General features: G+C 60.0%; 43 protein-coding genes. 32 read left to right on the top strand and 11 right to left on the bottom strand.

Annotated elements, in window-relative coordinates:
* From A11A3_RS18080 to A11A3_RS14270, 8 genes are all read left to right on the top strand, one after another.
* Positions 1 to 195, top strand: a 195-nt coding sequence (locus A11A3_RS18080; RefSeq protein ID WP_237738872.1) for a hypothetical protein, incomplete at its 5' end; no start/stop codon positions are given.
* A 45-nt stretch (positions 196 to 240) separates the two neighbouring features.
* Positions 241 to 1,446, top strand: coding sequence for a DUF3426 domain-containing protein (locus tag A11A3_RS14300; protein WP_008930036.1), 1,206 nt, complete (start codon positions 241 to 243; stop codon positions 1,444 to 1,446).
* Positions 1,447 to 1,528: 82 nt separating this feature from the next.
* Entirely contained in the window at positions 1,529 to 2,569 is a 1,041-nt protein-coding gene (gene dusB / locus A11A3_RS14295) for a tRNA dihydrouridine synthase DusB (RefSeq protein ID WP_008930035.1), read from the top strand.
* Between the two features lie 44 nt (positions 2,570 to 2,613).
* Positions 2,614 to 2,895: a DNA-binding transcriptional regulator Fis gene (fis, locus tag A11A3_RS14290; RefSeq protein WP_008930034.1), complete on the top strand. Its 282-nt coding sequence runs from the start codon at positions 2,614 to 2,616 to the stop codon at positions 2,893 to 2,895.
* Positions 2,896 to 2,987: 92 nt separating this feature from the next.
* Positions 2,988 to 4,556, top strand: a complete 1,569-nt coding sequence (purH, locus tag A11A3_RS14285) for a bifunctional phosphoribosylaminoimidazolecarboxamide formyltransferase/IMP cyclohydrolase (protein WP_008930033.1) — start codon at positions 2,988 to 2,990, stop codon at positions 4,554 to 4,556.
* Between the two features lie 118 nt (positions 4,557 to 4,674).
* Positions 4,675 to 5,961, top strand: a complete 1,287-nt coding sequence (gene purD / locus A11A3_RS14280) for a phosphoribosylamine--glycine ligase (RefSeq protein WP_008930032.1) — start codon at positions 4,675 to 4,677, stop codon at positions 5,959 to 5,961.
* An 86-nt stretch (positions 5,962 to 6,047) separates the two neighbouring features.
* On the top strand, positions 6,048 to 7,112 hold the full coding sequence (locus tag A11A3_RS14275; protein WP_157375733.1) for a cyclic nucleotide-binding domain-containing protein: 1,065 nt from the start codon (positions 6,048 to 6,050) through the stop codon (positions 7,110 to 7,112).
* Complete coding sequence (locus A11A3_RS14270) at positions 7,075 to 9,861, top strand: hybrid sensor histidine kinase/response regulator (protein WP_008930030.1); 2,787 nt, start codon at positions 7,075 to 7,077, stop codon at positions 9,859 to 9,861. The genes A11A3_RS14275 and A11A3_RS14270 overlap by 38 nt, the downstream gene beginning before the upstream one ends.
* On the opposite strand, the gene A11A3_RS14265 is transcribed toward A11A3_RS14270, so the two are convergent.
* Positions 9,800 to 10,834: an AraC family transcriptional regulator gene (locus A11A3_RS14265; RefSeq protein WP_008930029.1), complete on the bottom strand. Its 1,035-nt coding sequence runs from the start codon at positions 10,832 to 10,834 to the stop codon at positions 9,800 to 9,802. The two genes, A11A3_RS14270 and A11A3_RS14265, sit on opposite strands and share 62 nt — an antisense overlap.
* The gene (locus tag A11A3_RS14260) at positions 10,818 to 12,299 is read right to left on the bottom strand and encodes an AAA family ATPase (protein ID WP_008930028.1); all 1,482 of its coding nucleotides are present in this window, start codon (positions 12,297 to 12,299) and stop codon (positions 10,818 to 10,820) included. Before A11A3_RS14260 ends, A11A3_RS14265 begins: the two co-directional genes overlap by 17 nt.
* A 114-nt stretch (positions 12,300 to 12,413) precedes the next feature.
* Between A11A3_RS14260 and coq7 the strand changes: the two genes are divergently transcribed.
* Entirely contained in the window at positions 12,414 to 13,064 is a 651-nt protein-coding gene (gene coq7, locus A11A3_RS14255) for a 2-polyprenyl-3-methyl-6-methoxy-1,4-benzoquinone monooxygenase (protein WP_008930027.1), read from the top strand.
* A 166-nt stretch (positions 13,065 to 13,230) separates the two neighbouring features.
* Here the strand turns inward: coq7 and speD are convergent, their stop codons facing one another.
* A complete protein-coding gene (gene speD, locus A11A3_RS14250) occupies positions 13,231 to 14,037 on the bottom strand; it encodes an adenosylmethionine decarboxylase (RefSeq protein WP_008930026.1) in 807 nt (268 codons plus the stop codon).
* 143 nt (positions 14,038 to 14,180) lie between these two features.
* Complete coding sequence (locus A11A3_RS14245; RefSeq protein ID WP_008930025.1) at positions 14,181 to 14,597, bottom strand: OsmC family protein; 417 nt, start codon at positions 14,595 to 14,597, stop codon at positions 14,181 to 14,183.
* A gap of 222 nt (positions 14,598 to 14,819) precedes the next feature.
* Between A11A3_RS14245 and crp the strand changes: the two genes are divergently transcribed.
* The gene (crp, locus tag A11A3_RS14240) at positions 14,820 to 15,449 is read left to right on the top strand and encodes a cAMP-activated global transcriptional regulator CRP (RefSeq protein ID WP_008930024.1); all 630 of its coding nucleotides are present in this window, start codon (positions 14,820 to 14,822) and stop codon (positions 15,447 to 15,449) included.
* A gap of 116 nt (positions 15,450 to 15,565) precedes the next feature.
* Here the strand turns inward: crp and A11A3_RS14235 are convergent, their stop codons facing one another.
* The 5 genes from A11A3_RS14235 to A11A3_RS14215 form a co-directional block, all read right to left on the bottom strand.
* On the bottom strand, positions 15,566 to 15,886 hold the full coding sequence (locus tag A11A3_RS14235) for an isochorismate lyase (RefSeq protein ID WP_008930023.1): 321 nt from the start codon (positions 15,884 to 15,886) through the stop codon (positions 15,566 to 15,568).
* A gap of 112 nt (positions 15,887 to 15,998) precedes the next feature.
* A complete protein-coding gene (gene trpC / locus A11A3_RS14230; RefSeq protein ID WP_008930022.1) occupies positions 15,999 to 16,793 on the bottom strand; it encodes an indole-3-glycerol phosphate synthase TrpC in 795 nt (264 codons plus the stop codon).
* Between the two features lie 129 nt (positions 16,794 to 16,922).
* A complete protein-coding gene (gene trpD, locus A11A3_RS14225; RefSeq protein WP_008930021.1) occupies positions 16,923 to 17,966 on the bottom strand; it encodes an anthranilate phosphoribosyltransferase in 1,044 nt (347 codons plus the stop codon).
* The gene (locus A11A3_RS14220) at positions 17,966 to 18,556 is read right to left on the bottom strand and encodes an anthranilate synthase component II (protein ID WP_008930020.1); all 591 of its coding nucleotides are present in this window, start codon (positions 18,554 to 18,556) and stop codon (positions 17,966 to 17,968) included. Before A11A3_RS14220 ends, trpD begins: the two co-directional genes overlap by 1 nt.
* 587 nt (positions 18,557 to 19,143) lie before the next feature.
* On the bottom strand, positions 19,144 to 19,473 hold the full coding sequence (locus A11A3_RS14215) for an ArsR/SmtB family transcription factor (RefSeq protein ID WP_008930018.1): 330 nt from the start codon (positions 19,471 to 19,473) through the stop codon (positions 19,144 to 19,146).
* 108 nt (positions 19,474 to 19,581) lie between these two features.
* Between A11A3_RS14215 and A11A3_RS14210 the strand changes: the two genes are divergently transcribed.
* The 22 genes from A11A3_RS14210 (at position 19,582) to A11A3_RS14105 (ending at position 39,131) form a co-directional block, all read left to right on the top strand.
* The gene (locus tag A11A3_RS14210; protein ID WP_008930017.1) at positions 19,582 to 20,466 is read left to right on the top strand and encodes a LysR family transcriptional regulator; all 885 of its coding nucleotides are present in this window, start codon (positions 19,582 to 19,584) and stop codon (positions 20,464 to 20,466) included.
* 488 nt (positions 20,467 to 20,954) lie between these two features.
* On the top strand, positions 20,955 to 21,701 hold the full coding sequence (locus A11A3_RS14205) for a hypothetical protein (protein WP_008930016.1): 747 nt from the start codon (positions 20,955 to 20,957) through the stop codon (positions 21,699 to 21,701).
* Between the two features lie 109 nt (positions 21,702 to 21,810).
* Positions 21,811 to 22,026: an AlpA family transcriptional regulator gene (locus A11A3_RS14200; RefSeq protein ID WP_008930015.1), complete on the top strand. Its 216-nt coding sequence runs from the start codon at positions 21,811 to 21,813 to the stop codon at positions 22,024 to 22,026.
* A gap of 34 nt (positions 22,027 to 22,060) precedes the next feature.
* A complete protein-coding gene (locus A11A3_RS14195) occupies positions 22,061 to 22,912 on the top strand; it encodes a ParA family protein (protein WP_008930014.1) in 852 nt (283 codons plus the stop codon).
* Positions 22,913 to 22,923: 11 nt separating this feature from the next.
* On the top strand, positions 22,924 to 23,154 hold the full coding sequence (locus A11A3_RS17550; RefSeq protein WP_008930013.1) for a hypothetical protein: 231 nt from the start codon (positions 22,924 to 22,926) through the stop codon (positions 23,152 to 23,154).
* Positions 23,147 to 24,868, top strand: coding sequence for a ParB family protein (locus A11A3_RS14185; protein ID WP_008930012.1), 1,722 nt, complete (start codon positions 23,147 to 23,149; stop codon positions 24,866 to 24,868). Before A11A3_RS17550 ends, A11A3_RS14185 begins: the two co-directional genes overlap by 8 nt.
* A 15-nt stretch (positions 24,869 to 24,883) precedes the next feature.
* On the top strand, positions 24,884 to 25,444 hold the full coding sequence (locus A11A3_RS14180) for a DUF2857 domain-containing protein (RefSeq protein WP_008930011.1): 561 nt from the start codon (positions 24,884 to 24,886) through the stop codon (positions 25,442 to 25,444).
* Between the two features lie 3 nt (positions 25,445 to 25,447).
* Positions 25,448 to 26,647, top strand: coding sequence for an STY4528 family pathogenicity island replication protein (locus tag A11A3_RS14175; RefSeq protein ID WP_008930010.1), 1,200 nt, complete (start codon positions 25,448 to 25,450; stop codon positions 26,645 to 26,647).
* A 159-nt stretch (positions 26,648 to 26,806) separates the two neighbouring features.
* A complete protein-coding gene (locus tag A11A3_RS14170; RefSeq protein WP_008930009.1) occupies positions 26,807 to 27,592 on the top strand; it encodes a PFL_4669 family integrating conjugative element protein in 786 nt (261 codons plus the stop codon).
* On the top strand, positions 27,589 to 28,125 hold the full coding sequence (locus tag A11A3_RS14165; RefSeq protein ID WP_008930008.1) for a DUF3158 family protein: 537 nt from the start codon (positions 27,589 to 27,591) through the stop codon (positions 28,123 to 28,125). The genes A11A3_RS14170 and A11A3_RS14165 overlap by 4 nt, the downstream gene beginning before the upstream one ends.
* The gene (locus A11A3_RS14160; RefSeq protein WP_008930007.1) at positions 28,122 to 28,517 is read left to right on the top strand and encodes a single-stranded DNA-binding protein; all 396 of its coding nucleotides are present in this window, start codon (positions 28,122 to 28,124) and stop codon (positions 28,515 to 28,517) included. The genes A11A3_RS14165 and A11A3_RS14160 overlap by 4 nt, the downstream gene beginning before the upstream one ends.
* Positions 28,518 to 28,753: 236 nt before the next feature.
* Positions 28,754 to 30,745 carry a DNA topoisomerase III gene (locus tag A11A3_RS14155; protein WP_008930006.1) on the top strand — a complete coding sequence of 664 codons (1,992 nt, stop codon included), beginning with the start codon at positions 28,754 to 28,756 and terminating at the stop codon, positions 30,743 to 30,745.
* Between the two features lie 744 nt (positions 30,746 to 31,489).
* On the top strand, positions 31,490 to 31,732 hold the full coding sequence (locus tag A11A3_RS14150; RefSeq protein ID WP_008930005.1) for a hypothetical protein: 243 nt from the start codon (positions 31,490 to 31,492) through the stop codon (positions 31,730 to 31,732).
* Positions 31,733 to 31,757: 25 nt separating this feature from the next.
* A complete protein-coding gene (locus tag A11A3_RS14145; protein ID WP_008930004.1) occupies positions 31,758 to 32,150 on the top strand; it encodes a hypothetical protein in 393 nt (130 codons plus the stop codon).
* Between the two features lie 357 nt (positions 32,151 to 32,507).
* Positions 32,508 to 33,020: an STY4534 family ICE replication protein gene (locus A11A3_RS14140; protein ID WP_008930003.1), complete on the top strand. Its 513-nt coding sequence runs from the start codon at positions 32,508 to 32,510 to the stop codon at positions 33,018 to 33,020.
* 62 nt (positions 33,021 to 33,082) lie between these two features.
* A complete protein-coding gene (locus tag A11A3_RS14135; RefSeq protein WP_008930002.1) occupies positions 33,083 to 33,694 on the top strand; it encodes a DUF3275 family protein in 612 nt (203 codons plus the stop codon).
* Between the two features lie 90 nt (positions 33,695 to 33,784).
* Positions 33,785 to 34,165, top strand: a complete 381-nt coding sequence (locus tag A11A3_RS14130) for a hypothetical protein (RefSeq protein ID WP_008930001.1) — start codon at positions 33,785 to 33,787, stop codon at positions 34,163 to 34,165.
* 17 nt (positions 34,166 to 34,182) lie between these two features.
* Positions 34,183 to 34,443 carry a hypothetical protein gene (locus tag A11A3_RS14125; protein WP_008930000.1) on the top strand — a complete coding sequence of 87 codons (261 nt, stop codon included), beginning with the start codon at positions 34,183 to 34,185 and terminating at the stop codon, positions 34,441 to 34,443.
* A gap of 83 nt (positions 34,444 to 34,526) precedes the next feature.
* Positions 34,527 to 35,177, top strand: a complete 651-nt coding sequence (locus A11A3_RS14120; protein ID WP_008929999.1) for a hypothetical protein — start codon at positions 34,527 to 34,529, stop codon at positions 35,175 to 35,177.
* Between the two features lie 66 nt (positions 35,178 to 35,243).
* A complete protein-coding gene (locus A11A3_RS14115; RefSeq protein WP_008929998.1) occupies positions 35,244 to 36,353 on the top strand; it encodes a DUF6094 domain-containing protein in 1,110 nt (369 codons plus the stop codon).
* A 125-nt stretch (positions 36,354 to 36,478) separates the two neighbouring features.
* A complete protein-coding gene (locus A11A3_RS14110) occupies positions 36,479 to 36,772 on the top strand; it encodes a hypothetical protein (RefSeq protein WP_008929997.1) in 294 nt (97 codons plus the stop codon).
* 79 nt (positions 36,773 to 36,851) lie between these two features.
* Positions 36,852 to 39,131 (top strand): helicase-related protein, encoded by a 2,280-nt coding sequence (locus A11A3_RS14105; protein ID WP_008929996.1) that lies wholly within the window; start codon positions 36,852 to 36,854, stop codon positions 39,129 to 39,131.
* A gap of 117 nt (positions 39,132 to 39,248) precedes the next feature.
* On the opposite strand, the gene A11A3_RS14100 is transcribed toward A11A3_RS14105, so the two are convergent.
* Both A11A3_RS14100 and A11A3_RS17545 read right to left on the bottom strand, forming a co-directional pair.
* A complete protein-coding gene (locus tag A11A3_RS14100; RefSeq protein ID WP_008929995.1) occupies positions 39,249 to 40,187 on the bottom strand; it encodes a reverse transcriptase family protein in 939 nt (312 codons plus the stop codon).
* On the bottom strand, positions 40,168 to 40,473 hold the full coding sequence (locus tag A11A3_RS17545) for a helix-turn-helix domain-containing protein (protein WP_008929994.1): 306 nt from the start codon (positions 40,471 to 40,473) through the stop codon (positions 40,168 to 40,170). The genes A11A3_RS14100 and A11A3_RS17545 overlap by 20 nt, the downstream gene beginning before the upstream one ends.
* Positions 40,474 to 41,051: the final 578 nt, after the last annotated feature.

Below are 41,051 nucleotides of genomic sequence, written 5' to 3'. Positions count from 1 at the left end.
TCTTTGTCGCAGCACAAAGAAGTGACTCGCCAACAGGCGAAACCTGGGTTGAGGAAAATTAGTTTCCCGGAATTCCGCGATGAACCAGAAAAAAGTGCGGCCTGTGTCCTTGCGGGCGCACCCGTTTTTTCTGTAAAACACGTCATAGTCGCTCCTGTTGCGCCCGGCACGACCGTATCAGCCCTTGCCCGGTGACAGGCGGGCGGCAGAGAAGCAACCAATAACAACGACAGGCAACCCATGGCCGGCCAATACAAAACCCGCTGCCCGCATTGTGGCGCCCAGTTCAAGATTACCGACGAGCACCTGCGCCAGGCCCGCGGGGCGGTCCGCTGTGGTTCCTGTCTGCAGATATTCCAGGCCTCCGATTACCTGCTGGATGGCCCGGCCACGCCAGCGCCAGGCAACGACAACCGCTGGGCCCATGCCCTGGAGGGCAATGGTGACAGCGCCGCGCCCGACACCGCAGAAGACACGGCCCGTCACGGCGATGATGACGATGACGGCCTGACCATCGAAGGCATGGAGCTGAGCGACTCCTTCCTCAATCTTGGCAGCGACGAGGATGATCAGGGGCTGGGCGAAGACTTCTCCGATATGCAGGGCGCCGGGCGCGACACCCATAACGACAGCGCCGACGAGGCCTGGGCCGAAGCCCTGCTCAAGGAACTGGAAAACGAGGACGAGACACCCCCTCCCTCTGCCGCCCCCCGACAGGCGCCAGCCCCGGAAAAAGAGCGCCCCGCCGCCCCGGCACCGGAGGCTGAACGCCCGACCAGCAAGGCCAGCAAAGCGGTGCCTCGCCCGCCGGTGGAGGAAGACGACGACAGCCTGTTCGGCGGTCTGGACCTGTTCGGTGACGACTTCAACGAGGAAGAAATTGCCCTGACGCCACCCACGCGCCCGCAACCACCGCAATTCCACAACACGCGTGACTGGTCCGGCGTCATCAAGTGGGGGCTCCTGTCCCTGCTGGCCGTGATCATCCTGCTGGCCCAGTATGCCTTCTTCAATTTCGAGCGCCTGGCCCGCCAGCCCCAGTGGCGCCCGGCCTACGCCCAGGTCTGCCAGGTGCTGGGCTGCCGCCTGCCCAGCCGCTCCGATATCAGCAAGCTGCGCGGCGCCAACCTGGTGGTGCGCAGCAACCCCAACTTCCAGAATTCGCTGATCGTGGACGCCATCCTCTTCAACGAGGCGGATTACCCGCAGCCTTTCCCGGTGCTGGAATTGAGCTTTACCGCCATGAACGGCAAAGCCGTGGCCAGCCGTCGCTTCCTGCCGTCGGAATACCGCCAGGGCGATCTGAGCGATATGCGCACCATGCCACCGGGCACGCCCCTGCATATCTCACTGGAAATCGTCGATCCCGGCGATCAGGCAGTGAACTACAACCTGCGTCTGTTACCCGCCTCGGACAGCAACGACCGGGTGTCTTCCGCACCCTGATCCCGCCCGGCGCCGCCCGGCCTTTCCAGCGCGGCGCCGTATCTCTATCATAGGCGCCCCGTTTTCATTACCGGCAGCGTCCATGCAAATCGGCCCCTATGCCCTACCCAACCCGCTGATACTGGCCCCCATGGCCGGCGTCACCGACCGCCCCTTCCGGCGGCTGTGTCGGGAGCTGGGTGCCGGCCTGGTAGTGTCGGAAATGGTGACCTCGGATACCCGCCTGTGGAATTCGCGCAAGTCGCGCCAGCGTCTGGATCATCACGGCGAACCCGGGCCCATCTCGGTACAGATCGCCGGCGGTGAACCGGCCATGATGGCCGAAGCCGCCCGCGCCAATGTGGAACATGGCGCCCAGATCATCGACATCAACATGGGCTGCCCCGCCAAGAAGGTATGCAAACGGGCCGCCGGCTCCGCCCTGCTGGCGGACCCGGATCTGGTCGCCCGCATTGTCGAGGCCGTAGTCGGGGCGGTGGATGTGCCGGTAACCCTGAAGATCCGCACCGGCCCGGACCGCGACCACCGCAACGCCGTTCAGATTGCCCGTATCGCCCAGGCCGCCGGCATCCAGGCCCTGGCCATCCACGGCCGTACCCGTGCCGACAAGTTCAATGGCGAGGCCGAATACGCCACCATTGCCGAGGTGGTCAGCGCCGTGGATATTCCGGTAATGGCTAACGGCGACGTGGATAGCCCGCAAAAAGCTAAACGGGTACTGGAATCCACCGGCGCCGGTGGTATCATGATCGGCCGCGCTGCTCAGGGTAACCCGTGGATCTTCCGGGACACCCTGCATTACCTCGAGCACGGCTCGCTGCCCGCAGCGCCGTTAGTGACGGAAGTCGAAGCCTGCGTCCAGCAGCACCTGGCCGAGCTGCACCAGTTTTATGGTGAGTTCATGGGGGTGCGCATCGCACGCAAGCATCTGGGCTGGTATACGCAGAACCTGCCCAATGGGGAAGACTTCCGGCGCGGATTCAACACACTGGAAAATGCCGCCGAACAACGGCTGGCAATCGAGCAGTTTTTCCAACAGATCAGCGCCATGGGCGACCGGGTCCGATTCGGTTGCTATGGCGAGGTGTCTGCCCGGAAGAGAAACGGAGCCTTGGCCGCATGACCCTTTCTTCAGTTAATACAGCCGCTGCACGGACACTCACAGAGATGAACACCGCTGAAGCACGAAAGCCGCACCTGACCATTGCGCGCAGTGAGACCCACGATACCCTGCGCAATTGTGTGCGACGTTCCCTGAACGATTACTTCAACCAGCTGGATGGCGAAGCTGTCAGCGAGCTGTACCAGATGGTACTGGCGGAGATGGAAATTCCGCTGCTTGAGAAAGTGCTGGAATATACCCGTGGCAACCAGACCAAAGCCGCCGAGCTGCTGGGCCTGAACCGCGGCACCCTGCGCAAGAAGCTCAAGCAGTACGGCCTGCTGTAAGCACGGCCAAAGACCCGGAGGGCAGTTATCACACTGCCCTTTTTTTGTTTCTAGCTACCTGATTTTTTAGACTCGCAACTTGGTGAAATCCCATGAGCAAAGCCGTTGAACGTGCACTGATCAGTGTTTCCGACAAGACCGGTATCGTCGAATTCGCCCAGGCCCTGGCCGACAAGGGCGTGGAGCTCCTCTCCACTGGCGGCACCTTCAAGAAACTGCAGGAGGCCGGCATCGCGGTGCGCGAAGTCTCCGATTACACCGGTTTCCCGGAAATGATGGATGGCCGGGTGAAGACCCTGCATCCGAAAGTGCACGGCGGCATCCTCGGCCGTCGCGGCCAGGACGACCAGGTAATGGCCGACAACGGCATTAGCCGCATCGACCTGGTGGTGGTCAACCTGTATCCGTTCGAGGCCACCGTGGCCAACCCGGATTGCTCCCTGGAAGACGCCATCGAGAACATCGATATCGGCGGCCCGACCATGGTGCGCTCTGCAGCCAAGAACAATGCCCATGTCGGCATCGTCACCAACGCCTCTGACTACCAGCGCGTGCTGGATGACATGGACGCCAACGGCGGCGCCCTGTCCGACACCCTGCGTTTCGATCTGGCCATCAAGGCCTTCGAACACACCGCCGCCTATGACAGCGCCATTGCCAACTACTTCGGCAAGAAGGTGGGCGAGAACAATGAAGACTTCCCGCGCACCATCAACCTGAACTTCGAGAAAACCCAGAACATGCGCTACGGTGAGAACCCGCACCAGAAAGCGGCCTTCTACACCGAGCGCAACCCGGCCCCCGCCTCCATCGCCACCGCCAAGCAGTTGCAGGGCAAGGAACTGAGCTACAACAACATCGCCGATACCGACGCGGCGCTGGAGTGCGTGAAGTCCTTCACCAAGCCCGCCTGTGTGATCGTCAAGCACGCCAACCCCTGTGGCGTGGCGGTTAGCCTGGACGGCATCGGCAAGGCCTACGACCTGGCCTTCGAGACCGATACCGAGTCAGCCTTTGGCGGCATCATCGCCTTCAACCGTGAGCTGGACGCGGCCACCGCCCAGGCCATTGTCGATCGCCAGTTCGTGGAAGTGATCATCGCCCCCAGTGCCACCGACGAGGCCCTGGCCATCACCGCCGCCAAGAAGAACGTGCGCGTGCTGGTGTGCGGCGAGATCGAAGGCCCCACCGCCGGCGGCCTGGACTACAAGCGCGTCAACGGCGGCCTGCTGGTGCAGGACCGTGACATCGGCATGATCACCGAGGGTGAGCTGAAAGTGGTCACCAAACGCGCCCCCACCGAAGCCGAAATGCACGACCTGATCTTCGCCTGGAAAGTGGCCAAGTTCGTCAAATCCAATGCCATTGTCTACGCCAGGAACCGTCAGACCGTGGGCGTGGGCGCCGGCCAGATGAGCCGTGTGAACTCCGCCCGTATCGCCGCCATCAAGGCCGAGCATGCCGGTCTGCAGGTGGAAGGTTCCGTGATGGCCTCCGATGCCTTCTTCCCGTTCCGCGACGGCATCGACAACGCCGCCAAGGTGGGTATCAGCTGCGTGATCCAGCCGGGCGGCTCGATCCGCGACGAAGAAGTCATCGCCGCCGCCGACGAAGCCGGCATGGCCATGGTCTTCACCGGCATGCGCCATTTCAGGCATTAAATGGTCGGACGTCTGAGGTCGGACGTCTGACGACAGAACCGGGTTAGCGTCCGACGTCTGGCGTCCGACGTCTAGCCCGTCTCCAACAGAGACAGAATCAGAAGAGGCGAGCACCTCAATGAAAGTTCTAGTAATTGGCGGCGGTGGCCGCGAGCATGCGCTGGCCTGGAAAGTGGCCCAGGCCGAGTCGGTCGAGAAGGTCTTCGTGGCCCCCGGCAACGCCGGTACCGCCCGGGAGGCCAAGCTGGAAAACGTGGCCATCGACGTGCTGGATCAGCCTGCCCTGCTGGCATTCGCCAAGGATAACGGCATTGACCTGACCATCGTCGGCCCGGAAGCGCCGCTGGTGGAAGGCCTGGTGGATAACTTCCAGGCCAACGGCCTGAAGTGCTTCGGGCCCAGCAAGGCCGCCGCGCAACTGGAAGGCTCCAAGGCCTTCACCAAGGACTTCCTGGCCCGCCAGAAAATCCCCACCGCCGCCTACGGCAACTTCACCGACATGGACCAGGCGCTGGCCTATGTCCGTGAACAGGGTGCCCCCATCGTCATCAAGGCCGACGGTCTGGCCGCCGGTAAGGGCGTAATCGTGGCCATGACCCTGGAAGAGGCGGAAGAGGCCGTGCGCGACATGCTGGACGGTAACAAGTTCGGCGACGCCGGCCACCGGGTAGTGGTGGAAGAATTCCTGGAAGGCGAGGAAGCCAGCTTCATCGTCATGGTGGATGGCAAGCACGTGCTGCCCATGGCCACCAGCCAGGATCACAAGCGTGTCGGCGATGGCGATACCGGCCCCAATACCGGCGGCATGGGCGCCTACTCCCCGGCGCCGGTGGTCACCGATGCGGTCTATCAGCGCATCATGGACGAGGTCATCACGCCCACCGTGGAAGGCATGGCCGCCGAGGGCATGCCCTACACCGGCTTCCTCTACGCCGGCCTGATGATCAGCCCGGAAGGTGCCCCCAAGGTGATCGAGTACAACTGCCGTTTCGGTGACCCGGAAACCCAACCGATCATGATGCGTCTGCAATCCGACCTGGCCGCCCTGTGCCTGGCCGCCCTGGACGGCAAGCTGGACCAGACCGATATCCAGTGGGACCCGCGCCCCACCCTGGGCGTGGTTATGGCCGCCGGCGGCTATCCAGACAGTTACGACAAGGGCGACGTGATTGACGGCCTGGACCAGGCGGACTCGGATACCGTCAAGGTGTTCCATGCCGGTACCGCCGAGCAGGACGGTAACGTGGTCACCAGCGGCGGTCGGGTGCTATGCGTCACTGGCGTGGGCGATAGCGTCAGCCAGGCCCAGGCCAATGCCTATCAGGGTGTGAAGCAGATCACGTGGCGCAATGCCTATTACCGTTCCGACATCGGTTACCGTGCAGTGGAGCGCGAAAAGGCATAAAGTTAAGGGCAACTAAGAATTAAGGGTGAGCCGTCCCTGCCGGGGGCGGCTCAGCCAACAATATCCAGAATCTCTGGGGGTTGCCCATGTCAACGATTACGGCGGATATGTCCCGCCTGCAGCACTTCATTCCCTTTGATTGCCTGAGCGAGTCCCATCTCAGCGAGATCCGGGGGCAAATCGAAGTTCTGACCCTGCCCCCCGGTCGCCTGCTGTTCAAGCGCGGCCAACGCACCGACAAGGCCTTCTTCCTGATTGAAGGCAGCATGGACCTGACCGACGCCAGCTTCCAGGTGCGCGGCTTTGACGCCGACGACGACGAAAACTATCTGGCGCTGGACAACTACCCGGAACACACCATCAACGCCATCAGTGCGGATACCTGCACCCTTTACAGTATCGACCGCAACAAGCTGGACCTGCTGATGACCTGGACCCAGGCCGCCGAGTCCATGCTCGACGATGGAGATGATGAAAGCGAGCGAGACTGGATGGATGCGCTACTGTCATCCGAACTGTTCTCCTCGGTGCCACCGGCCATGATCCACAGCCTGTTCGTCAAATTCGAGGCCCGCGACGTGCAGCTGGGAGAAACCATCGTCACCGAAGGCGACGACGGCGACACCTTCTTCGTGATCAAGCAGGGCAAGGCCATGGTGACCCGCAGCAAGGGTGCCAAACAGGAAACCCTGGCGGCCCTGTCCGCCGGCCGCTTCTTTGGCGAAGACGCCCTGATCAGTGACAGCCCACGCAATGCCACCATCACCATGACCAGCGACGGCGTCATCATGTGTCTGGGCAAGAATGACTTTCAGGCCATATTGCAGGATTCGGTGATTCGCCACATCAGCGAAGACGAGCTGGACACCATGGTGCTGGAAGCCGACACCGCCTGTATTCTGGTGGATGTGCGCCTGCCCATGGAATTTCGCCACGATCGCACCCCCGGTGCCCGCAACCTGCCCCTTAACGAACTACGCCGCGCCGTCCATGATCTGGAAAAGGATTTTTTCTATGTGGTATGCGGCGATGGTCGACGCAGTGAGCTTGGAGCCTATATCCTCTCCGAAGCGGGCCTGACGGCCTATGTACTGGACCGGGGATCATCACAGGATGCGGCAGACTCTTCAGCGCTGGCTCAACAGGCCTGACAGCCTTTTCACCTTTGTGGCCCTGACCCTGCTGGCCCTGGCCGGCCCGGTCAGTGCCGATCCGCCACCGCCCTATGTGATCAACAGCGTTCCCGACCAGGCGCGCATCACCATCTATTCGGAATACCTGCGGGATGACAGCGGCCAACTGGGCATCCAGGCGCTGGCCAGCGGCCGCCTGGATGATCGCTTTCATCCTGCCTCCCGCTCCACGGAACGACTCGGTATCAGCAATTCGGTCTGGTGGGTGCGGGTAGCACTGCAAAATGAACTCAGTACCGGCCAGCGCTACCTGCTGACCCTCAAGGGTGTACCGGACGCCACGCTCTACATGCCCGATGGCCAGGGGGGCTACCGCCAGGCCCGGGACGATTTGCGCCTGCCATGGCGCTACCCGGTCTACCCGCTAACACTGCCCACCGGCCAGCCCCAGGTGTTTTACCTGAAAATGGCACCCCATGGCGGCCTCAGTTACAGCGTCATGCTCAGCAACACCGCCAGCCAGCTCCAGTACCAGAATCGCGATCTGGCCATTTACGCCCTGCTGTATGGGGCCCTGCTGTGCCTGGCCCTGTACAACCTAATCGCCGGCGCCATGGGCGGCGGCCGCACCTATTTTTACCAGTGCGCCTTCCTGCTCAGCATGCTGCTGGCGTCCCTGGGGCTGGCCGACTTTATCGACACCGGCGCCAACAAGCTGCCGGCGATACAGCCCTACCTGTTCTACGGCTGCATCCTGATCGGCATCTTCGCCGCCTGTGGCGTGGGCAGAAACTTCCTCAACACCCGTAGCCAGTTGCCGCGCCTGCACCCCTGGCTGGTGGCCATGCAGGCCACCGCCCTGATCAGCATCGTGCCGCTGATGTTGCTGCCGGATGTCTGGGTGGCCTACTTCAGCTTCATTATCGCCATCAGCGCCTCATCCCTGTTGCTGCTGCTGGGCTATCTGGCCTGGCACCGGGCCCTCAGTGGTGGGGGGCTTTATCTGTGCACCACGGTGCTAATCGGCATCCCCGTGCTGCTGGTCTGCCTGGCCACCCTGGGCATGTTTGACTGTGATCTGGAACTGCCACAGTGGTTGCTGGGCACTCTGTTCGTGGATGCCATTATTCTCGGCATGGGGCTGCGGCTGCAGAACCGGCGCCACTCACGGATGAAAGTCGAGCGCCAGCGGGCACAGACCATCACCGATACCGTGGAAACCACCCGCCGGGAAACCCTGGCGCGCATCGGCCATGACGTGCGCACACCCCTGAGCGGCATTCTCGGCATGTCGGAAATTCTCGGCGACACCCCGCTGACCCCCAACCAGCGCGAATGCGTGGATGCCATCCAGAATTCCGGGGAGATCCTGCTGCGCATCATCAGCGATATCCTGGAATATTCTCAGCTGTCCACCCAGGGCGCCGACATCAACCGCAGCGCCATCGACATCCATGAACTGGTGATGGACGCCGTGGAGCTTTTCCGCGAACGGGCCGAGGAAAAACAGATCGAGCTGATAACCCATGTGCACACCAACGTGCCTCTGCGGGTGGAAGGCGACGCCGGCCACCTGCGCCAGGTGATGACCAACCTGGTCGGCGCCTTGATCCGACACGGCCACCGGGGGGAACTGGTGGTCGATATTTCCATGGAGCCGGCCGGCCGCGCCGACCAGATCCGCTTCGAATTTTCCGGCACCAGTGTCGGCCGAGACACCCTCGAACAGCTGATGCATACCCGTCAGCAGGGCAATAACGGTTACCTGAGCCTGGCCATCGCCGAGCAGCTGATCGATGCCATGAACGGCCGTACCGGCCACCGGGACAACCACTACTGGTTCGTGATGCCCCTGCCGGCCCTGGAGGCCCCGCCACCCACCGCCAGCGTGGATACCAGCGTGCTCAACGGTCGCAGTATGCTGGTGGTGGACGATTCCAGCACCGTGACCCGGGTTCTGCGGCACCTGGCCCTCTCCTGGGGCATGCGTGTCACCGCCTGCCATGACCCCAAGGAAGCGCTGGCTTCCCTGCGCACCCAGGCCAACATCAACGAACCCTTCGATGTGGTGATCCTCGACCATCACATGCCCGGCATGGACGGCATGCAACTGGCCGCCCGTATCCACGAGGATCCGGTCATCATCCACCCCACGGTGCTGGTCATGCTGACCGGCATCCACAATGCCCCCACCGCCACCCAGGCCCGCAATGTGGGCATTCACCGGGTGCTGTCCAAACCGGTATCCGCGCCGCGCCTGCGCCAGGTGCTGGCGGAAGAACTGGGCCAGAAGCCACTGTCGCCGAGCCGCGATGACAGCCTGCCGGTCACCCAACCGGACCCGTCACTGAAACTGCTGGTCGCCGAAGATCACCATCTCAGCCAGAAGGTCATTCGCGGCATGCTCGGCAAGCTTGGCCTGAGCGCCGACATTGCCGCCAACGGCAGAGAGGCCCTGGAGATGGCCAGCCGTCAACGTTATGACCTGATCCTGATGGATTGTGAAATGCCGGAAATGGATGGCTTCGAGGCGACCCGTCGTATTCGCCAGTACGAACAAAGTCAGGGCCTGCCGGCGGTGCCCATCGTGGCCCTGACCGCCCATATCCTGCGCGAACATCGCGAACGCAGCCTGGCGGCAGGCATGAATGCCCACATCGCCAAGCCGGTGGAGTTGAGTGTGTTGCGTGACGCCCTGGTGCGCTTTACCCGCGGCGACGCCACTGATTCGGACTCATCGACCGCCAGCGCCGGAACGCCCGGGTAAAGGAGCTGGATTCAGCGAACCCCAGCAACAGGGCAATGTCGGTCAGCGACAGGGCCGGGTCTTGCAGATACAGCTCCGCCAGGCTCTGTCGCAACCCGTCCAGCACCTCCTGGAAGCCCATACCCTGCTTGCGCAGACGCGCCTGCAGGTTTCTGGGTGTCAGTGACAGAGCCCCTGCTACCGCCTCCAGGGTCGGCTCCCCGTCGGCCAGCTGCTGATAACATTGCGCCCTGACGGCACTGAGCAGATTGGTGCCGGACTCGAAATCCGTGAGCAGGGCCCGTGCTTCGCGTTCCATCAGCACCGCCAGCCCCGGGTCCGCCGTATTGAGGGGGGTATCAAGCAAGGAGGCCGCAATATCCACCCCGTCATGCTCGGCGCCGAACTGAACCGGCGACTGGAAAAAGGCCGGGTAGCGCGCTTCATCCTGCGGCGCCCCATGGCGAAAACGGACCAACAAGGGAGCCAGCCCCGAGGGCAACAGCGGGCGCATGAAGGCCACCCAGCCGGTGATCGCCGCTTCGGTCAGAAACCGGCCCGGCTCACCGGTCAGCGGGCAGTACCAGTTAAGCCTTACCTGATCGCCATCCCGGCACAGCCGGGTACTGCCGAGCTTGCCGGACAGCGCCTCGAAACGCACCAGCCGATCTATCGCCTCGCCCAGGGTGCTGCTGGCCAGAATCACGTAGCCCAGCACCTGATAGGCCCGCGGCTTGACCCGTTTGCCCACCTCAAAACCGAGGCCGCTGTCGGCGCTGGCATCCAGCACCACCAGAAACAGGCGCAGTACATCCACCAGCGGCAGCAGGGCATCACTCTGCGCCAGCACCCGTGGGTCGATCCCCGCCCGGGCCAGCAGAGCGTCACTATCCAGGCCGTAGTGGGCCGCCAGTTCCGGCAGCACCGTGGCCACATAGGCACTACTCAGGCTCTGGTCGGAGCCAGCCAGGGCAGGATCAAGCACCGGCGGCATCGACAGCCCTGCCCTGGCACCAGTGGCGCAGACGCGCCAGCGATTCGGCCATGGTCACCGACAGTGGTACCGTGGCCGCCAGCTCCGCCTCCAGCAAGGTCTGGTCCAGAGTGCGGTTGGCGGCACCGGCGCTGTACAGCCCGGCCACCACCGCCTGCTCGATTTCCGCCCCGGTGAATCCGTCACTGTGACCGGCCAGGGCCGCCAGATCGAAGTCCGCCGGATTCTGCCCGCGCCGCTGCAAGTGAATGCGGAAAATCACTTCCCGCACCGGTGGCTCGGGCAGGTCCACGAAGAAGATCTCATCCAGACGCCCCTTGCGAATCAGCTCCGGCGGCAGGCGCTCGATATCATTGGCAGTGGCCACCATGAACACCTTGCTGCGGTTTTCCGCCATCCAGGTCAGCAGGGTGCCCAGCACTCGGCGCGAGGTGCCACCGTCGTTGTCACCCACGGCGATGCCCTTCTCGATTTCATCGATCCACAGCACGCAGGGCGACATGGTTTCCGCCAGTTTCAGCGCCTCACGGACATTGCGCTCTGACTCGCCAAAAAACTTGTTGTAGATGGCACCCATGTCCAGGCGCAACAGGGGCAGGCCCCACAGGCCGGCCACCGCCTTGGCCGCCAGACTCTTGCCGCCGCCCTGTACGCCCACCAGCATCACGCCGCGGGGGGAATCGAGGCCGTGGCCGCCATGGAAGGCATGCTCACGCTTGGCCAGCCAGTCCTTGAGACCCTGCAGGCCGCCGACACTGGCAAAACTTTCCGTGTCGTATTCGTAGGTCAGCACACCGTCCATTTCCATCAGCGCGAACTTGGCCTTGTTCACTTCCGGCAGGTCGTCTTCAGTGATGGCGCCGTCATGGATGATGGCGCCGCGCGCCAGCTTGCGGGCATCCTCGAAACTGAGCCCGCGCAGGTTACGCACCAGACGCTCCAGGGACGCCCGATCGGCCCGCACCCGCTCGCCCTTCTCCTGTTTGAAGCGGCGCGCTTCGTCCTGGACGATGTGATGCAGCTGTTGCTCATCGGGCATGGACAGGCTGAAACGGGCGCAATAGCGACTCAGCTCCGGCGGAATATCCAGCTGATGGCTGATCAGTACCAGCGAGTGCTGCAGGTTTTCATGCTGCAGGGCGATCTGCTTGAGTAGCCGTACCTGACGCGGCTGATCCGCCTGCAGGTAAGGGTGAAGGTCGCAAAGGGCATAGATGCCCGGCTCACGGGTGCCCCGAATCTGCGCCAGCATGGCGTCCGCTTCCACCGTGTGCTTCTGGCTTGGCGCGTCCTCGAATTCCAGCCGCCGCAACCCGTCCACCGCATTCCAGCCAAACACCGGTTTGCCGGTGCGCATGCCCAGCCGGCGAATCAGATCCAGGGCCCGCAGCTCTTCCCAGGTCTCGATCACGACAAGGGGATAACGGGATTCGAGCAGCATCTTCAGGTCGTTCAGGTCACTCATTTGTTATCATTCTTCACAGGTCCGTGTCGCCATTATGCTAGCATGACTGTACCGGATATCGCCGTTGCCATGACGGTAACACTAGCCCCCAGAGACAACGTTCTGATAACTGCCATGAGTGAACGCCGCCTGTCCCCGCTTGACCGCCTGCTGGCCCGCGCCGACAACGCCCTGCGTACCCTGACCCCGGGTACGGTGAAGGCCGAGCGGCGCCCGCCCAGCGCCGGCGGCGACAACCCGGACGGCACCCTGCCCGGCGAGCAGCGCCGCCATGTGATGGGCCTGATGCGGATCAATCACACCGGAGAGGTGTGCGCCCAGGCGCTTTACCAGGGCCAGGCCAGCACCGCCAGCCTGCCCCATGTACGCCATGCCATGGAGGAGGCCGCCCGCGAGGAAGAAGATCACCTGGCCTGGTGCGAGGAGCGCATCCGCGAACTGGGCGGCGTCCCCAGCCGCCTCAACCCGCTGTTCTATGCCATGAGCTACGCCATGGGCGCCACCGCCGGCCTGATCGGTGATCGCTGGAGCCTGGGCTTCGTCTCGGAAACCGAAAATCAGGTGGTTCGCCACCTGGAGGCGCACCTCTACCAGGTACCGGAAAGCGACCTGCGCACCCGCGCCATCCTGGAACAGATGAAAACCGACGAACTGAAACACGCGGTTACCGCCAAGGATGCCGGCGGCGCCGAACTCCCGCCACCAATCCGCCATGCCATGACCCTTATGAGCAAGGTGATGACGTTTACAACATACAGAGTCTGAATTGATAGTTGATAATGGATAATTGATAACGTCGCGGACTAGGCCCGTGGTTATTAAACGCAAGAGGCCGCGTCCAGACTTTGGGCGCGGCCTCTTTGTTTTCTGCGACAACCCGATCTTGATCGCGCAGTTATCAATTATCCATTATCAACTATCAATTCAAAACCTACCCCATATTCCGGCTGTAGAAGATCTCCAGCATCTCGGTGCGCAGGCGCTCTTCGATCTGGTCCAGATCTTCCTGGTTGAACTCGTCACGGCCGGCGCCGAACAGGTAGTTATCGATGTCGAAGTCCTTGAGCAACATCTTGGTGTGGAAGATGTTCTCCTGGTACACGTTCACATCAATCATCTGATAGGCGTTCTGGGTGTCCTCGGTGAGGAAGTTCTGGATGGAATTGATGTCGTGATCAATGTAGTGCTTGGTGCCATCCAGGTCCCGGGTCATGCCGCGCACCCGGTAATCGATGGTGACGATATCCGAGTCGAAGCTGTGGATCAGGTAGTTGAGCGCCCGCAGGGGAGAAATTACCCCGCAGGTGGACACATCCACATCCACCCGAAAGGTGGAAATGCCGTTATCCGGGTGGGATTCCGGGTAGGTGTGCACCGTCACGTGGCTCTTGTCCAGGTGACCCACCACACTGTCGGGCAGCGGACCGGGGGCTTCCTCGTCCCAGTCGGTGCCATCCGGCGGCGTTTCGTGCTCGGCGATCAACATGGTCACGCTGGCGCCCTGGGGGTCATAGTCCTGACGGGCCACGTTGAGAATATTGGCGCCAATGATCTTGGTCACATTGGTGAGAATCTCGGTGAGACGCTCAGCGTTATACAGCTCATCAATATATTCGATGTATTCCTGACGATGCTGCTCGGTTTTCGCGTAAGCAATATCGAAAATATTGAAGCTCAGAGACTTGGTCAGGTTGTTGAAACCATGAACCGTGATCTTGGGATTGGGATCTTTCACCACAGCTGTACCCCATGGGCGACAGGACGTCGCGTTTGCACTAACACATCACCGCCCCAGGGGCGGCGCCGGTTTGCAAGCCCGCCCCAGGGCAGACCTGACAATACTGGCCGGCCAGACCGGCCGGACCGAAAGCCGCAGGGCTTTCAGTCCTCAATGGTATAACTATGGGTGATCTCCACACCACCTCGGGTGAGCATGATGCTGGCCGAGCAATACTTCTCCGCCGACAGCTCCACCGCCCGTTTCACATGGGCATCCTTGAGGTTGTTGCCGGAGACGATGAAATGCAGGTGGATCTTGCTGAATACCGCCGGCACATCGTCCACCCGCTCGGCGGTCAGCTCGCAGCGGCAGTCGGTGACATCCTGACGGGACTTCTTGAGGATGTGCACCACGTCGAAGGAGGAACAACCGCCCACGCCCAGCAGCAGGGTTTCCATGGGACGGGGGCCCCGGTTCTGGCCGCCATGGTCCGGCGGGCCATCCATCAATACCTGATGACCGCTTTCGGTTTCCCCCTGGTAGCAGGCTTCACCCTGCCAACGCACCACTGCTTTCATGGTCGACTCCTGGACATTTCGGGGTCACTGAACGCCCCACAGTAAAGGGGGCGCAGAGTACCATAGAGCGGCCCCGGCGCCATCCCCTCATACACTCCCATCGACCACTGAATACATGAAGACTGAGAGTGAGTACCAGTTCCCTTGGCATAACTGATAAAAACAGGCAATATCCTAACGCTTGATGGCTACGACATTTTTCTGGCTTAGAACTGAGCGCCCATGACCGACGGCAACAAAATCATTCCAAATCTGGACCACTTTTTGGCCAATTGCCATCGCCGCAAATATCCGGCGAAGAGCACCATTATCTACGCGGGTGACGAATCCGACGCGCTGTACTACATCCTCAAGGGCTCCGTTACGGTGATGATCGAGGATGATGACGGTCGCGAGATGATCATGGCCTACCTCAACGAGGGTGACTTCTTCGGGGAAATGGGCCTGTTCGAGAATGAGCCGTCCCGCTCTGCCTGGGTCAAGGCCAAGAGCGAATGCGAAGTCGCCGAAGTCAGCTACGCCAAGTTCCGCCAGTTGGCCCGCGAAGATGCCGATATCCTGTTCACCGTATCCGCCCAGATCGCCGGCCGCCTGCGTGCCACCACCCGCAAGGTGGGAGACCTGGCCTTCCTGGACGTGACCGGCCGCGTGGCCGGCACCCTGCTGGACCTGTGCAAACAGCCGGACGCCATGACCCACCCGGACGGCATGCAGATCAAGGTTACCCGCCAGGAAATCGGCCGCATCGTCGGCTGCTCCCGGGAAATGGTCGGCCGCGTGCTCAAGAACCTGGAAGAACAGGGCCTGGTGTCGGTGAAGGGCAAGACCATGGTGGTTTACGGCACGCGGTGAAGCAATTGATCGTTGATAATGGATAATTGATAACGTCGCGGGCCAGGCCCGGATTTATTAAAGCAAAGAGGCCGCGCCCATGGATTTGGGTGCGGCCTCCTTGGTTTAAAGCGGTACTAGCTGCGCTCTCGTAGTGAGCTATTTTCCCTGAACTGACCCAGTTCTTTTTGGATGAAATATTCCACCAGATCCCGGTAGAGCTTTTCTACCATGTCCCCATCAAGCCCTGCCTGTTCTGCCCAATCCCGCCGGGCTTCCAGCATGGTCCGGAACCGCTCCGGTGCTCGAACCCCATCCTCGCTGGCCTTGAATGCCGCCGCTGCATGGACGTAGCCTGCCCGCTCACCGAGCAACGCAATAATACGCTGATCAATCCTGTCGATCTCAGAGCGAATATCGCCCATCCCTGTGCACTCAGCAGGTTTCTTGGTAGTCATTCCTTCCCTCACCCATAACAAAAGGCCGCCCCCTTCCAGGCGCGGCCTGTTTGCGTTCTGCTGCGACCAAACCTGACCGCGCAGTTATCAATTATCCATTATCAACTATCAATTAGAAGAACAGCGCCTTCAGCTCCGCCCCGGGATCCTGCGCCCGCATGAAAGCCTCGCCCACCAGGAAGCTGTGGATGCCGTTCTGGCGCATCAGTTTCACATCCGCCGGGGTGTGGATGCCGCTTTCGGTGATCACCATGCGATCACCGGGTACCTGTTCGGCCAGGGTCAGGGTGGTGTCCAGGCGGGTTTCGAAGGTGTGCAGGTCCCGGTTGTTGATGCCGATCAGCTCCGCATTGAGCTTCAGGGCCCGCTCCAGTTCGTCGGCGGTGTGGACTTCCACCAGCACATCACAGCCAATCTGGTTAGCCGCATGGTAAAGCTCATCCATTTGCCCATCGCTGAGGACAGCCACGATCAGCAGCACCGCATCGGCGCCCATGGCACGGGACTCGAAGATTTGCCACGGGTCGACCATGAAATCCTTGCGCAGTACCGGCAGGTCCACCGCATTGCGGGCCGCGCGAAGGTAGTGCTCGTCCCCCTGGAAGAAGTCCCGGTCGGTGAGCACCGACAGGCAGGCAGCGCCATTGGCCTGGTAACGGCGGGCAATGTCCACCGGGTCGAAGTCATCACGGATCACGCCCTTGCTGGGCGAGGCCTTCTTGATCTCGGCAATCACCGCCGGCTGGCGGTCGTGGACCCGGTCATAGAGATTGGCGGCAAAGCCACGGGCCTTGCGCTGGTTGGCGGCCATGGCCTCCAGATCACCGACGCTGAAACGGTGTTTGCCGGCGGCCACTTCTTCATGCTTGCGGGCGACGATCTTGTCGAGAATGGTACCTGTGCTCATATAAGCCTCCTGGACGGAGGACTTCCTGGTAGCCACGGCGGGGAATAACAGCGCCACCGTGGGAAGAAGCCCCGCGACTTGGTGGAGTGCCGACCGCCACGGCCGGCACCATGGGTTAACTCCAGCTTGCTACTGGTCAGCGCGCAACGCAAAGGTGAATTGTGCCAGCTCCCGCATGCGCTCGGCGGCTTCACCGTTGTGGATCATGTCTTCGGCCATTTGCACCCCTTCCTTGTGGCTGCGGGTAATACCGCTCACATAGATGGCCGCGCCGGCATTGAGGGCAATCATGTCCGCCGCCTTGCGGGCCGCCTCCGTGCTGCGCTTGCCAAAGGCATCGCGGATCAGTGCCAGCGATGCCTGCGGATCGGTCACCTCCAGCCCCACCAGAGAGTCGGACTGCAGCCCCACGTCCTCCGGGGTCACGGTGTATTCATGTACCTGGCCATCACGGAACTCGGCCACATGGGAGCGGCTGGCCAGGCTCAGTTCATCAAGGCCATCCTTGCTGTGCACCACCATCACATGCTCACCGCCCAGCCGGCCCATGACCTCCGCCATGGGGCGGCAGAGCTTCTCGGCAAAGACGCCCAGCACCAATCGCTGCACCCCCGCCGGGTTGGTCATGGGGCCGAGGATATTGAACAGGGTACGCATGCCCAGTTCCTTGCGCGGGCCCACCGCATACTTCATGGCCTTGTGGTGATTGGGCGCAAACATGAAGCCCACGCCCACATTGTCCACGCACTTGCCGATTTCTTCCGGGGTCAGGTCCAGGGTCACGCCGGCGGCTTCCAGCAGGTCCGCTGAGCCACTCTGGGAGCTCACCGAGCGGCCACCATGCTTGGCCACCCGCGCACCGGCGGCAGCGGCCACGAAACTGCTGGCGGTGGAGACATTGAACAGGTTGGCGCCATCGCCGCCGGTACCGACGATATCCACCAGGTAGCGGTGTTGCTCCACCGGCACGGCGGTGACCAGCTCTCGCATGACCATGGCACCGCCGGTGATCTCGTCCAGCGATTCGCTCTTCATGCGCAGGGCCACCAGAAAGCCGCCGATCTGGGCGTCGGTGGCGCCGCCGGTCATGATCTGGCGCATCACGGCCTGCATTTCCTCCAGGCTCAGATCAATATGGTCGACCACTTTGGCCAGTGCCTGCTTGATCTCCATTACGCGTCCCCCGTGCTTGCGCCGTGTTTGAGAAAGTTGTCCAGCAGGGCATGGCCATGCTCGGTGAGAATGGATTCCGGGTGGTACTGCACCCCTTCAATGGCCAGCGTCTTGTGGCGCATGCCCATGATTTCGTCGAAGCTGCCATCGTCCTTTTGCGTCCAGGCAGTGACCTCGAAACAGTCCGGCAGGGAATCCTTCTCCACCACCAGCGAGTGGTAGCGGGTGGCAATGTAGGGGGATGGCAGGCCCTGAAACACGCCCTTGCCGCTGTGATAGATCGGCGAGGTCTTGCCGTGCATGACCTGCCGGGCGCGCACCACCTTGCCGCCGAAGGCCTGGCCGATACTCTGGTGGCCCAGACACACCCCCAGAATCGGTAACTTGCCAGCAAAATGCTTGATGGCGGCCATGGAAATGCCGGCCTCATTGGGCGTACAGGGCCCCGGCGAGATCACCAGACGATCCGCGCCGATGGCCTCCATCTCTTCCAGGGTGATGCGGTCGTTGCGGTGCACAAGCACCTCGGCCCCCAGCTCCTGCAGGTACTGCACGATGTTGTAGGTAAAACTGTCGTAGTTGTCGATCATCAGGATTTTAGACACGACAACCTCCTGATTTTAAAGAATTATTTTTCAATGCAGTCGATTCTATATACACAGATATATACACAATGTCTGGAGATTGCAGTAGAAAATGGGAAGTTTCCACCCCATTCCGAGACCTGCCTCCAAGGCCCGGTACGATGGCACGAGCTCTTGAAGCGCCCAAAGCACATCTTTCGTCAGCCACTGGCTGAGGACGACAGTAAGGGTGGGGAGAACGCAGGGACACAGGTCTAATTCCTCCATGCGGAGGTCTGTGCTGCATATGTTGTCTCGCTAGCATCGGGCAATCTCCTGAGTTCTTGGAGCCGCCGTGCCGGAGAGCCATCTGCTGAACCCTGCCTACCGGTACGGCGGCAAGGTGCGGTGCGAGGCCGCAACGACGTGCCGCTTCCTACTGGAAGCGCCACCACTGAGCAATGTTGATCGAAGCGGTACGGGTCATGGCAGACCGAAGTTCAGTTAACCGGAGAAGGTGCGTGGGACCCATCCCACAACAGCTTCTTAATCCACGCAATTGTAACACGTACCCCCCACCAACCGTCTACAACGGAAACCCTCTGGCTCCACCGTCAGTGTGACGACGCCCCCTTCACTTCGAGATCATCCACTCGGCATTTGAGCTCGTTGACCCAAGCAACCAGATTGTCGACCCCATCCTTATCCAGTTCATAGATGCGCCATTGCGCTTCCACGCGAACCCGTACCAGCCTGGCAACGCGAAGCGCCTTCAGGTGTTGAGAGATTGCCGGAGCACTGATCTCGAACCTCCCGGCAATCTCACCCGACGACAAGGGACCCTGCGCCAAGGCCTCGATGATCTGGCGGCGGGTAGGATCTGCAAGCGCAGCAAAACTGTTCATTTTGTGATAATGTTGCTCTGACTTAATTAAGCTAATCATACATCGATTGGCTTGCAGATTACATTCGAAGCGACGCCCTTGCGGGAGGCGGACAGTTGTAAGGGCCATAATCGCACTGCGGTGGCGTCAATCGCGAGGACATAGCGCATGGAATTACGCCACCTTCGATACTTCATAGCCGTCGCCGAGGAGCTGCATTTCAGTCGTGCCGCTGAGCGTCTGAACATCGAACAGTCCCCGCTATCACGCACTATCAAGCAGCTTGAAACCGAACTCGAAGCGACATTACTGGAACGTACGTCTCGCGGCACACGCCTGACCTGGGCAGGTGAAGTCTTTCTGGAAGATGCCCGCCGCACCCTGCTATGCATCGATCAAGCCAAGGCAAATGTCAAAGCGGCCGCCACCGGCTTTCGAGGCACCTTGCGTATCGCACTTTCTGATGGCATTGCACGCAGTCGCCTGACTCCGCTGCTCGCCCTGTGCAGGGAAGAAGAACCTGATGTCGAAATCAGGTTGTTCGAGATACCCCTGGCCCAACACCAAAGAGGACTGAGACACGATCTCTATGACGCCGGCTTTGCGTTCTCCAACGACGTTGACGATGGCCTGATTGCCGAGGTGGCCTGGAAAGAACCGCTGGTCATCGCCATCCCCAAACGACACCCATTACTGGCTCACAAGCATGTTCCACTCGACGAGGTCGTGAAGCACCCCTTGGTCCTCTGTCATCCCGAGTTTTGTGAAGGGTGCAGTCGACAGTTGGAAAGCCTGCTCGCCTCGATCGATTCCCCCATCACCGTGGCCGAAAGGGTCTCCACGCATGATCTCATGTTGACGTTGGTTGCTGCTGGTTACGGTATCGGTTTTTCCAGCGCGGCGCGTATCGAATCGTCGCACCACACAGACATCATCATCAGGCCACTTGCCGGCCACTCTCATGTGATGACCACTTATTTACTTCGACCCGATACCGAGCCATCGGATCAACTGAACAATTTCATGCAACGTGTTGCCCGTATTGGGTTATAGGGCTCTCACCTGTAGTGATTCTTTTTTTGCAGTCAGCCAGACCCGAAAGGTATCAGTACCCCCAGACATTTTCCTGAGATGGCACCTGCATATACAGTCCATTTCAGCACCGAGGCAATGCAGCTTTGAGCGTGCAGCCTTGCAAATACACCAAGCAGCCCACACGAGACTAGGCTTTGTCATTGTCCAGACCTGAAATGTCTTGATAGCGATTTCTGGCCCCAAAAATTCAGACGCTGACGCCGGATGTCTTTACTGGCATGCCATGTCACTCGACACTCGACCAGCATGGGCATGTCTACACGTGTGGAGGGCAGCTTCTTCTATGGGGGTATATAGCGCTCCATATTGAGCAATGCTGCCATCTCGTCATCAGCGCTAACCTGTCCATCGTTGCGTCAACCTCCAAGTAGCCGACTCGTGAAGCACCTACTTGGCTGGGAAATTGTTGACACTTTACCAGGAGGGCCAGATGTCTGGAACGAATCATGGAAAAGAACAACGACTCTCAGCATGCAAAAGTCTTCTATCGACCCATCGAGGCGGCGATTCGATGGAGTGACTTGATGCAATATGAAACCCGAATTCTTCATGAGTTCACTGGAGTATATGCATTGGGCGAAGGACCGTTTTCGAGATGGCCGACGCTGACTTTGAACATCGAGCGCATCTTCGATGGCCTCAGAAATGGAGACTTGCCCTATGGGAAATCCGGCATTACCTGCGGCGACCCTACGCTTCTCGACAACCCTGAGCTGACCATTCGCCATGTCGATCTCAAAGCCTGGATGACCCGCTTCTATCCCGATCAAAAACCCGAGTTTCTTTTCGACGACATAGAACGGCAAGCGCACCTGGCCATCAGTTCCGAGACCGTTCAGATTCTGCTGGTCGACCGTGAAGCGCTGAAGCTGAGAAATGCCGAGATGGAACAAAGCCTACAGCGCCTTAAGGATCAATGCCGCCTGCTACGAAAAAGCGCCAAAAGCCAAAAATCGGACGAACGCGAGATTTCATCCCGAAGCGAAGCCACCTACCTCAACATCGTCGGCGGTTTGTTGACGTTGCTGCTGGGCCAATCCCCCAGCGGCAAGAACTATTCATCTTTTAAAACCACAGATTCCATAATCAGTGCCTTGCTGGCTTACTACCCCGGTCGTCCAGGACTCAGCGAACGCACGCTGTGGTCGAAGTTCAAGGCTGCCAGGCAGCACATCGATACCGAACCCTACTGACTGCAATTGCAGTTCCGGCGGCTGCAATTGCAGTGCAATGCACAGCGCTCAGGCATGAAATGGCGAGCATGTTCCTCAACACGCTAAAGAGCGTCCAGGAGTGCTCGATATGACTGCTCAATCTCTTCCTACTCAACCGGTCGAACGCCGCATCCTGCGCCGCGCCGAAGTCGAGGCCAAGACCGGCTTCAAGCGCGCGCACATCTACAACCTGATGAAAGCGGGTCAGTTTCCCAAGGCGATTCGCCTGGGGGTGCGTGCCGTGGGCTGGGACGCTGCCGAAATCGACCAGTGGATCGAAGACCGGCTCAACGAACGCACCTGAAGTTTCCTTTTCGGACCAAACGGGGAGGAAATCCATGCAGGTGATATCCATCATTTCGACCAAGGGCGGCGTGGGCAAGACCACCACGGCAGCCAATCTGGGTGGCATTGCGGCCGATGCGGGGCTGCGGGTTCTGTTGCTCGACCTGGACGTGCAGCCCACCCTGTCCAGCTATTTCGCACTGCAATCAAGAGCGCCAGGTGGCATCTATGAACTGCTGGCCTTCAATGAGCAGGAACGTACCCGCCTGATATCGCACACCGTCATCGAGGGCCTGGACCTGATCCTGTCCAATGACGACAAGGGACAACTGAATACCTTGTTGCTACATGCCCCCGACGGTCGACTGCGGCTGCGCAACCTACTGCCTATATTCCGCCCCCACTATGATCTGCTGCTGATCGATACCCAAGGGGCACGCAGTGTCCTGCTGGAGATGGCGGTACTGGCATCCGACCTTGCCCTCTCACCCGTCACGCCAGAGATTCTGGCTGCACGGGAATTTCGCCGGGGCACCCTGCAGTTGATGCAGGACATCGCGCCCTACCGCCGCCTTGGCATCGACCCGCCGCCACTGCAACTGCTCATCAACCGGGTGCATCCGGTCTCCAGCAACGCACGGTTGATCCAGCAGGCGTTGCGCGACCTGTTTTCCACCGAACCCGGCATCGTCGTACTCGATACCCGCATCCCGGCCATCGAGGCTTACCCACGCGCATCGACCCAGGCCCTCCCGGTACATCGGGTGGAATACCAGCGTCCAAAGGGGCGTGTCACACCAGCGGCCTTCGACACCATGCAGGCGCTCTCCTGCGAGTTGTTTCCCGCCTGGGCATCCGCGTTCAGCCTGTTGCAAGCCGGGGCACATCGGAGGGTTGGCCCATGAACCGCTTACCCATGTCAACACGAGGTTTCAAACGCCTCAAGCCACTGATCGAACATGCCCTGAGCGAGGGCTGGGAAGTCACGCGCACCGCCGGAGGCCACTTGCGCTTCACCAAGCCTGGACTGCCAGCGATCTACACGGGCTCAACACCCAGCGACCATCGATCCCCCCGCAATGCCCTCGCACGCCTGCGGCGACAGGAGCGAGCCGCTGTTACCGACCAGGGTGACGACAATGGCTGAGCTGACCTCCAAGGACATGGCCGACAAGTTGCTGGTCGACCCGTTCCAACGCAGCGGCCCAGAGACCGAGACATTGAGCGACCCCATCGCCGACACCCCTATGACGGTGACGTTGGATCAGCTCCAACCCTATGACCTCAATCCTCGGGTCACCCGCAACCCCCGATACGACGACATCAAGGACTCGATCCGGGAACGCGGGCTCGATTCGCCACCGGCCATCACCCGTCGGCCCGGCGAACCGCATTACATCATCCGTAACGGCGGTAACACGCGACTGGCCATTCTGCGAGAGCTCTGGACGGAAACGAAGGATGAACGCTTCTTCCGTATTCCTTGCCTGTTCCGCCCCTGGCCGGAGCGGGGCGAGATCGTCGCCCTGACCGGCCACCTGGCCGAGAACGAGCTGCATGGTGGCCTGACGTTCATCGAGCGCGCTCTCGGTGTAGAGAAAGCCCGAGAGCTGTATGAGATCGAGTCAGGAGAAACGTTGAGCCAAACCGAACTGGCGCGACGCCTCACGGCGGATGGTTACCCGGTCCCCCAGCCTCACATCAGCCGCATGCTGGATGCCGTCACCTATCTGTTGCCCGCCATGCCGACCGTGCTCTACGGCGGTCTCGGTCGCCCGCAGATCGAACGCCTGTCGACGCTCCGCAAATCCAGTGCAACCGTCTGGGATGCCCGCAGCGAAGGCAAGTCGCTGGATATCGACTTTCCCACACTGTTCCATGACGTGCTGGCCACCTTCGACCATACCGCCGACGGCTTCTCGGTCGGACGCGTACAGGACGAACTCATCGGACAGATGGCCGAGCTATTGAATGTCGACTACGACACCTTGACGCTGGACATCACCGAGCCCGAAAGCCGTCGCCGTATCATGACCCGCGATCCCGTCCCGCACGCTCCAGCGTCGGTCGAAACACTTCCTCCACCCGTCAACACGGAAAGTGCACACCCCACGTCTCCGCCATCGGCCGACACACCACGGATTTCTGTCCCTGTATCAGAGCCACAACAGGAAGAGGAAATTCCAAGCCAGGAGCCCACAACTTCTCCAAACGCCCCGGAGGACTCCGATCCCACGGCATCGAATCGGAACGAACGCGTCCAGGGAAACATCGTGACGCCAGCGACAACCACCGATCGGCTGCAGGACATCCAGCGCCTGATGGCCGATACAACCGGCGAGGCATGGGAGGACTTCGAGTCGAACGTGCTGAAGTCCATACCAGTGCAGGCGGGCGGACTCTACCCCATCACGGATGTCTGGTACATCGAACCCCGACTGGATACGCCGGACAGTCTGCGCGTGCATATCGCCCAGTTCGCCAGCGAGATCGCCGACGAGACAGGTCAGGCGGAACACATCCAGCCAGTGGACACGGGCCTCGGTTTCCTCTGCGACATGAGTGCACTCGCCACCGACGGCCACGCGGTACCGATGATCGGTCGCGCTGTGCTCACGCTGCTTCATGCACTCAGCACGGGATACCAATCCACGAGCCAGTCCCTCGATGAACTCGACAACTTACGGCTGCTGGATCATTTGGGGCCGTTGCTGCAAGGACGCCATGGCGGAAATAGTCAGGTGTCGCGCCTGAGTGATAACGCCTTGGTCAAGCTGTATCGCCTGTTGCGGTTATCTCGCCGCCTGGTGGACCTTGAATCGGACACCGGGGCGAACAACACCACGCCCGGTGCTTCATAGGGCTCGGGAGGCAGCATGTCGGTACCGCACCCACTCAATCAGGCAGTGATCGCGCAGGCACTGCACGACCTGCGCAACGGGCAATTGCGCCGCTGCAAGGCGATGGGATTCGGCGAGCAGGAATTGAGTGCTCTGAAGCACCCCGCGCTGGTCAGCGTGCTCATCAATGCCACCGTGCCCTGGTGCTCGGTAACCGTGAACCGCGACGTGCTGCAGCGATTGTTGCGCCAGGTGGCGGATGTCGAGAAGGAAATCGCCGCCGTCGATCGCATGCTGCGCCTGGGCGCCAGTACCGAGATGGTGAGCAAGTTCTACGGGCTGACCCACCAGGAAGTCGCGTTGCGACGGGACATGCTCGATCTGCCCAAACGCAGGGGGCGTCATCCCGGATTGAGCGAAGAGCAGGACACCGAGCTATGGCGACGGTGGGAACCCGAATTCAAAACCCGTGGCATCGCGCTCGACGATTCCCTTTCAATGCTCGAACTGACACTGGATCTGGCCGAAGCCCTCGACCTGCCAGCTTCGGTGTTGTGGTCAACCATCCAGGGATGGATCGATCAGGGCCTGGTGTAGGCCATGGTCACCGATGATCCCCGCCGTCCCGGAGGCCCCGTTTCACTGACGGCACTCCTTGATCAAGCCACCCAACGACTGCAACCTGCGGCAGAAGACACTACCCCACAGGATGGCTTCCTGTTCAGCGGCAATCGCCACGAGAGCGTCCCCCGCGCGCTGTTCCTCGATCGCCGCCTGACACCACTGGAACGTAATGCCTGGCAGGTGTTCCGTCTGCTGTTGAACGACGATGGCGTGACGGCTTTTCCCACTTACGAGCGCCTGCGACCCTACCTGGCGTCAATGCCATGCACGGCCAAAGCCTCCCACGAAACCGTGGCCAGGGCGCTGACCCAGTTACGATTGACCCGCTGGCTCAGCCTGGTGCGGCGACGGCGGGACGCCCGCTCCGGACGTATCCAGGGCAACCTCTATGTGCTCCACGACGAACCGCTGTCCCCCTTTGAGGCCATGCAGCTCGACACCGAATATCTGGGACTGGTCAGCCAGGCATTGACGCACTCGGCCAAAGCCGTGCGGGTCGTCGGCGTTCATACGCTCAAGGAAATCACCGAAGACCCTATGGTCAGTGCGCGAACGCTGCCGTCTCGCCTGCAGGTCATGGTGCAACGTCTGGCCGGGCAGAACTGGGACGCCAATGCTCACGATCTTGAGTCTGTGGATAACCCCAAAACCGTAGAGAGCGCCGAGGCCCTTCTACGACATTACGACGCCCCATTTTCCAATTTGGAATCAGGGCGCAAAGCCCCATCTGACGGCATTCTTCCGAATCGGAAATCTGACAGTACAGTACGTAATAAAAGTATTAAAAATAATAAAGTACGTACTGTACTGCGCGAATTGAATTATTTGGACTTGCCACCTCGATTTGAACGCCTCAATGATGAACAGAAGGCCGGTGCCTTGCTCTCGCTAAGGAAGGTCGACAAGGAACTGCAACAGGCAGTGATCGATGAGTGGGATGTGCGCTGCTGCGACGATTACATCAAGAAGCCAGCCAATTATCTGTTCGGCATCATTCAGCGAGCCATCCGGGGAGAGTTTCGTGCCTGGGCCGGTGTCACCCCTTCGAAGGCGGATTCATTGGCGACACCACCACCCAAAGTGGATGCCAAGGTTGATCGCCCCTTCCAAGCTGCGGACCCGGAACAAGTGAAAGCCCATATCGCTCGTCTTCAAGAAATGTTCCGTAGCTCTTGATGGACCTATACCAGTGGTATAGGGCTATCGACAGCCACCAACGTCTACAACCCTGAAACAAGCCCATAAACAGGAAGGCTACCAGTGCGAATTCTTTACTGACTGCCTTCCGCGCTTTGTCGATGCTGGCGATTCGATTCTTCACAGCGAGTCGCTCACATGGCCAACGAATCTCTGCAACTGAACCTCGGATCGCTGCGCAGCGCGATGGCGCTGACGCTGCACACTCACCATGCCTCCCGCATCTGGCATGGCCGCGCCGCCTCGGAAGGCAAGCCGGGCATCATCGGTTTGAATGCCTTTCTGTCGATCATGAACAAGCTCAAGCGCGGTGCCGAACAGGACGACCCCTACTCGGACTGGTGGATGCTGCGGATCGAGGACAAGATCGAAGGAACCCGGTCCCAGCTTCAGGCCCTGCGTGAACAGGTCGACCAGGCCTTGGCGGATGTACCGGCAGCACTGAGTCTCGGCGATAACCTCAACGTCCAGCCCATCAAGCTACCCCTGTTCGTCAATGCCCAGCTCGGCTTCATGGCGGTCTATCTGCTGGCCGATTACGACACCTTGGCCCGCCGTCTTATCCTGGCGCATCACACCGCCCTGATCGACCGCAGTACCCTGGAACGCTGGCTCAACGATGGAGCCCATGCCCTGCGCAGCCTGTTTTCGCTGGCCCAGCAGTACCGCTATTCCGGCACCTGCCGGGACGACTATGCAGCCAACAATGCGGCGGCGCGAGCGGCGCGGGAGAAGTTCGGCGAACTGCCCCAGGACGTCCTCGAAGGCACCCGCCGCTCCCGATTTGCACCACCCATCAATCGCCGATCGTCACAAAAAAGTTCCAGTCAGGAAGACACCACTGACACTGCGCCAGCCGAGGCGACCGAGGATGACAGCGAGGTCGAGGACAGTGACTCTCCCGACGAGGAGGCCCAAGCATGACCGCAGGCCACCTCGCTCAGCCACCGCGACACTTTGCACCGCTGGAACAGCCAGACTTCCAGCGCCTGGCACACGCGGCCTACCTAAAAGGCCTTTTAAAACCCTTTAAAGGTAAGGGGAGTCTGGAGGACTGGGCCAACCAATGTATCGGGCTGCGCGACGAGATGATCGCCCTGGCGTTGCAACACGTCCTGCCCCAGGCACGTCGCTCACCGTTCAATCGGCTCGATGTGCAACTGGCCCCGCAAACCACTGGCGCAGGGACGACCTTTTTGCGCTGGCGCAACCTCGACCGATCCTCCATGGGTGTCTCCTTGTGGGAGCAACTCATCGCCTCGCCATCGACCCACGACGCACTGATCGACGATCTCTACGCCATTGAGCTGCAGCGCATCGCGCTGAACATGCAGATCAGCCTCACCCACAGTATTGCCCGCCAGGCCCTGGACTGTGCCGGGAAGATGAGACAGGCCGAAGCGGCCTATCAGCGGCGGACCCAGGGACACGCCACCACTACGGAGTCACACTCATGAGTACGCACTTCTACGGCGAGGGCAATATCGGCTCTGCGCCAGAATACCGGGCTTTCAACAACGGCAATGATGAACCCCGTCGGCTGCTGCGACTGAACGTCTATTTCGACAACCCCATTCCGGCCAAGGAGGGATTCGAGGATCGCGGTGGCTTCTGGGCGCCAGTGGAGCTGTGGCACCGTGATGCCGAACACTGGCAGACGTTGTACCAGAAGGGCATGCGCGTGCTGGTGGAAGGCCGGACAGTGCGTGACGAATGGGAAGACGCCGAGGAGAACGAACGCGTGACCTTCAAGATCGAAGCACGTCGCGTTGGCATCCTGCCCTATCGCATCGAGCAAGTGACTCTGGTACCCAGGGAGCCATCCGCTGAATCACCGGCTGATGAGTAAGCAGGGCCGTGAGCGGCTGCACCAACCCTCAGCCGCTCATTTTGCGCCAGCGATGGTTATACCACTGGTATAGCGCCACCGAAGTCCATCGAGGTCCACTCATCCCACCCCGCATGTCGGATCATAAATCCGGAATTCAGCCATAACGGGTTATGTGCAGCCAAGCCATTCACCAGCCGTCACGCTGTCACCTATTCGATCACTGGGCCAGCCCATGACAGCCGAGGAGGAATAGCGTGCGGGTCTATCTGTGCGAGAAGCCTTCGCAGGGCAAGGACATCGCCCGTGTGCTGGGTGCCCAGCAACGCGGTAACGGATGCTTTACTGGATCAGGCATCACGGTGACCTGGTGCATCGGCCACCTGCTCGAAACCGCACCGCCGGAAGCCTATGGTGAGCAATACAAGCGCTGGTCGATAGAACAGTTGCCCATTATTCCCGAGCGCTGGCGCAACGAGGTCAAGGCCTCGACCCAGGCGCAGTTCCAGATCGTCAAGCGACTCATCAGCGAGGCAAGCGAACTGGTGATCGCCACCGACGCCGATCGTGAAGGCGAGATGATCGCCCGCGAGATCCTCGACCTTTGCGGCTACCGTGGGCCAATCCACCGGCTCTGGCTGTCGGCACTGAATGATGCATCTATCCGAAAGGCATTGGATGCCCTCAAACCGGGAGCGGAGACTTTGCCCCTGTACCACTCGGCGCTGGCACGCTCACGGGCAGACTGGTTGATCGGCATGAACCTGAGCCGACTGTTCACCCTGTTGGGCCAGCAGTCCGGTTATGGCGGTGTGCTCTCGGTCGGTCGGGTGCAAACACCCACGCTGAAGCTGGTGGTGGATCGTGACCGGGCGATAGCCAGTTTTGTAGCTGTTCCCTATTGGGCCATCGAGGTGATGCTTGGCCACAGTGGTCAATCCTTCAAGGCGAACTGGGTAGCCCCTGACGACAGCGCAGACGACGCCGGTCGCTGCCTGCAGGAAGCTGTGGCGCAACACGCTGTAGCTGCACTGCGCCAGACCCGTGACGCCACTGTGATCCACGTGAAAACGGAACGCATGCGTGAAGCACCACCACTGCCATTCGACCTGGGCACCTTGCAGGAGGTCTGTTCGCGGCAACTTGGGTTGGACGTGCAGGAAACGCTGAACATCGCCCAGTCGCTCTACGAGACCCACAAGGCGACGACCTATCCACGCAGTGATTCGGGTTACCTGCCTGAGAGCATGCTGCCCGAAGTGCCAACCGTGCTCGACGCGTTGCTGGCCACCGATCCCAGTCTGCGCCCATTGATCGAGCGGCTCGACAGGTCACAGCGTTCGCGTGCCTGGAACGACAACAAGGTGACGGCGCACCACGCCATCATTCCCACGCTGGAGCCCACAAAGCTATCGGCCATGTCGCAGAAGGAACGGGCGGTGTACGCGCTGATCCGGGCGCACTACCTGGCACAGTTCCTCCCCCACCATGAATTCGACCGCACCGAGGCCCAACTCAAGGTAGCTGGTCAGTCACTGCAAGCCGTGGGCAAGCAGGTGATCGAACCCGGCTGGCACCGGGCGATGCCCCGCCACGAGCAGGACGAGGAACAGCAGGACATTCAGAGTCAGCAACTGCCGTCACTTGAAACCGGCACTGTGTGTGCACTGGAACAAGTCGAGTTGAAGACACTCAAGACCAAGCCGCCTCGGCCCTACACCCAGGGCGAACTGATCAAGGCCATGAAGGGTGTGGCCAAACTGGTGACCGACCCTCGGCTCCGGCAGACACTGAAGGAGACCACCGGCATCGGCACCGAAGCTACCCGCGCCGGTATCATCAACGGCCTGCTGGCCCGAGGCTTCATCGCCCGCAAAGGCAAGGCGATACGTGCGACCGAAGCTGCCCTCAAGCTGATTGATGCCGTACCCTGCGCGATTGCCGATCCGGGCACCACCGCGATCTGGGAACAAGCCCTGGATCGAATTGCATCGGGTCAGATGACACTGGATGGCTTTATCGACAAGCAATCCGCCTGGGTAGCACAACTGGTGCAGCAGTACCGGGGCGCATCCCTGGCGATCAGCCAACCGGAAGGACCTGCCTGTCCGCTATGCGGTGCCGTCACGCGACAACGACGTGGCAAGCACGGGGCGTTCTGGGCCTGCTCTCGGTATCCGGAGTGCAAGGGCACCCAACCGCTCAAGCAGGCAAAACCGCGTGCACGCGGCCGCAGGGCCAAAAGCTGAAATCGCACGAACACCCGCACCCCACGTGGTGCCCCAGCACACTCTACCTTCTGTCACGGTGTGCGCGTCCGGCCATTCTGGCCGTCGGCGAGAAGGTCTTTGTTCATCAATTCCGGTATCTACGGATTCACCCCATTATCAGTATTCGCTGCTCGCGTAGGGTTTCCTGACGGTTTGAGGCAGGCCATGCCGCTCATGCGAGCCGTCAGGAAACCCTACGGGGTCAGCCGTATTCGGTGCCGGTGCCCGCCGGCGAAACAACGGGCTCCCTTTGTGCGCGGATGTGTGCCAGAGGATGCCGGCCCCAGCCACGATACGGGCCGGGTGTGCATGCTGAAACAGAGCCAGGTTCCACCCACGACCCAGCCCTGTGCAGCCCACGGGTGGTAGTTTCTTCCGCGCCGAAGGCAAGGACCTTCGGCTGTTTTTCCCTTGCTTCACTGCCTGCCACTTACCCTGAAAAACAGGGTGCCTTCCAGTGCGGTTTTCCCGTCGCCGACACCTCTGAAACACCGGAACCTTACCCCATGCGTCGCTGATTGTGGTCAGCACCATGCCCAGGCAGCTCCGGTCTTCAAGGCTGCATCCTGGTATGCCAGGACGACCGATCCAGTCCGCTCCGCATCGTCTCGCGGACGATCGCCCCAACCGGGCGGCGATGCTTCATCGACCCACGGGAATCCCCATGCCCCGTTGGGATGTGGCGCTTCCCACCAAGCCTTTCATCAACGTAGGGAGAGTTCCATGTCCATTCAAAACCCCATCGACAAGCCAGTCACAGAGGCCGGTGCCCTGGCACTGATTTACACCGGTAAGCGCCTGCCGCTTCAGGTACTGCACAGTGCCGCCGGTTACTACCTCGGCACCTTTGACAACGGCACCGAAGGCGGCCCCGTTTCCCGCGAGTCCGTCGAATATTTCCCTTCTCACGAGGCTGCCAGCCATGCCCTGCAAACCGGCGCATGGACACAGCGGCCCCAGCCATGATTCTCGATCATCAGGAGCAACGAATATGCATACGATGAACAATCAGGCAATGCTGGAACAGATTGCCATCAGTGATCACCACTTCTCGCAAGCCCCCGAGGCTTTCTTCCGGGCGTGGAAGCGTGGCGTCCAACTGCTCAGTCCGACGCTGTTTGGCTTGGGCACCAAAGCCCATGTCGATCAAGCAGAGGACAAGTGGGAGTTGTGCCCCAACCTGGAAGTCATCGACCAGGCCATCGGCGTGATGAGTTCCGGTGAACGGGTCTTCCTGGCCGCCATGGTCAGCTTTTACAACGCCAACATTGGCGGTGTGCTGCTCAAGCGAGTGGGCGTCCACGGTCTGTCCGATCTGGGAGGACTGGATCTGGAGCACCGTCAAGTCATCGCAGACCTGGTCTTGAACTACACAGGCTGGTGACAGCCATTCGACCGAGCCCCGAGAAGGGGCTCATTTTTTGCCAAGAAATTGGGTAAGACATGGATTCCGATTCCGGGTGGCAATCCAACACATTGCAATGCCACCCTGCCCACATGTTCCGCTGATGTATCAGCGACATGCCCAGGTAGCCACGGTCTTCAAGGCTACGGCGCGGTTCCGGCCGCGTGACCCAACCCGTTCGCCCCAGCATCCCCAGCGCGAACGACCATCCCTCGGGATGGTGGATGCACAAGCACTACCAGGATCATCCGATCCATCAACCCACGCGGGGGTTATGCCTTCCCGCCAGGGTGGGTGTGTCTCCGCTCGTTCATTCATCACGACAGGAGATTCACCATGAACCCTTCATCCGAAAAATCCTACTTCGACCTGCACATCACCGGTCTGGGTTATCTCAATCGCATTCGCGAGGTGCAACCCCGCAAGGGCGATGCCTTCCTCGCCTGCGACATCGCAGCGCTGAATGGCCCGAGCGATTCGCCGGATTACCGCCGTTTCGACGTGCGCGTGTCCGGTAGCGAGGCCCAACATCTGATCCGCCGTTGCCAACAGGCCGTCGAGGCCGAACGCAAGGTGCTGATCGGTTTTCGCCTGGGTGACCTGTGGGCCGACACCTTCACCTACAGCAAGGGGAAGCGTGCCGGTGAACAGGGCGTCAGCCTGAAGGCGAGACTGCTGTTCGTCAGTTGGATCAAGGTCGACGGTCAGCTCGTCTACAAGGCTGAACCCAAGGCCACTGATGACACGTCGCCTGAGTCTGTATCAGCCGTTGCGGAGGATGCCCCTGCATCCAACGACGTGACCGTCGATTCAGACCAAGGCGTGACCGCCTCGGCGGAATCCTTCTGAACTGCATGGCCCCCGACGGGGCCTTGCTTCCTTCTCTCACCATTCAGCACCAGGAGCTGACCATGATTACTCTCTCCGGCCAATTGGCCATCCGAACCATCCACGGCAGGAACGGCGACTTCAATGTTGGCCGCCTCGCCACTTCCATCGGTGAGTTCGTCATCAAGAACGCCGAGCTGGATCAATACCGCGAAGGCAAGTACGAGGGCGATTTCGTCATCACCGAAATTCGCCCGTCCACGTACAACACCAGCGGTCGCATGGTCATCGAGATTCGCGCCCATCTGGGCGGGATGACCCTGTCGAACATCGACCCCCTGAGCACGGACGAAGCCAACCGGCTGAGCCCGCAGGAAGTCGATCCCATCGACGAGGAAGCTCAGCCTCCTGTCCCCACCGCGACGGCGACCACCGACGCGAAGGACGACAAGGCGTCGAGCCATCCCCTGGTCGACACCACGCCGTTCGGCACCACCGCTCCTGACACATCGGCCAAGCCGACAGTCCAGGACGATGATGCCACCTTGTTCGGCGCGCTGTGGCCGCTCGGTGATGTCGTGAAACTGGATGCCACCGTCGATCGTCGGCTGTTGCGTCAGCAACGCGACCGTCTCGGCACGCTGGGTTATGAGTTTGCTCCGCTGTCCCAGGACTGGCATCGCATCATCGCTTGATCACACCGTCGCTCAACGCGACGTTCCCACCACCCGCCGGGGTCTCACCCCGCTGGGGAGAGCTCTGGCATTTTTTATAGGAGAACTCCCATGGGCTGGTATTTCTCGCGGCAAACCCGCGCTCAACTCATCCAGGAACTGATCCAACCGCAAGAAGGTGAACGTGCTCACTATCACGTCATAGCGCACGCTCTGCGTGGCAATGTCATGTGGTCAGTGGTCCGCATCACCGCCAAAGAAACCGACATCTTCGGTCTCGATGTAGGTGAGTCGACAGCGTTCATCCGCTGCGATTTGCTGCAAGGGTCTGGTGACGACTGGGGCTACAAGCCTCTGGAAGAAGCCATGCACCCATACTACTACTCGTGCCCCTTGCGCTACCTCGACATGGCTCCCGAGCAATGTCGGGAATGGCGTGACGGCGTGCGGGCCTATCATGCACGGCGACGTGCGCCAAGGCCAATGGCCTGATCGAAGGAGGTGATGACATGGACCCGATCCTGGCTTTGCTTCCGGCAACACTGCTGCAGTTCGTCGAAGACCAGCTGTCCAACAACGACGTAGCTTCCGACGTGGAATTGCTCGATCATTTCATCAGTAGCGGCCTCACCGAAAGGCAGGCACAGCAGGCCTTGCGCTATCGCAGTCAGTACCTGTGCAATTTCTATCTGGAAGGCTTTACGCCGATCCTCAAAGGCGCTCAGGCGCGTCACTTCAACCCTTACAGCCGTCAGTTCGAGTCGGACTGATAATTGGTTTTCATCCACCCAACAGGGGCACTTGTTCGCCCCGCTAGGCGCTGGTGTCCCTTTTCAATCACGAGGACATCGATATGCCCACACATTCATCCACTCAACCGCTGTTTCGGATCGACGAATGCCCCGACCTGATGGCCGATGGCTGCGTCGCTGACGAACACGGCAATCTGGTCTTTTTGTCTCTCTGGGCGCGTGACACCGCCGTCCAGGAATTCCTGGCCCGCCTGACACTCGGCAGTGCGGAGCAGGGATTGGACCGATTCCATCTCATCACCGACCAGGGTGCATCGGTGCCGATTTTCGTCGGCAACGCCGATCACCTGGACAAGCGCTCCACACGTGCCTTCCGCCGAACCCTGTTCGGTTCCATGGTGCATCTGTGGTTGTTTGATCCACGCTGCGTGATACCGGACAAGGCCAATGCCAGCGCACTGGCCCTGCTGCCAAGGGACAAGTCCGACCACACCGACCGCCTGTGGGCGCTGGTGCGGGAGGCCTGCCCCTTGCCTCTGCTCGATCACTGGCGCGACGCCGTGCTGGCACTGCTGCAATCCCGGGAGATGCTGACCCGTCTGCCATTCGCCCTCGGGCGACTGGAGGGCCACCGGCTGACCCTGGACGTCCCGGCGCTGACCACGGCACTGGGCGATTTGATACGCAGCGGCACCCTGGGTATCGAGCAAGACGAACTGGATGACGGCAAACCACTGCGTCGGGTGGCCTGAGCCACTCCCACACTGGGCATGTGCAGACATGCCCACGTTTTTCAAATTAGCCAACAGGAGAAACCCATGGCTCTCATGTTTCCGCGCCTTGCGCGCAATTTCATCAGAAACGGTTACTTTCCAACGGACGAACCTACCCTGGAACGTGCCCTGTCCGCGCTGGCCCCGGCCAGCGGATCAATGTCCATTCTCGATCCCTGCGCTGGCGAAGGCGTGGCGATTGCCGAAGCCGCTCATGCCCTCGGGCGTGAACAGGTCAAGGCCTTCGCCGTCGAGTACGACGCAGAGCGCGCCACCCATGCGCGCAAGCTGGTCGATTGCTGTCTGCACGGTGACCTGATGGACACCCTGATCTCCCGGCAGTCCTTCGGTCTGCTGTGGCTCAACCCGCCCTATGGTGACCTGAGCCGTGGTGTCGATGGCAACATCGGCTACCAAGGCAAAGGCCGGGCCAGGCTGGAGAAGCTGTTCTATCAGCGCACTCTACCGCTGTTGCAGTATGACGGCGTGCTGGTGTTCATCATCCCCGGCTATGTACTCGACGCCGAACTGGTGGGCTGGCTGACGCGCCATTTTGCCGACCTGCGTATCTACCGTGCGGTGGACACGCAGTTCAAGCAGGTGGTGATCTTTGGTCGGCGCATCCGTCAACGCGAACAGGACAGCGAAGAAGCCAGGGCCGTGCGCAGCCGAATGCTGCTAATCGGTCAAGGTGAGCTCGAAGCCGAGGAACTGCCAGATACCTGGCCGTTCCAGCCCTACAGCGTACCGGCCTCGCCCGGCGATCCGGAGCACTTCTATCGCGTCACGCTCGAACCTGCGCAGTTCGCGGACGAAGTGCAGCGCCTGCAAGGACTGTGGCCATCGCTCGACACTCATCTGGGTGCCGTGCATCAGGCACCACGGCCTCCGGCCCGTGCCTTGTCTCACTGGCATCTCGCCCTGGCTCTTGCAGCCGGTGCGATTCCCGGCGTCGTGACCTCCAGGACCGGCAAGGTGCTGGTGGTCAAGGGCGATACCCACAAGGAGAAATCCTTGACCACGGAGTACCAGGAACGGGATGACGGCTCGATTGCCGAGACACGTATCCTCACCGACCGCTTCGTACCCGTGATCCGCGCCTGGGACCTGACACCCGCCTCCGAAACATTGGGGCAGGTGCTGACCATCCGCTGATCGCGTTTCACCGACGGCTCGCCGTCAACTTCATCCATCTGTTTCATTCATCTCTTTCATTCACCCACCGGGGTCCTGTCACCCCGTCGGGTGCCGTGGCCCCTTCATTTTGAGAGGAAACCACCATGGCACTCGTAACACTGTCCCAACCGCTGTTCCCAGCCGGTGACATCGTCATGACCCAGGGCGTGAGCGACCTGATTCAACGCGGTGCGCTCAATCCCACCCCTTATCTCCAACGCCATCTGACTGGCGACTGGGGCGATCTGTGCGATGAGGATCGGCGTACCAACGACGCTGCTCTCAAGCACGACGACCGGCTGTTCTCGTCCTATCAGGTCACACCAGCCTTGAAGCTCTGGATCATTACCGAATGGAACCGCAGCGTCACCACGCTGCTGTTGCCAGACGAGTACTGATCCACTTTCTCCCAACCCTGGGGCATGTCATCGCCCCATCGGGGGAGGTGCATGCCCCAATGACATCTGGAGCATCACCATGACCCTCGAAACGTGTTCTGACACCATCTGTTCCGAAACTACCGCGCAGGGCGACCTGCTCGATAACCCTTCATCCCCGCTCGACATCAGCCTGCAGGACTTCGTGTCCGAGTTCGGCGATGAGCTGCTCGACTCCCTCAACCGCGCCAACCCGCCGGTCTATACCGGCCAGGCAAAGGCGCATCGCCAGGTCCTGCTGACTGGTCTGAAGCGGCAGTTGTTTCCCGCCCAGGCCGATGTGGTCCACGCCGTCACCGAACTGCTGGTCGATCGTGGCGAACGCGCCGCCATCGTCAACGGTGAGATGGGCTGCGGCAAGACGACCGTCGGCATCGCCACGGCCGCCGTGCTCAACGCTGAAGGCTACCGTCGCACGCTGGTGCTCTCGCCACCCCACCTGGTCTACAAGTGGCGGCGGGAAATCCAGGAGACCGTGGCCGGTGCCAAGGTCTGGGTGCTCAACGGCCCGGACACCCTGGTCAAACTCATCAAACTGCGCGAGCAGTTGGGTGTGTCGCCCCAGGGGCAGGAGTTCTTTGTACTCGGTCGCGTGCGTATGCGCATGGGCTTTCATTGGAAGCCGGTGTTCGTGCGCCGTCGTACCCGTCACGGTGAAGTGGGGGCCTGCCCGCATTGTGGTCAGGTCATCACCAACTTGGACGGCGAGCCGATCAACCCGGTGGAGCTGGAAGCGGAGGAATCCCGCCGCAAATGCAGCCACTGCGCCTCGGCGTTGTGGACGCTGATCCGGCCCAGAGGGCTATCGGCCAACGACCAATCACAGGCCGTGCTCAAGGCGCTCAAGCGTATTCCTACCATCGGTGAAGTCACCGCCCGCAAGCTGATGAAGAAGTTCGGCGAGTCGTTCCTGGCATCCATGCTCGGCGACAACCTGTACGAATTCATCAACCTGATGGACGACGACGGCGAGTTGGTGTTTTCCGACCGCCAGGCCCAGCGCATGGAACGCGCCATGGCCTCGATGGAATTCGGCTTCGGTGAAGGCGGCTACCAACCGTCGGAGTTCGTGAAACGCTACCTGCCGCAAGGCACGTTCGACCTGCTCATCGCTGACGAGGCGCACGAGTACAAGAACGCGGGCTCTGCCCAGGGGCAAGCCATGGGCGTTCTGGCGTCCAAGGTACGCAAGACGCTGCTGCTCACCGGCACCTTGATGGGTGGCTACGGCGATGATCTCTTTTATCTTCTGTTCCGAGCGTTGCCCGGACGCATGATCGAAGACGGTTATCGGCCCAGCCAGCAAGGCAGTCTCACGCCAGCCGCAATGGCGTTCATGCGTGATCACGGCGTGCTCAAGGACATCTACTCCGAGAGCAATGGCTCGGCCCACAAGACCGCTAGGGGCAGCAAGATCACGGTGCGAACCGTGAAAGCCCCCGGTTTTGGCCCCAAAGGCGTGCTGCGCTGTGTATTGCCGTTCACGGTGTTCCTGAAGTTGAAGGACATCGGTGGCAATGTGCTGCCGCCCTACGACGAGGAGTTCCGCGAAGTGGCCATGGCCGACGAGCAGGCGCAAGCCTACTCACGCCTGGCGGGGCAGTTGACCGCCGAGCTGAAGCAGGCCCTGGCGCGCCGCGATACGACCCTTCTGGGCGTGGTGCTCAACGTGCTCCTGGCCTGGCCGGACACCTGCTTTCGTGCGGAAACGGTCAAGCATCCGCGAACCCGCAACCTGCTGGCGTTCACCCCTTCGCTGTTCTCCGATCTGGAGGTCATGCCGAAGGAACAGGAGTTGGTCGACATCTGCCGAGAGGAAAAGGCTGCTGGTCGCAAGGTGCTGGCCTACAGCGTCTACACCGGGACACGGGATACCACGTCTCGGCTGAAAGGGCTGCTGGAGCAGGAAGGCTTCAAGGTGGCGGTGCTGCGCGCAAGCGTGGATGCCTCCCGCCGGGAAGACTGGATCGCTGAACAGCTTGATCGCGGCGTCGACGTGCTCATCACCAATCCCGAGCTGGTGAAAACCGGCCTGGATCTGTTGGAGTTCCCGACCATCGTGTTCATGCAGTCGGGCTACAACGTGTACTCGCTGCAACAGGCTGCGCGCCGTTCATGGCGTATAGGCCAGAAACAGCCGGTCAGGGTGATCTACCTCGGCTACGCCGCCACCTCGCAGATGACCTGCCTGGGTCTGATGGCCAGGAAGATCATCGTGTCACAAAGCACGTCGGGAGACGTGCCGGAATCCGGGCTCGACGTCCTGAATCAGGATGGCGACTCGGTGGAAGTGGCGCTGGCGCGGCAGTTGGTGAATTGAGTATTGCTTGATCTTTGACGGCCCCTTCGGGGGTCGTTTTTATACCTTATAGAGCCTGAATAGCATAACTCGTAGCTAGAAGGACACATCCCACGAGATATATCCGTACCTCTTCGATTATTTGAACGCGGTCTTTCTAAAGGCTCTGGCTTTGTCTTTATATCGAGCGTCTATACTCCCAATAAATGTCATTCTCCCCAATACACGATTGGTAAGCTTTTCATCTTTTTGGGCACACTTCAGCCACTCAGACAGTTCACTTCGCAATAGTTTTAAGTGCTTATTTCTCGGAGAAATATCATTTCCCTTTACGGCCGCACCTGTAATTAGCTTGACCTCATTAGCCCCATAAAACCGACTCTTTGACGGGTGTATTTTATGTCCGTATTTTTTTGCTATCGTCTCGAGTCGGCCGATGAAGCTTCTTTTGAGCGTGGTACCTGAAAAAGTTAAATCGTCCACAAAAATGGTCATGGTAGCCCCACAATCATTTGCAGCCGACTCAATCTCATCAAACATCTTTTTGTTCGCAAAATACGCAAGCGGCATACTAATTCGACTTCCGGTCGGGACATGCTCATCATAGGTAAGCATCTTAGATAACAGATCTGCAATATCGGGGGAGCATCGCATCGTGTTATAAAAGAAATCAAATACGTTTAGCCTTGTCGTTGTAGGAAAAAAGCTCTTGATATCGGCGGTAATAACCTTCTTACCAAGGCCAACGTGAGCACGCGCATTTGAAATATTTGACTTTCCCTTTTTCCCAGAATGAAGCCCATCAATCGTCTCGATACGACACAACAAGCTCGCCACTCTGGTGTGAATTATATCAAGCCTCGGCAGTGGCTCTTGGATTAGTCTTTTCTTGCCATTCTTTGTTTGAGTGAAACATCGGTAATTATCATTCCCTGCAAGCATCTTTAGCTCTTGGGGAGTAGACGACAATAAATTAGCTAAACGCTTTTTGTTGGATAACTTGTAGAATACCGAGTCTTGTAGGGGGTACGATTTTTGCTTGGTAATGATTTTTGGCTTACGTCGTTTTTGCTTCATTTCGCACAGCAACCCATTCCATAATTTTTAATATTTTATCGGCCACTATGCTTCTAAAGCTCTCTGGGATAGTCCCCGATTTTTCAATATTTTCTGAGAAGAAAACCAATGAAGATACAGGAACATCAAAAATTTCAGAGTATTTTTCTAGCAACTCATATCCTACCGATTTTTTTCCTGACTCAATTTCACTTAGATAAGACTTGGACATACCCAGCTTTAAAGCCAACTCCGCCTGAGTCAACCCATGAAACTGGCGAATAGTTTTTAATGCTCGATTGATCATAATAACCTCTGATAAAAAATCAGGGGACCGCTTAAGAAGGGTCGCCTTCATCGAAGAAGTACTTCAGTATCTTCCAAACAAAAACACTAACCCGTATTAACCACTTGAGCAGTGTCCAAGTTTTGCTGCGGTCCTTCTTCTCAGGTTTCCGCTCCTTAAGCGATTGCCAGACAACGTTAAAAAAGTCTATTTGCATAAACATATTTCCTCTAGTTACCAACACCCGGAATGGAATGAAATGAGTGTTGGGTCACCATTACCAGAGGAACGTCGGGAGTGACTGGCAATAAACCCCTGCTTTCACGTCGTGTAGTCACCACACGACGTGCACGCACACTTGAGCTTGATGGATCGATAGAGCATGACCCGGCTGCATGAGCGGCGCAAAATATAGAGACTTCGTCTCCGCGAGTAGGTTGAACCTACTCAATTGACTGGTGACAGGCTCCCTTTTTCAACGTGGGAAGAAGCATATCTTACCGGTTCGCTATTTGTCAACAAGAAGTCGCTATTTGCGAATACCGTTCCTATGATTGCTGTTTTGTATCTAGGGAACCTCTGAAAAACTGACTTTTTAA

It is taken from the genome of Alcanivorax hongdengensis A-11-3 (assembly GCF_000300995.1).
GTDB lineage: Bacteria > Pseudomonadota > Gammaproteobacteria > Pseudomonadales > Alcanivoracaceae > Alcanivorax > Alcanivorax hongdengensis.
Note: the sequence above shows the minus strand (reverse complement) of the source record. Positions and strands in the feature narration are given on the sequence as shown.

What these genes read in the sequence shown, in the direction of transcription:
- A11A3_RS14300 (WP_008930036.1), top strand. Translation starts at nt 241, where the DNA reads ATGGCCGGCCAATACAAAACCCGCTGCCCGCATTGTGGCGCCCAGTTC.
- dusB (WP_008930035.1), top strand. Translation starts at nt 1,529, where the DNA reads ATGCAAATCGGCCCCTATGCCCTACCCAACCCGCTGATACTGGCCCCC.
- fis (WP_008930034.1), top strand. Translation starts at nt 2,614, where the DNA reads ATGAACACCGCTGAAGCACGAAAGCCGCACCTGACCATTGCGCGCAGT.
- purH (WP_008930033.1), top strand. Translation starts at nt 2,988, where the DNA reads ATGAGCAAAGCCGTTGAACGTGCACTGATCAGTGTTTCCGACAAGACC.
- purD (WP_008930032.1), top strand. Translation starts at nt 4,675, where the DNA reads ATGAAAGTTCTAGTAATTGGCGGCGGTGGCCGCGAGCATGCGCTGGCC.
- A11A3_RS14275 (WP_157375733.1), top strand. Translation starts at nt 6,048, where the DNA reads ATGTCAACGATTACGGCGGATATGTCCCGCCTGCAGCACTTCATTCCC.
- A11A3_RS14270 (WP_008930030.1), top strand. Translation starts at nt 7,075, where the DNA reads ATGCGGCAGACTCTTCAGCGCTGGCTCAACAGGCCTGACAGCCTTTTC.
- A11A3_RS14265 (WP_008930029.1), bottom strand. Translation starts at nt 10,834, where the DNA reads ATGCCGCCGGTGCTTGATCCTGCCCTGGCTGGCTCCGACCAGAGCCTG.
- A11A3_RS14260 (WP_008930028.1), bottom strand. Translation starts at nt 12,299, where the DNA reads ATGAGTGACCTGAACGACCTGAAGATGCTGCTCGAATCCCGTTATCCC.
- coq7 (WP_008930027.1), top strand. Translation starts at nt 12,414, where the DNA reads ATGAGTGAACGCCGCCTGTCCCCGCTTGACCGCCTGCTGGCCCGCGCC.
- A11A3_RS14245 (WP_008930025.1), bottom strand. Translation starts at nt 14,597, where the DNA reads ATGAAAGCAGTGGTGCGTTGGCAGGGTGAAGCCTGCTACCAGGGGGAA.
- crp (WP_008930024.1), top strand. Translation starts at nt 14,820, where the DNA reads ATGACCGACGGCAACAAAATCATTCCAAATCTGGACCACTTTTTGGCC.
- A11A3_RS14235 (WP_008930023.1), bottom strand. Translation starts at nt 15,886, where the DNA reads ATGACTACCAAGAAACCTGCTGAGTGCACAGGGATGGGCGATATTCGC.
- trpC (WP_008930022.1), bottom strand. Translation starts at nt 16,793, where the DNA reads ATGAGCACAGGTACCATTCTCGACAAGATCGTCGCCCGCAAGCATGAA.
- trpD (WP_008930021.1), bottom strand. Translation starts at nt 17,966, where the DNA reads ATGGAGATCAAGCAGGCACTGGCCAAAGTGGTCGACCATATTGATCTG.
- A11A3_RS14220 (WP_008930020.1), bottom strand. Translation starts at nt 18,556, where the DNA reads ATGATCGACAACTACGACAGTTTTACCTACAACATCGTGCAGTACCTG.
- A11A3_RS14215 (WP_008930018.1), bottom strand. Translation starts at nt 19,473, where the DNA reads ATGATTAGCTTAATTAAGTCAGAGCAACATTATCACAAAATGAACAGT.
- A11A3_RS14210 (WP_008930017.1), top strand. Translation starts at nt 19,582, where the DNA reads ATGGAATTACGCCACCTTCGATACTTCATAGCCGTCGCCGAGGAGCTG.
- A11A3_RS14205 (WP_008930016.1), top strand. Translation starts at nt 20,955, where the DNA reads ATGGAAAAGAACAACGACTCTCAGCATGCAAAAGTCTTCTATCGACCC.
- A11A3_RS14200 (WP_008930015.1), top strand. Translation starts at nt 21,811, where the DNA reads ATGACTGCTCAATCTCTTCCTACTCAACCGGTCGAACGCCGCATCCTG.
- A11A3_RS14195 (WP_008930014.1), top strand. Translation starts at nt 22,061, where the DNA reads ATGCAGGTGATATCCATCATTTCGACCAAGGGCGGCGTGGGCAAGACC.
- A11A3_RS17550 (WP_008930013.1), top strand. Translation starts at nt 22,924, where the DNA reads ATGTCAACACGAGGTTTCAAACGCCTCAAGCCACTGATCGAACATGCC.
- A11A3_RS14185 (WP_008930012.1), top strand. Translation starts at nt 23,147, where the DNA reads ATGGCTGAGCTGACCTCCAAGGACATGGCCGACAAGTTGCTGGTCGAC.
- A11A3_RS14180 (WP_008930011.1), top strand. Translation starts at nt 24,884, where the DNA reads ATGTCGGTACCGCACCCACTCAATCAGGCAGTGATCGCGCAGGCACTG.
- A11A3_RS14175 (WP_008930010.1), top strand. Translation starts at nt 25,448, where the DNA reads ATGGTCACCGATGATCCCCGCCGTCCCGGAGGCCCCGTTTCACTGACG.
- A11A3_RS14170 (WP_008930009.1), top strand. Translation starts at nt 26,807, where the DNA reads ATGGCCAACGAATCTCTGCAACTGAACCTCGGATCGCTGCGCAGCGCG.
- A11A3_RS14165 (WP_008930008.1), top strand. Translation starts at nt 27,589, where the DNA reads ATGACCGCAGGCCACCTCGCTCAGCCACCGCGACACTTTGCACCGCTG.
- A11A3_RS14160 (WP_008930007.1), top strand. Translation starts at nt 28,122, where the DNA reads ATGAGTACGCACTTCTACGGCGAGGGCAATATCGGCTCTGCGCCAGAA.
- A11A3_RS14150 (WP_008930005.1), top strand. Translation starts at nt 31,490, where the DNA reads ATGTCCATTCAAAACCCCATCGACAAGCCAGTCACAGAGGCCGGTGCC.
- A11A3_RS14145 (WP_008930004.1), top strand. Translation starts at nt 31,758, where the DNA reads ATGCATACGATGAACAATCAGGCAATGCTGGAACAGATTGCCATCAGT.
- A11A3_RS14140 (WP_008930003.1), top strand. Translation starts at nt 32,508, where the DNA reads ATGAACCCTTCATCCGAAAAATCCTACTTCGACCTGCACATCACCGGT.
- A11A3_RS14135 (WP_008930002.1), top strand. Translation starts at nt 33,083, where the DNA reads ATGATTACTCTCTCCGGCCAATTGGCCATCCGAACCATCCACGGCAGG.
- A11A3_RS14130 (WP_008930001.1), top strand. Translation starts at nt 33,785, where the DNA reads ATGGGCTGGTATTTCTCGCGGCAAACCCGCGCTCAACTCATCCAGGAA.
- A11A3_RS14125 (WP_008930000.1), top strand. Translation starts at nt 34,183, where the DNA reads ATGGACCCGATCCTGGCTTTGCTTCCGGCAACACTGCTGCAGTTCGTC.
- A11A3_RS14120 (WP_008929999.1), top strand. Translation starts at nt 34,527, where the DNA reads ATGCCCACACATTCATCCACTCAACCGCTGTTTCGGATCGACGAATGC.
- A11A3_RS14115 (WP_008929998.1), top strand. Translation starts at nt 35,244, where the DNA reads ATGGCTCTCATGTTTCCGCGCCTTGCGCGCAATTTCATCAGAAACGGT.
- A11A3_RS14110 (WP_008929997.1), top strand. Translation starts at nt 36,479, where the DNA reads ATGGCACTCGTAACACTGTCCCAACCGCTGTTCCCAGCCGGTGACATC.
- A11A3_RS14105 (WP_008929996.1), top strand. Translation starts at nt 36,852, where the DNA reads ATGACCCTCGAAACGTGTTCTGACACCATCTGTTCCGAAACTACCGCG.
- A11A3_RS14100 (WP_008929995.1), bottom strand. Translation starts at nt 40,187, where the DNA reads ATGAAGCAAAAACGACGTAAGCCAAAAATCATTACCAAGCAAAAATCG.
- A11A3_RS17545 (WP_008929994.1), bottom strand. Translation starts at nt 40,473, where the DNA reads ATGATCAATCGAGCATTAAAAACTATTCGCCAGTTTCATGGGTTGACT.